The organism is Arboricoccus pini (assembly GCF_900187945.1).
Lineage (GTDB): Bacteria > Pseudomonadota > Alphaproteobacteria > Geminicoccales > Geminicoccaceae > Arboricoccus > Arboricoccus pini.
In genome coordinates this window covers 1-55,824 of sequence record NZ_FYEH01000016.1, presented here as the reverse complement: position 1 = coordinate 55,824, position 55,824 = coordinate 1, and the positions used below count along the sequence as shown (strand labels likewise).

The 55,824-nt window shown below is 64.0% G+C and carries 58 protein-coding genes, 1 tRNA gene and 1 pseudogene (1 of these 60 only partly in view); 24 read left to right on the top strand and 36 right to left on the bottom strand.

The features are described 5' to 3' along the window. Positions 1-181, bottom strand: partial view of a hypothetical protein gene (locus CFB17_RS16735; RefSeq protein WP_088562721.1) — the 5' end (the start) only. Its footprint begins 245 nt before the window's first position; 181 of the gene's 426 nt are visible here — the first part of the coding sequence; its start codon is at positions 179-181; the stop codon falls past the left edge of the window. Between the two features lie 358 nt (positions 182-539). Here CFB17_RS16735 and CFB17_RS16730 point away from each other — a divergent pair, with 358 nt between their 5' ends. Further along, positions 540-974: a hypothetical protein gene (locus CFB17_RS16730; protein ID WP_088562720.1), complete on the top strand. Its 435-nt coding sequence runs from the start codon at positions 540-542 to the stop codon at positions 972-974. A gap of 161 nt (positions 975-1,135) precedes the next feature. Further along, positions 1,136-1,366: a hypothetical protein gene (locus tag CFB17_RS16725; protein WP_133063942.1), complete on the top strand. Its 231-nt coding sequence runs from the start codon at positions 1,136-1,138 to the stop codon at positions 1,364-1,366. 6 nt (positions 1,367-1,372) lie between these two features. Here CFB17_RS16725 and copC read toward each other — a convergent pair whose 3' ends face one another. From copC to CFB17_RS16710, 3 genes are all read right to left on the bottom strand, one after another. After that, positions 1,373-2,182, bottom strand: a complete 810-nt coding sequence (gene copC / locus CFB17_RS19320) for a copper homeostasis periplasmic binding protein CopC (protein WP_165769670.1) — start codon at positions 2,180-2,182, stop codon at positions 1,373-1,375. 10 nt (positions 2,183-2,192) lie between these two features. Beyond that, positions 2,193-3,599, bottom strand: a complete 1,407-nt coding sequence (locus CFB17_RS16715; protein ID WP_088562744.1) for a PepSY-associated TM helix domain-containing protein — start codon at positions 3,597-3,599, stop codon at positions 2,193-2,195. A gap of 86 nt (positions 3,600-3,685) precedes the next feature. Beyond that, the gene (locus CFB17_RS16710; protein ID WP_133063941.1) at positions 3,686-4,087 is read right to left on the bottom strand and encodes a hypothetical protein; all 402 of its coding nucleotides are present in this window, start codon (positions 4,085-4,087) and stop codon (positions 3,686-3,688) included. A gap of 193 nt (positions 4,088-4,280) precedes the next feature. Here CFB17_RS16710 and CFB17_RS16705 point away from each other — a divergent pair, with 193 nt between their 5' ends. Both CFB17_RS16705 and cynS read left to right on the top strand, forming a co-directional pair. Beyond that, positions 4,281-6,086: a flavin-containing monooxygenase gene (locus CFB17_RS16705; protein WP_088562743.1), complete on the top strand. Its 1,806-nt coding sequence runs from the start codon at positions 4,281-4,283 to the stop codon at positions 6,084-6,086. 66 nt (positions 6,087-6,152) lie between these two features. Next, complete coding sequence (gene cynS / locus CFB17_RS16700; protein ID WP_088562742.1) at positions 6,153-6,638, top strand: cyanase; 486 nt, start codon at positions 6,153-6,155, stop codon at positions 6,636-6,638. Between the two features lie 26 nt (positions 6,639-6,664). On the opposite strand, the gene CFB17_RS16695 is transcribed toward cynS, so the two are convergent. Together CFB17_RS16695 and CFB17_RS16690 are read right to left on the bottom strand one after the other, a co-directional pair. Next, complete coding sequence (locus CFB17_RS16695) at positions 6,665-6,859, bottom strand: YegP family protein (RefSeq protein ID WP_088562717.1); 195 nt, start codon at positions 6,857-6,859, stop codon at positions 6,665-6,667. An 89-nt stretch (positions 6,860-6,948) separates the two neighbouring features. Beyond that, positions 6,949-7,680, bottom strand: a complete 732-nt coding sequence (locus CFB17_RS16690; protein WP_088562716.1) for a DeoR family transcriptional regulator — start codon at positions 7,678-7,680, stop codon at positions 6,949-6,951. Positions 7,681-7,825: 145 nt separating this feature from the next. Here CFB17_RS16690 and deoC point away from each other — a divergent pair, with 145 nt between their 5' ends. From deoC to rbsK, 7 genes are all read left to right on the top strand, one after another. Then, positions 7,826-8,512, top strand: coding sequence for a deoxyribose-phosphate aldolase (gene deoC / locus CFB17_RS16685; protein WP_088562715.1), 687 nt, complete (start codon positions 7,826-7,828; stop codon positions 8,510-8,512). Positions 8,513-8,603: 91 nt separating this feature from the next. Next, positions 8,604-9,647 (top strand): autoinducer 2 ABC transporter substrate-binding protein, encoded by a 1,044-nt coding sequence (locus CFB17_RS16680; RefSeq protein ID WP_407642436.1) that lies wholly within the window; start codon positions 8,604-8,606, stop codon positions 9,645-9,647. A gap of 59 nt (positions 9,648-9,706) precedes the next feature. Beyond that, positions 9,707-11,203 (top strand): sugar ABC transporter ATP-binding protein, encoded by a 1,497-nt coding sequence (locus CFB17_RS16675; RefSeq protein WP_088562714.1) that lies wholly within the window; start codon positions 9,707-9,709, stop codon positions 11,201-11,203. Beyond that, positions 11,203-12,168: an ABC transporter permease gene (locus tag CFB17_RS16670; RefSeq protein ID WP_088562713.1), complete on the top strand. Its 966-nt coding sequence runs from the start codon at positions 11,203-11,205 to the stop codon at positions 12,166-12,168. Before CFB17_RS16675 ends, CFB17_RS16670 begins: the two co-directional genes overlap by 1 nt. Positions 12,169-12,171: 3 nt before the next feature. Then, positions 12,172-13,158 (top strand): ABC transporter permease, encoded by a 987-nt coding sequence (locus CFB17_RS16665; protein WP_088562712.1) that lies wholly within the window; start codon positions 12,172-12,174, stop codon positions 13,156-13,158. A gap of 58 nt (positions 13,159-13,216) precedes the next feature. After that, on the top strand, positions 13,217-14,296 hold the full coding sequence (locus CFB17_RS16660) for an aldose 1-epimerase family protein (RefSeq protein WP_088562711.1): 1,080 nt from the start codon (positions 13,217-13,219) through the stop codon (positions 14,294-14,296). 12 nt (positions 14,297-14,308) lie between these two features. Then, positions 14,309-15,229: a ribokinase gene (rbsK, locus tag CFB17_RS16655; protein WP_088562710.1), complete on the top strand. Its 921-nt coding sequence runs from the start codon at positions 14,309-14,311 to the stop codon at positions 15,227-15,229. Here the strand turns inward: rbsK and CFB17_RS16650 are convergent. After that, the gene (locus CFB17_RS16650) at positions 15,208-15,978 is read right to left on the bottom strand and encodes a metallophosphoesterase (protein WP_088562709.1); all 771 of its coding nucleotides are present in this window, start codon (positions 15,976-15,978) and stop codon (positions 15,208-15,210) included. The genes rbsK and CFB17_RS16650 overlap by 22 nt on opposite strands. Before the next feature lie 265 nt (positions 15,979-16,243). Here CFB17_RS16650 and CFB17_RS16645 point away from each other — a divergent pair, with 265 nt between their 5' ends. Together CFB17_RS16645 and CFB17_RS16640 are read left to right on the top strand one after the other, a co-directional pair. Beyond that, positions 16,244-16,618: a response regulator gene (locus CFB17_RS16645; RefSeq protein ID WP_165769669.1), complete on the top strand. Its 375-nt coding sequence runs from the start codon at positions 16,244-16,246 to the stop codon at positions 16,616-16,618. 74 nt (positions 16,619-16,692) lie between these two features. Further along, positions 16,693-17,115, top strand: coding sequence for a hypothetical protein (locus CFB17_RS16640; RefSeq protein WP_088562707.1), 423 nt, complete (start codon positions 16,693-16,695; stop codon positions 17,113-17,115). On the opposite strand, the gene CFB17_RS16635 is transcribed toward CFB17_RS16640, so the two are convergent. Next, complete coding sequence (locus CFB17_RS16635; RefSeq protein WP_088562706.1) at positions 17,112-18,017, bottom strand: LysR substrate-binding domain-containing protein; 906 nt, start codon at positions 18,015-18,017, stop codon at positions 17,112-17,114. The genes CFB17_RS16640 and CFB17_RS16635 overlap by 4 nt on opposite strands. A 95-nt stretch (positions 18,018-18,112) precedes the next feature. On the opposite strand from CFB17_RS16635, the gene CFB17_RS16630 reads away from it, so the two are divergent. From CFB17_RS16630 to CFB17_RS16605, 6 genes are all read left to right on the top strand, one after another. Beyond that, positions 18,113-19,048, top strand: coding sequence for an AEC family transporter (locus CFB17_RS16630; RefSeq protein WP_088562705.1), 936 nt, complete (start codon positions 18,113-18,115; stop codon positions 19,046-19,048). A 108-nt stretch (positions 19,049-19,156) separates the two neighbouring features. Next, positions 19,157-21,127 carry a primary-amine oxidase gene (locus tag CFB17_RS16625; RefSeq protein ID WP_088562704.1) on the top strand — a complete coding sequence of 657 codons (1,971 nt, stop codon included), beginning with the start codon at positions 19,157-19,159 and terminating at the stop codon, positions 21,125-21,127. A gap of 325 nt (positions 21,128-21,452) precedes the next feature. Further along, positions 21,453-22,460: an SDR family NAD(P)-dependent oxidoreductase gene (locus CFB17_RS16620; RefSeq protein ID WP_207762147.1), complete on the top strand. Its 1,008-nt coding sequence runs from the start codon at positions 21,453-21,455 to the stop codon at positions 22,458-22,460. Between the two features lie 256 nt (positions 22,461-22,716). Continuing rightward, complete coding sequence (locus tag CFB17_RS16615; RefSeq protein ID WP_088562740.1) at positions 22,717-24,015, top strand: cation:proton antiporter; 1,299 nt, start codon at positions 22,717-22,719, stop codon at positions 24,013-24,015. 297 nt (positions 24,016-24,312) lie between these two features. Further along, positions 24,313-25,125, top strand: coding sequence for a class I SAM-dependent methyltransferase (locus tag CFB17_RS16610; protein WP_088562702.1), 813 nt, complete (start codon positions 24,313-24,315; stop codon positions 25,123-25,125). A 165-nt stretch (positions 25,126-25,290) separates the two neighbouring features. Beyond that, complete coding sequence (locus CFB17_RS16605) at positions 25,291-25,614, top strand: hypothetical protein (RefSeq protein ID WP_088562701.1); 324 nt, start codon at positions 25,291-25,293, stop codon at positions 25,612-25,614. Positions 25,615-26,022: 408 nt separating this feature from the next. Here CFB17_RS16605 and CFB17_RS16600 read toward each other — a convergent pair whose 3' ends face one another. From CFB17_RS16600 to CFB17_RS16585, 4 genes are all read right to left on the bottom strand, one after another. Beyond that, positions 26,023-26,814, bottom strand: coding sequence for an HpcH/HpaI aldolase family protein (locus CFB17_RS16600; protein WP_088562700.1), 792 nt, complete (start codon positions 26,812-26,814; stop codon positions 26,023-26,025). A gap of 126 nt (positions 26,815-26,940) precedes the next feature. Continuing rightward, complete coding sequence (locus CFB17_RS16595) at positions 26,941-28,335, bottom strand: NAD(P)-dependent oxidoreductase (protein ID WP_088562699.1); 1,395 nt, start codon at positions 28,333-28,335, stop codon at positions 26,941-26,943. Between the two features lie 42 nt (positions 28,336-28,377). Beyond that, the gene (locus CFB17_RS16590; protein WP_088562698.1) at positions 28,378-29,814 is read right to left on the bottom strand and encodes an NAD-dependent succinate-semialdehyde dehydrogenase; all 1,437 of its coding nucleotides are present in this window, start codon (positions 29,812-29,814) and stop codon (positions 28,378-28,380) included. Positions 29,815-29,852: 38 nt separating this feature from the next. Beyond that, positions 29,853-31,139: an NAD(P)/FAD-dependent oxidoreductase gene (locus CFB17_RS16585; RefSeq protein ID WP_088562697.1), complete on the bottom strand. Its 1,287-nt coding sequence runs from the start codon at positions 31,137-31,139 to the stop codon at positions 29,853-29,855. A 663-nt stretch (positions 31,140-31,802) separates the two neighbouring features. Between CFB17_RS16585 and CFB17_RS20105 the strand changes: the two genes are divergently transcribed. Both CFB17_RS20105 and CFB17_RS16580 read left to right on the top strand, forming a co-directional pair. Beyond that, positions 31,803-31,928: a hypothetical protein gene (locus tag CFB17_RS20105; RefSeq protein ID WP_407642434.1), complete on the top strand. Its 126-nt coding sequence runs from the start codon at positions 31,803-31,805 to the stop codon at positions 31,926-31,928. A gap of 53 nt (positions 31,929-31,981) precedes the next feature. Further along, positions 31,982-33,412, top strand: a complete 1,431-nt coding sequence (locus tag CFB17_RS16580; protein ID WP_165769667.1) for an aminotransferase-like domain-containing protein — start codon at positions 31,982-31,984, stop codon at positions 33,410-33,412. 14 nt (positions 33,413-33,426) lie between these two features. Here CFB17_RS16580 and CFB17_RS19710 read toward each other — a convergent pair whose 3' ends face one another. The 4 genes from CFB17_RS19710 to CFB17_RS16560 all read right to left on the bottom strand — a co-directional run bounded on the left by CFB17_RS19710 (position 33,427) and on the right by CFB17_RS16560 (position 36,240). Further along, a complete protein-coding gene (locus CFB17_RS19710) occupies positions 33,427-33,870 on the bottom strand; it encodes a hypothetical protein (RefSeq protein ID WP_088562695.1) in 444 nt (147 codons plus the stop codon). A gap of 334 nt (positions 33,871-34,204) precedes the next feature. Beyond that, a tRNA-Gln gene (locus CFB17_RS16570) sits at positions 34,205-34,279 on the bottom strand. A gap of 97 nt (positions 34,280-34,376) precedes the next feature. Then, on the bottom strand, positions 34,377-35,237 hold the full coding sequence (locus tag CFB17_RS16565; protein ID WP_243389921.1) for a protein-methionine-sulfoxide reductase heme-binding subunit MsrQ: 861 nt from the start codon (positions 35,235-35,237) through the stop codon (positions 34,377-34,379). Positions 35,238-35,379: 142 nt separating this feature from the next. Next, the gene (locus tag CFB17_RS16560; RefSeq protein WP_165769666.1) at positions 35,380-36,240 is read right to left on the bottom strand and encodes a transporter substrate-binding domain-containing protein; all 861 of its coding nucleotides are present in this window, start codon (positions 36,238-36,240) and stop codon (positions 35,380-35,382) included. Positions 36,241-36,578: 338 nt separating this feature from the next. Between CFB17_RS16560 and CFB17_RS16555 the strand changes: the two genes are divergently transcribed. After that, on the top strand, positions 36,579-37,304 hold the full coding sequence (locus tag CFB17_RS16555) for an ABC transporter ATP-binding protein (protein WP_088562739.1): 726 nt from the start codon (positions 36,579-36,581) through the stop codon (positions 37,302-37,304). Positions 37,305-37,676: 372 nt separating this feature from the next. On the opposite strand, the gene CFB17_RS16545 is transcribed toward CFB17_RS16555, so the two are convergent. From CFB17_RS16545 to CFB17_RS16530, 4 genes are all read right to left on the bottom strand, one after another. After that, a complete protein-coding gene (locus tag CFB17_RS16545) occupies positions 37,677-38,096 on the bottom strand; it encodes a secondary thiamine-phosphate synthase enzyme YjbQ (RefSeq protein ID WP_088562692.1) in 420 nt (139 codons plus the stop codon). A gap of 132 nt (positions 38,097-38,228) precedes the next feature. Further along, complete coding sequence (locus CFB17_RS16540) at positions 38,229-38,960, bottom strand: ABC transporter permease (RefSeq protein WP_088562691.1); 732 nt, start codon at positions 38,958-38,960, stop codon at positions 38,229-38,231. A 77-nt stretch (positions 38,961-39,037) separates the two neighbouring features. Continuing rightward, a complete protein-coding gene (locus tag CFB17_RS16535; protein WP_088562690.1) occupies positions 39,038-39,745 on the bottom strand; it encodes an ABC transporter permease in 708 nt (235 codons plus the stop codon). A gap of 48 nt (positions 39,746-39,793) precedes the next feature. After that, entirely contained in the window at positions 39,794-40,579 is a 786-nt protein-coding gene (locus CFB17_RS16530) for an ABC transporter substrate-binding protein (RefSeq protein WP_088562689.1), read from the bottom strand. A 244-nt stretch (positions 40,580-40,823) separates the two neighbouring features. On the opposite strand from CFB17_RS16530, the gene secA reads away from it, so the two are divergent. After that, positions 40,824-43,484: a preprotein translocase subunit SecA gene (gene secA / locus CFB17_RS16525; RefSeq protein WP_088562688.1), complete on the top strand. Its 2,661-nt coding sequence runs from the start codon at positions 40,824-40,826 to the stop codon at positions 43,482-43,484. A 170-nt stretch (positions 43,485-43,654) separates the two neighbouring features. On the opposite strand, the gene CFB17_RS16520 is transcribed toward secA, so the two are convergent. The 14 genes from CFB17_RS16520 to CFB17_RS16455 form a co-directional block, all read right to left on the bottom strand. Beyond that, positions 43,655-44,347: an LrgB family protein gene (locus CFB17_RS16520; protein WP_088562687.1), complete on the bottom strand. Its 693-nt coding sequence runs from the start codon at positions 44,345-44,347 to the stop codon at positions 43,655-43,657. Beyond that, a complete protein-coding gene (locus CFB17_RS16515; RefSeq protein ID WP_088562686.1) occupies positions 44,344-44,706 on the bottom strand; it encodes a CidA/LrgA family protein in 363 nt (120 codons plus the stop codon). The genes CFB17_RS16520 and CFB17_RS16515 overlap by 4 nt, the downstream gene beginning before the upstream one ends. A 198-nt stretch (positions 44,707-44,904) precedes the next feature. Beyond that, a complete protein-coding gene (locus CFB17_RS16510; RefSeq protein ID WP_088562685.1) occupies positions 44,905-45,426 on the bottom strand; it encodes a GNAT family N-acetyltransferase in 522 nt (173 codons plus the stop codon). Further along, entirely contained in the window at positions 45,423-46,607 is a 1,185-nt protein-coding gene (gene pqqE, locus CFB17_RS16505) for a pyrroloquinoline quinone biosynthesis protein PqqE (protein WP_088562684.1), read from the bottom strand. The genes CFB17_RS16510 and pqqE overlap by 4 nt, the downstream gene beginning before the upstream one ends. Positions 46,608-46,648: 41 nt before the next feature. Continuing rightward, positions 46,649-46,969: a pyrroloquinoline quinone biosynthesis peptide chaperone PqqD gene (pqqD, locus tag CFB17_RS16500; protein ID WP_088562683.1), complete on the bottom strand. Its 321-nt coding sequence runs from the start codon at positions 46,967-46,969 to the stop codon at positions 46,649-46,651. Then, complete coding sequence (gene pqqC / locus CFB17_RS16495) at positions 46,966-47,739, bottom strand: pyrroloquinoline-quinone synthase PqqC (RefSeq protein WP_088562682.1); 774 nt, start codon at positions 47,737-47,739, stop codon at positions 46,966-46,968. Before pqqC ends, pqqD begins: the two co-directional genes overlap by 4 nt. Further along, entirely contained in the window at positions 47,736-48,665 is a 930-nt protein-coding gene (pqqB, locus tag CFB17_RS16490; protein WP_088562681.1) for a pyrroloquinoline quinone biosynthesis protein PqqB, read from the bottom strand. Before pqqB ends, pqqC begins: the two co-directional genes overlap by 4 nt. Positions 48,666-48,702: 37 nt before the next feature. Continuing rightward, a complete protein-coding gene (gene pqqA, locus CFB17_RS20100; RefSeq protein ID WP_088562680.1) occupies positions 48,703-48,789 on the bottom strand; it encodes a pyrroloquinoline quinone precursor peptide PqqA in 87 nt (28 codons plus the stop codon). A gap of 115 nt (positions 48,790-48,904) precedes the next feature. Further along, positions 48,905-49,891: a LysR family transcriptional regulator gene (locus tag CFB17_RS16480; protein WP_088562679.1), complete on the bottom strand. Its 987-nt coding sequence runs from the start codon at positions 49,889-49,891 to the stop codon at positions 48,905-48,907. Positions 49,892-49,903: 12 nt separating this feature from the next. Next, positions 49,904-50,290, bottom strand: coding sequence for a hypothetical protein (locus tag CFB17_RS16475; RefSeq protein WP_088562678.1), 387 nt, complete (start codon positions 50,288-50,290; stop codon positions 49,904-49,906). Then, positions 50,290-51,042 carry a hypothetical protein gene (locus tag CFB17_RS16470; protein ID WP_088562677.1) on the bottom strand — a complete coding sequence of 251 codons (753 nt, stop codon included), beginning with the start codon at positions 51,040-51,042 and terminating at the stop codon, positions 50,290-50,292. Before CFB17_RS16470 ends, CFB17_RS16475 begins: the two co-directional genes overlap by 1 nt. After that, positions 51,039-51,707, bottom strand: a complete 669-nt coding sequence (locus tag CFB17_RS16465) for a hypothetical protein (RefSeq protein ID WP_207762144.1) — start codon at positions 51,705-51,707, stop codon at positions 51,039-51,041. The genes CFB17_RS16470 and CFB17_RS16465 overlap by 4 nt, the downstream gene beginning before the upstream one ends. A gap of 317 nt (positions 51,708-52,024) precedes the next feature. Then, positions 52,025-53,005 (bottom strand): YVTN family beta-propeller repeat protein, encoded by a 981-nt coding sequence (locus CFB17_RS16460; protein ID WP_088562738.1) that lies wholly within the window; start codon positions 53,003-53,005, stop codon positions 52,025-52,027. A 38-nt stretch (positions 53,006-53,043) separates the two neighbouring features. After that, entirely contained in the window at positions 53,044-54,339 is a 1,296-nt protein-coding gene (locus CFB17_RS16455) for an ABC transporter substrate-binding protein (RefSeq protein ID WP_088562675.1), read from the bottom strand. A 205-nt stretch (positions 54,340-54,544) separates the two neighbouring features. On the opposite strand from CFB17_RS16455, the gene CFB17_RS16450 reads away from it, so the two are divergent. Beyond that, positions 54,545-54,733 carry a hypothetical protein gene (locus CFB17_RS16450; RefSeq protein ID WP_088562674.1) on the top strand — a complete coding sequence of 63 codons (189 nt, stop codon included), beginning with the start codon at positions 54,545-54,547 and terminating at the stop codon, positions 54,731-54,733. A gap of 49 nt (positions 54,734-54,782) precedes the next feature. Here CFB17_RS16450 and CFB17_RS16445 read toward each other — a convergent pair whose 3' ends face one another. Together CFB17_RS16445 and CFB17_RS19315 are read right to left on the bottom strand one after the other, a co-directional pair. Next, entirely contained in the window at positions 54,783-55,595 is an 813-nt protein-coding gene (locus tag CFB17_RS16445; RefSeq protein ID WP_165769665.1) for a quinoprotein dehydrogenase-associated SoxYZ-like carrier, read from the bottom strand. Positions 55,596-55,636: 41 nt separating this feature from the next. Then, positions 55,637-55,824, bottom strand: a pseudogene (locus CFB17_RS19315) (quinoprotein relay system zinc metallohydrolase 2); the annotation flags it as partial.

Here is a 55,824-nt window from a genome sequence, read left to right as displayed (position 1 = left end):
AAAATTTGCTGCCGGGTGCCGGCGTGCCGATGATCTCGCCTTCCTCGCCGTTCGACATGACGACCGTCCGGCTGCCGGATGTCGAATTGGACGCCGAGGCCTGATCACTCTCGCCGCCTCGATGGGCGCAGCCATTGAGCATCGCCGCGGCGAGAAATAGGAAAATTAACTTCGCCTTCATTTGCGTCGCCCCCGTTTCATGAAGGCCGGATCACAACCACAAGATGCCCCCGGCGGCAACCCCGAATGGTCCCTGACACGCGCTTAATAGTCGATCGACCGTCTTTTGATGCGCATCAAGCTCATCGCCTCGCCGCCGATGCCCGAGTGAACCGCGGATCCTGGACGCGATGGGCCTCGATCATGCTATCCTTGGCGCGTTGCGCAGATGCGAAGATCAGCCTGGCGAGAGCTAGGTCTGCCACGACCATTTCAACCTTGAAGGCCTGCATCGCCGCCCTATCCCCCTTGCGGATCCGCGCCGGGCGCGTTCAGGGGCGACAGTTCATGAAGGCCCGGTACCCCAGGAAGATCTCGACATGGGAAGCGACGAGGTGGACGACGTGGACGACCCGCTGACCGCCGAGATGAAGGCGATCCAGGCCTACGCGATCCTGCTTCTGGGCCAGGAGGCAGGGCAGGCGGCCTTCGAGTCGGCGACGATCGAGACCAGTACGGCCATGCTATACGAGGCAGCACCGACCCTTGGCCAATTTCGCCTGGCTATGCTGCGGGCGATCGACCAGGGCCTCGATCCCAACCACCGGCCACCGCCGTCGAACGACCCGCGCGTCGATCGGCTGGCGGCCCTGGGCCTGGAAGAGCGCCGTCTGTTCCTCGCGGCCACGCTCCTGGAACTCACGCCCGAGACGATCGGCGACCTGTGGTCGATCCCGGCAGAGACGGTCCGGGCCAAGCTCCGGAGCCTGTCTGGATACGAGCCGGAAAATAGTGAGAAAGATACAAGAAATTAGAATATCCCAATACGACAGAGGCCTAGGGGCGTCTCGTCCCCATGCCGAATGCCAATCATAATCTGCCAATGATGACCGTTCGGGGGAGAGGGTCTGTGCACCCACGTATAGCGGCTCGGCTCCAGGAAAATCTCAACCAGAAGCTTATGCAGTTGGATCAGATGCGAAACGAAGCAGTGACCACCCTTGAGCATCTTCGCATACAGCTGGGCCTTCCAAACGAGGCCAAATTCGAAACCCTCGACCTCGAGATCAACCGTATCGTCAAGCTGCTCGAGGCAATCGACCTCGACGAGCCCCAGGATTTCGTCCAGGAAATCGAGTTGGTCGATTGCCTCGAAGCCTTTGCCAACACGCTGAAGGAACTGGCCGCGCGGCAGAGCTGTGCTTGAGGCCGTTCAGGGGGTGCCGGGCTGCGTCGGCATGCCGCTCTGCATCGCCGATCGACCGCCGCCCAGAGCCTGCACCGGAACGAGCAGCGTGGTCCGGCCGGCTTGTGCGAAAGTGAGCTCGATCGTCAGGACCTGACCCGCCTTCAATCCCGCCGCCAACCCCTCAAGCATGACATGCACGCCACCAGGGGCAAGCTCGGCGCGACCGTGGGCGGGGATCTCGAGACCGTCCTCAAGCGGGCCCATGGTCATGACACCAGCGTCGTCGGCGGCCGAGCGGTGCAGCGAGGCCGACTTCGCGACGTTTGTAGCGACCGCGATCAGACGGTCGGGTGTTTCACCGTCATTGACGATCGTCATATAGGCAGCGCCGGTTGGCTGGTGCGGCGCCGTCGCCAGGGCATGCGGCTCCAGGATCGAGATCTTGCCCACCTTCGCGGCCGGCCCGCCGGCGATCTCGAAGCGCAGGCTGCCCTGCACACGATGCGTGTCGGCCGAGACGAGCCGCCAAGCCAGGGTCTGGCCGCCCGCCTGCAAAGGCTGGGCCGGTACGATGTGCAGGCGCGAGGGATCGCCCGCGTCGACCTTGATTGTGGTGGCGACGGCCTTGCCGTCCGGACCGGTAATGGAAACTCGGCTTAGCGCTGGCTCGATGCCCTCACTGAATTGCAGGACGATGTCCTCAGGCGCTGCCTGGACCGTGGCGCCGTCGGCGGGCGTGGCGGATTGCAGATGCGCATGAGCCTGGGCCGTCGCCGGCAGGAGGAATGCCAGCAGCGGAAGCGCATGACGGAGATGGTTGGGCTTGGCGGCCATTCTTCTTTCCCTAAGCAGCGCTGGCGGCACGTGCCGCCAGCATATGGTGGCCGATAAGATCGACGGCCAGGATCGCCAACATTGATATGCCGGTCAGTGGATAGACCAGGCCGAGGACGAACAGGATGGCCGTCACGGCGACGACCGGTCGACGGTCCGAGGGCCAGGGTGGGGCCGCCAGGGATCCGGGCGGCCGCCGCTTCCACCACATGACCAGGGCACCCACTGCCATGACGATGACGAGCACGCAGGCCAGCGCCAGCACGATCTGGTTCAGCCGGCCGAATTCCTGGCCCATATGAACGTTGACCCCCCACTCAATCGCCTTGCCGCCCCAGCCATAATCGGCAAAGGCGACGTCGATCAGCTTCCGGCCGGTATACTGGTCGAGATGGATAGCCCGCTCCTTGGCGAGGTCTGCCGGGTAGACCGTCCCGCTATAGACCCCCTCAGCCGTCTGCGGCAGCGCCACGGCATAGCCGCGCTCTAGGCCCGCCTCGTTGAAGATCGCCACGGCCGCGTCCAGGCCGATCGAGGTCGGCAAATCGGCTGGCGTTCCCTCCTTCGTCGGCGCACCTTGATGATGGCCACTCGAGAGCGGGACCGGGGACGTCTGCATCGTCCAGCCCACGTCGGCTGCCACGGCTTGAAGCGGCAGGCTCGATGACGGCGCGTCGCCCCAGGCGCCGGCTGGAAAGCCGATGCCGGCGGCGGCGACGAGGCGGTGCGTCTGACCACCCCAAAAGCTCGACCAGGGCATACCCGTGACGGCCAGGAACGCCAGGAAGATTGCGGCAAGAAGGCCACTTACCGCATGGAGATCGCGCCAGAAGATGCGCTTGGTCGGCGTGCCGCGCAGGCTGACGACGCCGCCTTTGCGGCCGCCGCGCGGCCACCAGAGATAAAGGCCGGTCAGGACCAGGACGACGGTCCAGCCGCCAACGATCTCGATCACGTAAGGTGGCCAGACACCAAAGAAGGCCAGGCTGTGCAATTGGCGAACGATACCCATGACCGTCGATTTCGGCCCGATGCTGCCGAGCACCCGCCCGTCCGCCGGATCGAGATAGACAAGACGATGCGTGCCCTCCGGGGTCCGGATGCCGACCGCCGCGGCGGCCCCGGGATCGCCCGGCGTAACGTAGGTCAAGGGGGTCCCGGGCACGGCCCTTTGCGCGTTGGCCACAAGAGCCGATGGCGCGAGGCCCGGCCCGGTGCCGGGCTGGACGCGTAGGAGGTTCGCATGGACGACGGCGTCGATCTCCTTGTGGAAGAGATAGAGCCCACCGGTTACGGCCAAGAGTATGAGGAAGGGGATAACCAGGAGCCCGGCATAGAAATGCCAGCGCCATACGGCGCGATAAACGGCACCCAGCGGCGCCGGACCGAGGGCCCGGGCGGAGGAGACGACTTGCATGATCGACGATCCCGACAAGGGATGAAGGCGGATGCGGCAAGCCCAAGGCTGCGCATCGTCGAAGCCGGGCAACCGCCCGGTCGGCTTCAGATCAGGCTGTAGGGTGGGCCGCGCGGCGGTGTTGGCGGCGCCGTGGTGTAACCGGCACGGACCAGATAGGGCCGTGACGAGGGGGCGGCGACAATGGCGGCACGACGCTGGATCATGCGGTCGCCGACCGTCGGCAGGGTACCCAGATGGGCCACGCAGAAGGGACAGGGCAGGCAGGGACTGGCCTTGGCTGGCCCGTCGGGTGACAGCCTGGCATCGGCACCCGGCAGGCCGTGCAGGGCGTGCTCGCCACAGATGAAGATGCCAGCCGCCCCGGCCGGCACCAGGGTGGTGACAAAGCCGGCCGCCAGGATCTGGAGGATGAAGGCATAGGCTAGCGCCAGCGCGCCCAACCGACGCGCGTCACCCTTCTCCGCCCAGGATCGAGACTGTCGCATCGATCCAATCTGACGGAACCTTACCACGTGGGAAAGTTCTCAAAGCCGCCAAGGGCCAAAATGGGCGACTTGGTCGCAGCCGATGGACGGGCGCGCTCGGCTGGACGGGGGGCCGCAAGGCTGCGAAACTGCCAAGCCTAAAGGATCGCTATCAATGGCGATCCATGATCAAGAGCCTTTTCAGGGAGGCAACATGGATCTCGTGAGCGAGGGCGCCGCCGCGCGCGTTGACGCTTGGCTCGCATCGTTCGGCGACGCCTTGGAACGAGGCGACGCCAAGGCGGCGGCGGCGATGTTCGAGGCGACCGAAAGCTTCTGGCGCGACCTTGTCGCCTTCAGCTGGAATATCATCACGGTCGAAGGTCCAGCCGGCGTGGAGGCCATGCTGGATGCCACGCTCGGCCAAGCAAAACCCCGGCAGTTCCGCCGGACCGATACCGCCAGCGAGAAAGACGGCATCGTCGAGGGCTGGTTCACCTTCGAGACCGAGGTCGCACGAGGCCTTGGCCATCTCCGGCTGAAGGGCGACAAGGCCTTCACGCTGCTTTCCACCATGACCGAGCTCAAGGGCCATGAGGAGAAGAAGGGCCGGCGCCGCATCATGGGCGCCGAGCACGGTGTCCATCCCGGCCGCAAGAACTGGCGGGAAAAGCTCGAGGCCGAACGGGCCGAGCTCGGCACCACCAAGGATCCCTATGTCCTGATCGTCGGCGGCGGCCAGGGCGGCCTGGCACTGGGCGCCCGGCTGCGCCGCCTGGGCGTGCCGACCATCATCGTCGATAAATACCCTCGGCCGGGCGACCAGTGGCGCAGCCGCTACAAGTCGCTCTGCCTGCATGACCCGGTCTGGTACGACCACATGCCTTATCTGCCCTTCCCGGACGATTGGCCGGTCTACACGCCCAAGGACAAGATGGGCGACTGGCTCGAAATGTATGCCCGGGTCATGGAGCTGAATTTCTGGGGCAGCACCACCTGCAAGAAGGCCAGCTTCGACGAGGCAGCGAAGACCTGGAGCGTCGTCGTCGAGAAGGACGGCAAGGAGGTCACGCTCCGTCCAAGGCAGCTCGTCCTGGCGACCGGCATGTCGGGCGTACCCAACGTGCCGAAGATCAAGGGTGCCGAGCGCTTCAAGGGCGTCCAGCACCATTCGAGCCAGCATCCGAGCGGCGAGGCCTATCGCGGCAAGAAATGCGTCGTCATCGGCGCCAATAATTCGGCCCATGACATCGCCGCCGATCTTTGGGAGCATGGCGCCGACGTGACGATGGTGCAGCGCTCCTCCACGCACGTCGTCACGTCGCGCTCGCTCTTCAAATACGGCACGGGCGTGCTCTACTCGGAGGATGCGCTGGAGCGCGGCATCACCACCGACAAGGCCGACCTCCTGGCCGCCTCGATGCCCTATCGGATCATGCATCGCGGCCAGATCCCGATCTACGAGGTGATCAAGAAGGAGGATGCCGATCTCTACGACCGGCTGACGAAGGCGGGCTTCATGCTCGATTTCGGCGACGACGAATCCGGCCTCTCGATGAAGTATCTCCGGCGCGGCTCGGGCTACTATATCGATGTCGGTGCCTCGGACCTGGTGGCGGACGGCAAGATCAAGCTGAAAAGCCGCGTCGGTGTCGACCATATCACCGAGGATTCGGTCGTCCTCACCGACGGCACCGAGCTGCCGGCCGACCTCATCGTCTATGCCACGGGCTATGGCTCGATGAATGGCTGGGCCGCCCGGCTGATCTCGCAGGAGGTGGCGGACAAGGTTGGCAAATGCTGGGGCTTAGGTTCGGCTACGACCAAGGACCCCGGCCCCTGGGAGGGCGAGCAGCGCAACATGTGGAAGCCCACCCAGCAGGAGGGTCTCTGGTTCCAAGGCGGCAACCTGCACCAGGCACGCCATTACTCCCAGTTTCTCTCGCTGCAGTTGAAGGCGCGGATGGAGGGCATCCCAACTCCAGTCTATGGTATGACACCAGCCCACCATTTAGCCTGAGACTCTGTCTGTGGCATGGTGGGCGCGGCAATCAACGGCCGACCACCGGCCACCATGGAGGACCTCATGCAGCGTGCCGATCTCACCGAAAAGCTGCTCGACATCAAACGCGAGAAGGGCTGGAGCTGGGCGCATATTTGCCAGACGATCGGCGGCTCGTCGCCTGTTCTGGTCACGGCAGCGATCCTTGGGCAGATGAAGCTGACCAAGCCGCAGGTCGCCGAGGCGGTGCGTCTATTCGGGCTGAGCGAGGCCGAGGGTCGCCTTCTCAACGAGGCGCCCTATCGCGGCTCCTGCCCGATGCCGCCCACCGACCCGCTGGTCTATCGTTTCTACGAACTCGTCATGGTCTATGGCACGACCTGGAAGGAGCTCATCCAGGAGGAGTTCGGCGACGGCATCATGTCGGCCATCGATTTCGACTTCGAGCTTGAGCGTGAGCCCGATCCCAAGGGGGATCGGGTCAAGATCACCATGTCGGGCAAGTTCCTGCCCTACAAATATTATGGTGCCACGGGCAACAACCCGACCTTGGGCTACAAGGAGGAATAGGCTGGAAACAGGTCGAGGAGGCCGTTTCAGGCCTCTTTGACCAAGGTTGAATCGACGATCTCGGCCTTGGGACCGTGCTCCTGGATCGAGCGGATCGCATTCTGGGCAGACTCCTTGGCGGTGTAGCCTTCTGTCACCCAGACGGTCTGGCCGTTCGAGGCAATGAAACGGACGCGAAACTCGCCCTTCTTGTCCTTGTGGATCTCGAACTTGTAGGCCATGGCATTGTCTCCTTGCATGGTTGGCGAAAGAGGAAGCAACACCTCTCCTCATGCCACGGCTTCAACACTCGACCAACCAGCAAAACGCTTCAGGCGCTGATGATGCTGGTAAAAGCATCCGCAGGTGCGAACCAGGCCGGACGAACCAGGCCCTCCTTGCTGCGATCGATGACGAGATGGGTCTCGAGCGCGACCGCGAGGGCCTTTTGCTTCACCGGCACCTCGTGAAAGTTCGAGCATGTGGCGCCGCGCTCGGGATGCAGGCCGCCGGCTGAGATGAAGGCCTTGGTCACGCCCAACTGGTCGAGCAGAGCCAGTTGCGGCCCCGCCGCGAAGGAGGCGGACGCCGGCTCGTAGACACCGCCCAGGAGGATCAGCCTGATGCTCGGCCGACCCGCCAGCCGCTCGGCGATGTTGAGCGCGTAGGTGACGACGGTAAGTGGCATGCCCTGGGAAAGCCCCACCGCCAGATGCGGCAGCGTCGTGCCGCAATCGATGAAGATTGTCTCGTCCGGCCGGACCAATGAGAGGGCTTTGGCACAGGCCTTGGCCTTGGCGCGCGCGTGCACGTCCTTTTCCGTGTCGATCGAATAGGGCGTCTCGGTATCCGGTGCCGCCACGATATAGCCGCCCAGATAGGCAAAGGGCGACAGCGGATGCTTGAGATCGCGGCGCACGGTCATTTCCGAGACACCGAGCAGAGCCGCCGCGTCCCTCAGGCGCATGACGCCGTCGAGGCGGACCGCCTGCGCCAGCCGCGCCAGCCGCTCGGTCGGGCTCGAGCGCCCCTGTCTGGTATCATCGCCGTTGAACGAAGCCATGGGCCCTTTGAGTATGCTCGGGTGACATTCGGTTACTGCCTAAGCTTGACGAAAACGGCGGATTGTTGGAAGGATCTTCACAAGAAATGTTAAGATAATAACAGTCCGCCGGCGTCGCAGCCGACGGAGACAGGATGCCAGACCGATGAGCGCACAGCTGAAAGCTGGCGAGATCGCCGCCTATATCGATCACACGATCCTCAAGCCCGAAGCCCGGACCGAGGAGGTGCTGGCCTACTGTGCCGAGGCCAGGCAACACGGCTTCAAATCGGTCTGTGTGAATGGCGTCCACGTGGCGGGTGTTGCCAAGGCGCTGGCCGGCAGCGAGGTTCTGACCTGCGCCGTGATCGGCTTTCCGCTTGGCGCCTCGGGCGCGGCGCAAAAGGCGCTGGAAGCCAGCCGGGCCGTGGCGGACGGCGCGGCCGAAATCGATATGGTCATCGACATCGGCGCTCTGAAGGACGGCCGGCTGGATGATCTCAAGGCTGACATCGACACCGTGCGCGCGGCCGTGCCTCAGGCGGTCTTGAAGGTGATCATCGAGACCTGCCTGCTTACCGACGACGAGAAACGGGCGGCATGTCTTGCCGCCAAGGCGGCCGGGGCTGATTTCGTCAAGACCTCGACCGGTTTTTCCAAGGCCGGCGCCACGGTCGCCGACATCGCCCTCATGCGTGCCACGGTTGGCCCGAGCATGGGGGTCAAGGCCTCGGGCGGCGTGCGCACGCTAGAGGACGCGAAGGCGATGATCGCGGCCGGGGCCACCCGCATAGGCGCCAGCGCCAGCGTGGCCATCGTGACCGCCACGAGTGCTGCCGCCAGCGACTACTAGGCCGGACTTCAAGAAGATCTGCACGGCTGCCGCGAAGTGCGGCGTCGGCATGGGAGGACTAATGATGAAACGACGGACCACTCTCGGACTGATGGCAGCTGGCCTGCTCGGCGGGACGGCGATCATGCGCGCGAGGCCGGCCTTTGCGGCAGACGGCATCGTCAATGCCTCCAAAGTCTCCAAGGACATCACGAGCGATGGCGCGGGCAAGTCCTATTCGATCGCCACGGTCGTCAAGGTCGACGGCATTGCCTGGTTCGATCGGATGCGCGGCGGCGTGAAGCAGTTCGCCACCGACACCGGCCACGACACCTGGATGGTCGGCCCCTCCCAGGCGGACGCCGCCCAGCAGGTACAACTGGTCGAGAACCTGATCGCCCAGGGCGTCGATGCCATCTGCATCGTGCCCTTCTCGGTCGAGGCGGTGGAGCCCGTGCTGCAAAAGGCGCGCGATCGCGGCATCGTCGTGATCGCCCACGAGGCCTCGAACCTCAAGAACGCCGACTACATCCTCGAGGCCTTCGACAACCGCGCCTATGGTGCCGAGCTCATGAAGCATCTTGGCCAGCAGATGGGCGGCAAGGGCAAGTACGTGGCCACGGTCGGCAGCCTGACCTCGCAATCGCAAAACGAATGGATCGACGGCGCCGTCGCCTACCAGAAGGAAAACTTCCCCGACATGTCCCAGGCGACCAACCGCCTGGAGACCTATGACGACGCGGCCACCGACTACAACAAGCTGGCCGAGACGCTGACCGCCTATCCGGATCTCAAAGGCATTCTCGGCGGACCGATGCCGACCTCGGCCGGCGCCGGGCGGCTGATCGCCGAGAAGAAGCTGGCGGGCAAGATCTTCTTCGCGGGGACGGGCCTGGTCTCGGTGGCCGGCGAGTATCTCAAGAACGGCGACATCGCCTATATCCAGTTCTGGGACCCCGCCGTCGCCGGCTATGCCATGAACGCGCTGGCGGTCATGGCACTCTCTGGCAAGAAAGATCAGATCAAGGCTGGTCTCGATCTTGGCCTTGAGGGTTATACGAGCCTGAAGACGCCGGCGAATGCGGCCGCCAACATCCTCTACGGCCAGGGCTGGGTCGGCGTCACCAAGGACGACATGGCCAACTATAACTTCTAAGCCCGCTTGGGCGGTGCCGGCCGGCACCGCTTTTTCCTTGCAAGAACAGAAGAGTGCCGATGCCGGATGCCTTCATCGAGCTTCGCCAGGCGACGAAGCGCTTCGCCGGCGTGCTGGCGTTGGACAAGATCGACTTTACGCTGAACGCTGGTGAGATTCACTGCCTGGCCGGTGAGAACGGCTCGGGCAAGTCGACGCTCATCAAGCTCATCGCCGGCGTCTACCGCGCCGATGGCGGCGAGGTCAGGATCGGCGGACGCGCGCGGCCGCATCTGACGCCGAAGGAGGCGATCGCCGCCGGCGTGCAGGTGATCTACCAGGATTTCTCGCTCTTCCCGAACCTCAAGGTAGCGGAGAACCTGGCGCTCAACACGCTTCTTCACGAGAACAGGAAGACCGTTGCCTGGAGCCGCGTGCGCGAGCTCGGGCGACAGGCGCTGGCGCGCCTTGGCATCGACATCGACCTGGATGCGGAAGTGGGCAGCCTCTCGACCGCGCAGCGCCAGCTGGTCGCCATCGCTCGCGCTTTGATGGCCGATGTCCGCCTTATCATCATGGACGAGCCCACCACGGCACTCACCGGCCGTGAGGTGGACGCCCTCTTCAAGATCGTCCGTGACATCCAGGCAAAGGGCATCGCCGTTCTCTTCGTCAGCCACAAGATGCGCGAGATGCTCGAAATCTCCGAGCGCATCACCGTCTTTAGAAACGGCCGCAAGGTAGCCGAGGGGCCGACCGCCGAATTCGACGAGGCCAGCATCACCCGTCACATGACCGGCCGTGACATCGACCAGTCGGCCTTCGAATGGACGGGCGACACCATGGCCATGCCGCGCCTGGAGGTCGAAGGGCTGGCCGTACCGGGCATCGTCGAGCCCACCAGTTTTGCCATCCAGGCGGGCGAGATCGTCGGCCTGGCCGGCCTCCTTGGTGCCGGACGAACGGAGCTGGCGACGGCACTTTTCGGCATGCGCCCCGACCATGAGGGCGAGATCCGCATCGATGGCGTCAAGGTCAACCCCCGGAGCGTGGAGGAGGCCATCGAGGCCGGCATCGCCTACGTGCCCGAGGACCGGCTGACCGAGGGGCTTTTCCTCACCCAGTCGATCGAGCGCAACTTCTGCGCCTCGATCCTGGACAGGCTGACGCGTGGACTGCTTCTCCAATCGGGGCAAATACGGGAGGCCAGCCTCAAGACCGTGGACGAAATGCAGGTGGCGACACCCGACGTCGTCCGTCCGGTGATCCAGCTCTCGGGCGGCAACGCCCAGCGGGTCCTGATCGGCCGCTGGCTCCTGACCGGGCCCAAGATCCTCATCTTGAACGGCCCGACCGTGGGCGTCGACGTGGGCTCCAAGGAGCTCATCCACAAGCAGCTTCGCGCACTCGCCCGCGAGCGGGGACTTTCGATCCTGATGATCTCCGACGACCTGCCCGAGCTCGTGCACAACAGCAACCGGATCCTTCTTATGCACAAGGGGGCGATCGTTGAGACCCTGGCCTCGGCATCGGTCAACGAAGACCAGCTCGCCGCCAAGCTGAAGGCGCTGCGCTGATGAAGAGGCTCCTTGCTCGCTCCGAGGTCGTCATCGCCCTCATCCTGATCCTGGCGATGATCATCATCGGCCTGATCAACCCCGCCTTTTGGAACCTCGAGAACCTCTTCAGCCTGCTGCGCCAAAACGTCGTCATCGGCATCATGGCGCTGGGCGTCCTCACGGTGATGATCTCTGGCGGCATCGACGTGTCGTTCCCGGCCTTCGCCGTGGCCGCCATGTATCTGACGGTCCGCGCCATGGTGGGACTGGGCTATGAGGGCGTGATCCTGCCCTTCATCGCGGCGACGCTGATCGGCCTCCTTCTTGGCCTCATGAACGCCTTCTTCATCCGCACCTTCAAGATGATCCCTTTGATCGTGACGCTGGGAACGGCCAGCATCGTGCGCGGGCTCCTCAATGGCGTCGTCGGCACCAGCATCGTCAATATCGACCGTATGCCGCAGAGCCTCATCGCCTTCGGCCGGACGGTCATCAACCTGGGCGGCGCCTCGCTCACGGTCATGCTCTTCATCTACCTGGCCCTGGCCATCCTCGTGCATCTGTTCCTGACCCGGACCATGCTCGGCCGCTCGATTTATGCCTATGGTGGCGACCCTGAGAGCGCCTCGCGCGTGGGCTTCGATACCCGCAAGACGATCTTCGTCGTCTATGCGCTGGCGGGGGCGCTGGCCGGGTTCGCCGGCCTCCTGCACAGCTCCATGAGCTGGCTGGCCAATCCGCGCGACTTCATCGGCCTTGAGCTCGACGTGATCGCGGCGGTCGTCCTGGGCGGCGCCTCGATCTTCGGTGGCCGGGGCAGCGTGATCGGCACGCTGCTTGGCGTGTTCATGCTGGTGATGGTCAAGAACAGCCTGATCATCCTCGGCATCGAGACCACCTGGCAGCTCGTGGCCGTGGGCCTGATCATCATCGTGGCAACGGCGCTGACCGCGCTGCGCGATCGCAAGAAGCTCGGAGCCTGACCCATGCAGAAGATCACGAGCTTCGCCAAGACGCACGAGACGATCATCCAGCTGGTCATCATCACGCTCATCGTCTTCCTGGCGATGAGCTGGGCCAGCCCCCGCTTCCTGCGCTACTATAATTTCGAATCGCTGGCCTTCATCGCGCCCGAACTTGGCATCATCTCGATCGCCATGATGATCGCGATGCTGACCGGCGGCATCGATCTCTCCGTCGTCGGCATCGCCAACCTCTCGGGCATCCTGGCCGGCGTCTTCTTCCTGAAAGTCATGCCAGCCACCCCGGACGCCAGCCTGGCCTACGCCGCGATCCGGCTCACTTTGGCCGTCCTCATCGCGATGTCGACCGGCCTTCTGGCCGGCACACTGAACGGGCTCTTGATCTCGCGCCTCAAGATCACGCCGATCCTGGCGACACTCGGCACGGGCCAGCTCTTCACCGGCTTCGCCGTCGTTCTGACCGGCGGCCCGGCCATCGTCGGCTTTCCGCCCGGCTGGGGCTTCATCGGCAACGGCAAGCTCCTGGGCGTGCCCCTGCCTCTCCTGATCTTCATCGTCGTAGCACTCCTGATCGCCTTCATGCTGAGCCGGACCAGCTTTGGCGTGAAGCTCATGCTGATCGGCACCAACCCCAAGGCCGCGGTCTTCGCCGGCCTGCGCAACGCCAGGATGATCCTTTTCTCCTACATGCTCTCGGGCGTGCTGGCCTCGATGGCCGGCATCCTCCTCTCGGGCCGCACGAACGCCGCGAAATCGGACTATGGCACGTCCTATCTCCTGCAGGCGGTGCTGGTGGCGGTTCTGGGCGGCACCAATCCGGCCGGCGGGCGGGGCAGCGTCCTTGGCGTGACGATCGCCGTGACCGCCTTGATGCTGCTCTCCTCAGGCTTCCAGATCCTGCGATTTTCCAACCATCTGATCGACTTCATCTGGGGCGCCTTCCTGATCGCCGTCATCGCCCTCAATGCATATCGCGCCAGAGGACGTTAGAAAGGCGGCTCAAGGTAAGGGTGGCCCGGCGACAGGAATGAGAGATTGGATCAGCGGCATGATTACCAGTGTCAGGCTCGAGCGCACCTTCTTCAACGAGCATGCGCGCGTCATTCTGCAGACCCGAGGGCTGCGGGCATCGATCTTCCGCTACCCGACCGGCGTCGAGGCCATCCAGATCGCCAACGACCGGGGCCATCTGGTCGTGCTGCCCTTCATGGGCCAGATCATCTGGGACGCGATCTTCGATGGCGTCGATCTCACCATGAAGAACATGTTCAAGGCCCCCCGACCGGCCCGCTCGATCGCCGAGACCTATGGCTGCTTTGCCTTCCACAGCGGCCTTCTGCGCAACGGTGTTCCGGCGCCTGAGGACGATCACGAGGCGCATGGCGAGTTCGCGACAGCCGCCATGGACGAAGCCGGCCTCGAGACCGGTCATGACGGCGAGGGCCCCTATCTCGCGGTCACGGGACTCTATGAATATGTCATGGGCTTCGGCGCCCATTACGCCGCCCGGCCGCGGGTCACGCTGCGCCCGGATTCGACGCTCTTTACGATCGAGCTCGAGGTCACCAACCTCTCCGCCCAGCCCATGGACCTCATGTACATGGCGCATGTGAATTTCGCCTATGCGCCGGGCGGCCGGATCATCCAGCCAGCCCCCTTCACACCGGAGCGGACCAGGGTCCGCCTTGCCGTGCCGGCGCATGTGCGTCCCAATCCCGCTTACCTTGCCTTCATCGACGAACTCGCGGCAGATCCCTCCAGGAGTGCCGTCCTGGACGAGCCCGAACGCTATGATCCCGAGCAATGCTTCTATCTCGAGGGCTTGGGACGGGACACGCTGGGGCTGACCCATGTCATGCTGCGCCGACGCGAAGGCGACGGCTTCTCGATCGCCTATGATCCGGACCAGTTCCCCAAGACGGTCCGCTGGATCCTCGCCAATAGCGACCAGTCGGTCTGCGCCATCGCCCTGCCTTCGACCTGCGAGCCCGAGGGTTATGCCGCCGAGCAGCGCAAGGGCAACGTGCGCAGCCTGGCCGGCAACGCCACAGCGGGGTTCAAGGTCAGGCTTGGCTATCTCGATGCCGCGATGGCCGAGAGGGCCCAGGCCCACATTCAAGCGCTTTAAAGGATAAAGCACATGGCCGGTCTCATCGCCGTCGTCGGCAGCAACATGGTGGACCTTGTCACCTACCTGGATCGCATGCCGGTTGCTGGCGAGACCCTGGAGGCGCCTCGCTTCGAGATGGGCCATGGCGGCAAGGGCGCCAACCAGGCGGTCGCGGCAGCAAGGCTCGGCAGCGACGTCCTCATGATAACCAAGGTGGGCGACGACACGTTCGGCAAGGCCACGCTCGAGAATTTCAAGGCGAATGGTATCGACACGCGGCACGTGGGCATCGTCGAGGGCCTCTCGAGTGGCGTTGCCCCCATCTTCGTCGAGCCCTCGGGCGAGAACTCGATCCTCATCATCAAGGGGGCCAATAACGAGCTGAAGCCCAAGGACGTCGACAAAGCGGCGGCCGAGCTTGCCAAAGCCGACCTTATTCTCATGCAGATGGAGATCCCGGTCGAGACCGTCTACCACGTCATCGCCTGGGCGAAGGAAGCTGGCGTGCGCACGCTCTTGAACCCCGCCCCGGCCGTCGACAGCCTCGATCCCGAGCGCATCAAGGACGTGAGCTTCCTCGTGCCAAACGAGACCGAGCTCGCCATCCTTTCGGGCATGAAGGTGGACAGCAGGGAGTCCACCGAGGCCGCCGCCCGATCGCTGATGGCCAAGGGCATCGGCACCGTCATCGTCACGATGGGCGGCAAGGGGGCGCTCCTCTTCGAGGCCGACCGTACGCTGTTCATCGAACCCTTGAAGGTGACGCCGGTCGACACGACAGGTGCGGGCGATGCCTTCATCGGCAGCTTCGCGCATTTTCTCTGCGATGGCCTGCCGGTCGAAGACGCGCTGAAGACGGCCGCCCGCTATGCCGCGCATTCGATCACGCGACGCGGCACGCAGAAATCCTATGGCACACTGGCCGAGCTTCAGGCTTTCTTGCCGGTCTGAGATGGCATGTCGATGTCGAGATGGGAAAGAATGCCGCCAGTGGCGGCGCCCGTGTCGAGATGGATCAGCCGGCCCCCTGCCCGTCCCTCGCGCATGACGATCGTCTGGCGCGAGACGATGTCGTGGCCGATCACGACGACGAGGCCGTTGGGGATGGTGTCGATCCAGTCATAGCTTCGCATGACCCGGCCGCCGATCATGGGCCCGGCACCGTAGAGCGCCGTGTGGCGCAGCGGTCGCAGCCGCGCTGGCGTATCGCGCAGGGTCGGCGGCGATTTTTCCGCCAGCATGGCCGGCGCAAAGCCCGCATGGACGCAGAAGAGATCACCCACGCGGCGCCAAAGCGGCCGGGTTCCGACGAAGGCCGCAAAGCGCCGGAGCAAAGCCTGACCATCAAACGCGTTGGCAAAAGCCGCAAGGGTCTGCCCGATCTCGCCATCGGTGTCGACCGGGCGGCCGGCCACGTGGCGCCAGAGTTTGTCGTCGTGATTGCCCGGCACCATGTCGAGCATGCCCGCCTCAGCCCTCGCCAGAACCAGCCGGACCACCGCGACGCTGTCCGGGCCGCGATCGACGAGGTCGCCCAGGAGAAGAACCGCCAGGCCCATTCGGTCCGCTTCGTCGAGGCGTGACGCCAAAAGCTCTATCTCGCCATGCACGTCGCCGATGAGCCGGAGGCCGCCGACGCCCGGCGGCGGAAAGACGGTATCGCTCATGCGGTCATTCGGAGCATCGAGAGACGTTCCCATGCTGCTATGCTCCCCTCACAATCGCGCGAGCAGGCCTCACAACCGGAAGCCCTTCGAGTGATGGGCCTGACGTCGGCGTATGGGGTGGCCTAACTCACTCGTAGCGGTGGCGGGCAGCGTCGCGGCCATGTCCCCCGCGGTGGAAATTTGGCGACGCGGCCACGCTGGCGGCCGGTGCGACGACGGTCTCTCGACCCTCGTCTCCGACGCGCAGCGGATCGTTAAGAGTTCAAGGAGAAATTCAACGTCCATCGGACCCGTCCTCGTGGTGGAAGATGAAGTCCTCATTCGCCTGATGGTGACCGAGGAGTTGAGTTTCGAGGGCTTTGACTGCCACGAGGCTGCCAATGGCGAGGAGGCGATCGCCCTCATCGACGCAGCGCCCGAGCGCTTTGCCGTCCTGGTCACCGACTTTCACATGCCGGGTAGTCGCGACGGTGTCGAGGTGGCACGGCATTTTCGCGCCCGGCATCCTGGCGCGCCTGTGATCATCATCACCGGCCGGCCCGACGCGCTGGCGGAACGCTACAGCGTCTTTCCATTCGACATCGTGATGCACAAACCGTTCACGCCTTCCCAGTTGCTGGCGAGCATCCGCCGGCTTCTCGGCTGCGGCGACGCCGACAAGCCTCAGCCTTAACGGTACCTTCACTCTTTTGCCGCATCTTTACATGATCGGACGCCCTCGATGCCCGTGATAACGGAGGAAGGCACTTGTCCCAGACAATCCTGCGGCCGGTCGAGCGATCGGCCAGGGCTGGTAACGGCCTCGTCCATTATATACTGCGCGGCAAGGACTATCCCGTGCTGCTGGCATTCAGCGGCCCACTTGAGGCCATACGCCACGCGGCGGAGCTCTGCCAGCGGGATTTCCACCTCTATGGCTGCGTCGACGGCCAGGGCCAATCGATCAGCGGCGATGACGGCTGCGGCGGCCACCCGCCTTTCATGCTTTGCCACAGCTTTCATACACCGCTCGACATCCTCCCCCCCGGGCAGCCGGGCTACTGGCTGGCCATGACCTGGAGCGAGATTGAGGATGCGGACTTCCTCTGCCTGCCGCGCGCCGCCCCGGATCACCGCCGTCAGGGTGCGACCGGCGATGCGCCAGGGCGAACACCTGACTCCTCCATCTAGGGATTGACGGGAACATGGCCTTTGGGCTGATCGATGCCCGCCGCTGCGAGGAAGGGCCGCAGCGCGGGATTGAGATTGCCCGGCTGCCAGACAAGGACATGCTCGATCATCGGCGCATCGTCGAGCTCGCGAAAGAGCACGTTGGCGATGCCCAGCTTGTGCATCGACTGCGGTACCAACGCGACGCCCAAATCTTCGGCGACGAGGCTGACGATCGTCTGCTGCAGTTGAACCTCGAGCTTGACGCTGGGCTCGAACCCACCGGAGCGGCAATACCCGCTTATCGCTTCCCAGAGCTTGGGCGCCACCTCGGCCGGTGTCGCGATCAGGTCCTCGCCCTTGAGGTCTGCCGCGCGGATCAGGGCATGGCTGGCCAGAGGATGGTCCGCATGCAGCGCCAGGCACAGATGCTCGCGATGAATGGTGTGCGCCTCTAGGCCGCGCATGGGACCGGGGTCGAACATGATCGCGGCATCGAAACGGCCGGTCAGGGTGGCATCGGCAAGGGTCCCCGGGATGACCTCGCGCAGCTGGAGGTGGACCTGCGGGTGTCTTGCCATGTAGCGCCGCGCCAAGCTCGGCAGGACCGTGTGGGCGGCATGCATCATAAAGCCGATCGAAAGCTCGCCGAGCTCGCCCCGTTGCGCCAGCCTTGCATTCTTGCAGGCCTGATCGAAGGAGGCCAGGACGATGCGGGCGTCGTCCAGGAAACGGCGGCCGGCATGGGTCAGCGTCGCATGCCGAGAGTGACGTTCCAGGAGACTGACGCCCAGCTCTTTCTCGAGCGCCGAGATCTGCCGGCTGAGGGGCGGCTGGCTGATATGCAGGCGCTGCGCCGCGCGCCCGAAATGCAGCGTCTCGGCGAGGGCCACGAAATAGCGCATCTGTCGGATGTCGAGCATGATACCAAATCGGCATGAGTGGAGCCGGAAAACAGCATTGGATGATATCATAGCGGGCGCCTAGTCTGCCATCTCCAAAGACGATCGGCTTTGACATGCTCTCGACGTTCACCATCATCCTGCCCATCTTCGCGCTGATCTTCGCCGGCTGGCTGGCCCGCCGGACGGGCGTGCTCGGACCGGGCGCCACGACGGAACTCAACCGCTTCGTGGTCTATCTGGCCCTCCCGGCCCTGCTCTTCGACATCGTCGCCCACACGCGCTGGAGCGACGTCTGGCAGCCCGGCTTCATCCTGGCTTTCGGGCTCGGTTCCACCCTCGTCTTCTGCTTGACCGTATTCGTCCGGCTGCATCGGCCTCGGCATCTGGCGGATGCCGCCATCGACGGGCTCAACGCCGGCTACGCCAATACCGGCTTCATCGGCTTTCCCCTGGTCTTCTTGACCCTCGGGCAAGAGGCGCTGGCGCCCACCATGATCGCCACCATCATCACGGTCTGCCTCCTCTTCGCGGTCGCCATCATCCTGATAGAGACGGGGCTGCAGAGCGAAAGGCGGCCTGCCCATCTCTTCATGAAGGTGGGAGCCTCGCTTGGCCGCAATCCCCTGCTCGTCGCCCCGGTCCTGGGCGCCATCGTCCCGCTCGCCGGCCTGAGCGTCCCGGCACCGGCGGAAAGCTTCTTAAAGCTCCTGGGCGGGGCCGCCTCGCCTTGCGCGCTGGTGGCGCTGGGCCTCTTCCTGGCGGCCAAGCGGGAGAGGCAAGGACAGGATATCAGCGGGGCTGCCCTCCTCGTCGGCTTCAAGCTCGTCCTGCAGCCGATTGCCACCTGGGTGCTCGCGACCACTGTGTTCGGCCTGTCGCCCTTGCTTGCCCACACGGCCGTCCTGCTGGCGGCACTGCCGACCGGGACGGGCCCCTTCATGCTGGCCGAATTCTACGGTCGCGAGGCCGGCGTCACCTCCAACGTTGTGCTTGCCTCGACGATCGCCTCCGTCTTGACGATCAGCTTTTATCTCGCCTGGGCCGCTTGAAATCTGCCCGTTCCTGGCACCGCTTTTGCTTCATCTTTTTGTCTGACTGAAAGATGAAGGAAGGCCGTCGCGGCAGGGTCTGCGGCGTTCATCGGGGTGGAGGATGCGATGCTGGATGAAGATGTCGTCGTCGCGACAGCGCGCGGCTGCTGTGCCGGGGACATTCCGGAGGTCGCGGCGCCGAGGCACCCCCTGGAGCCATTGACGCCTGCCGAGATCGCGCGAGCGGCAGAAATCGTCCGGGGCCATCTCGAGCTGGACGGCCCCTTCCATTTCGAAACCATCGAGCTGCTGGAGCCGCCAAAGGCCGAGGTGCGCGCCTTCCGGCAGGGCCACGCCTTTGCCCGCCAGGCCAGGGTCAATGTGTTTCGCGCCGGCAAGATCGGTGTCTACCGGCTGACCGTCTCGCTCGACCTTGGCGAAGTCACCGGGCTCAGCCATCTGCCGACCGCCCGGCCGATGATCAAGCTCGAGGAGTTCGTCAAGATCGAGGACGTCGTGAAGGCCGATCCGGCCTTCATCGCGGCCTGCGCCCAGCGTGGCGTCACCGACATGAGCCTGGTCTGCGTCGATCCCTGGTCGGCCGGCAGCTTCGGGCTGCCGGGCGAGGAAGGCCGCCATCTTTGCCATACGTTCGCCTGGGTGCGGATGCGCGAGGACGATAATCTCTACGCCCATCCCCTGGAGGGCATCTGCGCCGTCCTCGACATCAAGACCTGGGAGATCCTGCGCGTCGACGACCATGGCGTGGTCCCGGTACCGACGACCGAATATAATTACGAGACCCGCTTTCAGACCAAGACGGTCGAGACGCTCAAGCCCATCGACATCGTCCAGCCCGAAGGGGTCAGCTTCGCCTTGGATGGGCGGGTGATCACCTGGCACAAATGGCAAGTACTGATCGGCTTCAATGCGCGCGAGGGCTTGACACTGCACGATCTACGCTATGACGGGAGGCCCACCTTCTATCGCCTCTCGCTGGCCGAGATGGTGGTACCCTACGGTTCGCCCAACGGCGGCCATTTCCGCAAGAACGTCTTCGACATCGGCGAGTACGGCCTGGGCTCCCTGGCGAACCCCTTGACGCTCGGCTGCGATTGCCTTGGCGCCATCCAGTATCTGGATGCCTGGCTGAACGACATGTCGGGCAATCCCTACAAGATCGACAATGCGATCTGCATCCACGAGGAGGATGCGGGTATCCTCTGGAAGCACACGGATTTTCGCACAGAGCGCGCCGAGGTGCGCCGCAACCGACGCCTTGTCATCTCCTCGATCTCGACGGTCGGCAATTACGAGTATGGCTCATATTGGTATCTCTATCTGGATGGCACCATCGAGTTCGAGATGAAGGCCACCGGCATGATCAACACGGCGGCCAGCCAGCCGGGCCAGAAGGACAAATACGCCCAGGAGGTCGTGCCGGGCGTGCAGGGCCAGATCCACCAGCACGCCTTCTGCGTGCGCATGGATCTGGCGATCGATGGCGAGTGCAACTCCGTGGTCGAGCTCGAAACCTTCGCCGAGCCCGAGGGACCGACCAATCCGTGGGGCAACGCCTTCTATCAACAAGGCCGCGTACTGGAGCGTGAATCGGAGGCGCAACGAACGATCAATCAGGCGACGATGCGCAGTTGGAAGTTCATCAACCCGAACAAGCTCAACCAAGTGGGCGAGCCCACCGGCTACAAGCTGCATGCGGGCGACGCGCTCACTCCCTTCTTCCAGCCCCGCTCCTATTCGGGCAAGCGGGCCGCTTTCATGCAGAAGCAGCTCTGGGTCACCGCCTTCGACCCCGAGGAACGCTATCCGACCGGCGACTATGTGAACCATTCCACGGGCGAGGAAGGCCTGCCCAGCTATGTAGCCAAGGATCGGCCGCTGGCTGGCCAGGACATCGTAGCCTGGCACGTCTTTGGCCTGCACCACCAGCCGCGCCCGGAGGATTTCCCCGTCCAGCCGGTGATCACGACCGGCTTTAAACTGGTCCCGAGCGGCTTCTTCGACCAAAATCCCTGCATGGATCTCCCAGCGCAGACCAACGGCGCCAGCCGCCATGCGGCTTGCTGCACGCGCTGATCCACCGCCGCTCCTGAGGGCCGGCCAGCGCCTCGAGTCATTCCGGCACGATCTGACCGGCCGTCGATGTCCAACTGGTGACGTAGCGGCCCCCACGGCCGGCGTGTTTCAAGCGCGGCATCCAAGCTATCCGCCGCATGGCCTAGGTTCCTTTGCAAGATCACGGCTGCAATGTGCGGCCGAGCCCCCAACGATCTGGGCTGGTGTCACAGCCATGCTCCAGTCAGGGTGAGCGACGCCGGGCGACGCGCGCCGGGCCAGCCGCTATACTTGGACGGCCGCGCCCGATGGGGCCGGCTTATGCCAATGCGGGAGAATGAGGTCGTTGAGCGTTCTGGTAACCGGCGCTGCCGGGTTCATCGGCATGCATGTGTGCCTGGCCCTACTGAAGGCCGGGGCCGAAGTCATCGGTGTCGACGACATGAACGCCTATTACACGCCTCGCCTGAAGGAGGCGCGCCTTGCAAGGCTCAACGCCCGGAAGGGCTTCACCTTCATGGCCGGCGACATCGCCGATCGCCAGGCGATGGAGCATATCGGCCGCGCGCACGGCGCCAGCGTCTCGTCCGTCGTGCATCTGGCAGCCCAGGCCGGCGTCCGCCATTCGCTTGCCGACCCCTTCGCCTACGTCCAAAGCAATCTCGTGGGCCACATGGTGATCCTCGAGCTCTGCCGGCATCACCTGCCGGCCCTCACCCATCTGGTCTATGCGAGCTCCAGCTCGGTCTATGGCGGCAACGAGAAGGTGCCCTTCGCCGTGGGCGACCCCGTCGAGTGCCCCGTTTCGCTCTATGCCGCTACCAAGCGTTGCGACGAGCTCTTGAGCCAGAGCTATGCCAGCCTCTATGGCATCCCGCAGACCGGCCTGCGCTTCTTCACCGTCTATGGTCCCTGGGGCCGGCCGGACATGGCCTATTGGCGCTTTGCCGCCGCGATCCGGCGGAACCGGCCGATCCGGCTCTATAACCAGGGGCGCATGCGTCGCGACTTCACCTATGTGGACGATATCGTCGAGGGCGTCTTGCAGGCGCTGGCGCGACCACCCACGAGCCTGCCCGTGCCCCATCGCCTCTATAATCTGGGCCATGCCGATCCGGTCGAGCTTCGTACCTTCGTCCGCCTCCTGGAAGCAGCGCTCGGGCAGTCAGCCCGGATCGAGCTAGCACCGATGCAGCCGGGAGACGTAGAGACGACGATGGCCGACATTGAAGCCACGCGCCGCGACCTCGACTGGCAGCCGCGCACCGACCTGGCGACGGGTCTGGATCGCTTCGTCGCATGGTTCGACGCCGAGGCCGCGCTCACCGCCTCGGTCGATGCCGATCCGGCCTGATCATCCCCTTGGCCGGCCGAGCTCGACCAGCCTGTCGCAGCGTGACGCGATCGGGCTGACTTCTGCGACCTCCCGCTCCCATCGATCATCCTGTTCGATCTGGGCGGTAGCGCGTTCGCCCAGCCGGCTGGCATCCCTCTGATCGACGTCGATGGCGGCCCGGTCATTGCCGACAGGCCAGCGCGCCTATCCCACGATCCTTGTCATTCCCTCAGGACAGGATACGCATGGCGGCAGGATATTTCTTGGGGATGCCATGTCGCCGGCTCAACTCAGTGTCATTTTTTTCCTCGAACTATTTGTGATCATCGCGACCTGTCGATTCGTCGGATGGCTAGCACGGCGCTTCCTGGGCCAGCCGCAGGTTGTGGGCGAAATGATGGCCGGTGTTGTTCTCGGTCCATCCCTCCTGGGCTTGTTCGCACCTAGCTTGCAGGCAACGATCTTTCCGCCCGAGGCCAGGGGTGTGCTCTATGTCGCCGCCCAGCTGGGCGTCGGTCTCTATATGTTCCTGGTGGGCCTTGGGTTTCGGAGCGACGAATTCCGCACGCGGATCATGAGTGCGGGCGTCGTCTCGCTCTCGGGAATAGCCGCGCCGTTCCTCGTTGCGATCTTGATGACGCCCTGGCTGATGGGGCATCCGGGTCTATTCGCGCCGCAGCTGACGGTTATGCAGGCGACCCTGTTCCTGGGCGCCTGCATCTCGATCACCGCCTTTCCCATGCTTGCGCGCATCATCCACGAGCGCGGCTTGTCGGACAGCCCGCTGGGCATGCTGGCGCTGGCGGCCGGCGCGATCGACGATGCCGGCGCGTGGATCATTCTTGCCATTGTCCTCGCAACATTCGGCGACGGGCCGCTCGTCGTCGTCAAGGCGGTCAGCGGTGCCAGCATCTTCGCGCTGGTCGTGCTCTGGCTGGGGCCACGGCTCCTGGCGCCGCTCGGCCGCCGGCTCGAGCGCACCGGCACCTTGGGCGAGCTCGAGCTCGCCATAGCCCTGGGCCTCTTCATGCTCGCGGCCTTCACGATGGACTGGGTCGGCATGCATGCTGTCTTTGGCGGTTTCCTCTTAGGCGTCGCCATGCCGAAGGGACGCTTTAGCGACACGCTGCGGCACCAGTTAGAGCCCTTCACGGTCATCGTCCTGCTGCCCTGCTTCTTCACCTTCTCCGGCCTGAATACGCAGCTCTTCCTGGTGAGCGACAGCAGTCTCGTCTTCGTCAGCCTCGCCATCTTAGCCGCCTCCATACTTGCTAAAGGCGGCGCCTGCTGGGCCGCGGCGCGGCTGACGGGCCAGGACGGTCGGACCGCGCTCGGCATCGGCGCGCTCATGAACGCCCGCGGCCTGATGGAACTCATCATCATTAATATCGGCCTGCAACGCGGACTGGTCGGACCGACTTTTTTTGCTATTCTCGTTGTAATGACGATCTTGACGACCTTGATGGCGGCTCCATTGTTCGAGCTGGTCCAAGGTCGTCAGCCGCACGGGCGCCAAGGCCTTACGACTGGTTTGGGCGCGCCCCATGCCGGACCTCACGAAAACGGGTCATGATCCCGGGCTGCTGGTCCTGATCAAGACGTCGGCGTCAACCACAAATGGAATTTTCTCGCGGCTCATGCTACAATTTGGTCTGGTGCGTGGTGCGCTCTTTTACAGAGTGGGTAACAGCCGTCATTCAATGCGGTATCCCCAACTCTATCCCCGAGCCTGTGGACAAGCAGTCACGTGGTCGACGCGGCCGGGTTGCACCTTAAGTTGTAAGAAGACCGAGATTCCGGCCATCACTCTTTCCACCCAACCGCACGAACGGGTTCGCTTGACACAAGATCGAACGACAGGTGCGGCGCAATGAGGTCGACAGATCCTGCGGAATACGAGATCGACCGGATCAACAGACGTACCTATGGCGACTCCCGGGTGGTCAAAGAGTATGGCAGCGTCACGGGCTGGCTGGACCCGGGCGAACGCGCCTGTTTCGACTATGCGCGGGCGGTCGGTGCCCATGGTCCGCTGCTCGATATCGGCGTCGGCGGGGGGCGTACGGTCCCGATGATGCGGGCATTCTCCTCCGCCTATGTCGGCATCGACTACACGCCGGCCTTACTGCGTCGCGCGCAGGAAAATCATCCGGGCGTGGATCTTCGTGAGATGGATGCCCGCAGGCTTGACTTCGCCGATGGCACGTTCGGATTGGTCAGCTTCAGCTATAACGGCATCGATTCAGTGGGCGACACCGGTCGCTCGCAGATCTTGCGGGAGGTCCATCGTGTCCTCGAACCGGGCGGCCTCTTTTGCTTCTCCTCTCTTAACCATGAGGGGCGGTCCGACCGCAGGCTCCTCCGGCTACCCAGCTCGGCGGAAGTCTTGCAACCGAACCTCCTCCTGCGCTGGGTGAGGGAAACTTTGGTCAGTCTGCGCAACATGCAACAGAGCCGCAGCTTGGTGCGGGAGACCGAGAAGACGTCGCTTCGGCCGATCGCCGCGCATTTCTGCGGGCTGATTGGCCGCTACACATCGCTCAGCGAGCAAATCGGCGAATTGGAGCAGCACGGCTTTGTCGTGGAGGCCTGCTTCGACAACGTCACCGGAAGCCCGGCCCTTGGCCGGGTCGAACTGGAAGACGTCGACTGCCTGCATTACGTGGCCCGCAAGACCGCTTGATGGCCTAGGGCCGCGCGTGCACGGCGCCGCAGTGATCGGCGCGCGGTGTAGTGATCGCTATCCTAACCTGAAATAGCTATAATCCTACCAGGATACGCGTGATGGGCGAGAAAATCCAATCCGCCGTGCTACACATTTCTGACGCCGCAGTAAGGAATGTGACCGTTGACGAAGCCGCCAGCCGTTCCCTTGGTCGATAATCCCAATGCACCCGAGCTGTTCGCGGCGGATGCCGTCGGATTTTTCGCTCATGAGGGTGTCGTTTACATCACCTTCGCGGCCCCCAAGGTGAACCACTCGACGTCGCCAAGCTCGCTCAATCGCGTGGTCGTCGGGCGCCTCGCCATGCCGGTCAAAGGCGCGCGCCAACTGGCCGAAGGTCTCTTCGACTTCATCAAGACGCAGGAAGACAATATGCGGCTGGCGGCTTCCAATGCCGGACGGACGCAACCCACAGCTGTCCGATCGGGACGCGACAAGCCGAACTGACGCGCTCGCATTGGCCGTCCGCTGCCCGACACCGCCGAATTGATATCCGTTACGAAAACGATAACCGCGTCGACATCTTTCTCGAAAAGTCTGACGCCAAACCGAGGAACCCGCCTTTTTGGGCAAGGTCATGCAACAGGCATTCGCGGCGACGCCGGTCTGCCCGAGCCTTGACGAACCGCGGGGAATCATCGGCGGAATCGCACCTTGGAACGTCCGGTTCCCGACGGGAGCCATAGGGGCACACGCCGCGAGAACCGCTGGATCAACGATCCCTGAGGGGCCCAATACGACCGCCAGAGGCACGGCCCGGGACCATTGTTCGATCGTCCCGGCCTAGCAATCAGGGCCGCCAGGTCGCTGCCGCCGCACGAACCGGGGCCGCATCCCGTCAGCGGCCCCGAGCCATCAATAGCTCTTGGGATCGGCGGTCTTGGGGGCCTCGGCACGCAGTTCCGAAAGGAACTTGTTGCCGGCCATGGACATGAAGCGGAACTCGCTCAGGAAAGCGAAGAACTGGTAACCCAGCGCCTCCATCTCGCGCGTGTATTCGACCGTCCCGGTATGGATGCCAGCGACGACGCCGTGGCGCTTGCAGGCCTCGGCAACCCGTTCGATCGCCGCATAGACTTCCGGAAAGCGCGGATCGAAGCCGGGCTTGTAACCCATCGACACGGACAGATCCGAGGGGCCGACAAAGATGGCATCGAGACCCGGCGTGGATAGAATCTCATCGAGATTATCCATGGCCTCGCGGGTCTCGATCATCGCCATGGCGATGACGGTCTCGTTGGCGTAGGTGGCGTAATCTGGACCGCCATACATTGTGGCGCGCACCGGCCCCATGCTGCGATGGCCGACAGGTGCGTAGCGGCAGCTGCGGACGAAATACTCGCACTGCTCGCGCGTGTTCACCATCGGGCAGATGATGCCATAGGCGCCGGCATCGAGCATCTTGCCGACAATGCCCGATTCCAGGGAGGGAACGCGGACGAAGGGCGTGGCATCGGTGACCGAGATCGCCTGCAACATCCGCAACGCGTCGGAATAGTCGATCATGCCGTGCTGCATATCGATCGTGACGCTGTCCCAGCCCTGGCGCGCCATCTGCTCGGCCGACACAGAAGAAGGGATCATCAGCCAGCCGTTATAGACGCTCTTTTTCTCTTTCCAGGCAACGCGCGCATTATTAGTCCGCATTGTTTCGCTCTCCAGTTCCTATGGAAATCTTCGGAAGACGGCACAAAATGATGATTGCTTTCGTGCCGTAGAAATGACGGCGAGGCGGCGCGGACCTCGAGGCCAGCGCCGCTCGCATCGGCTCTCTCACTCCTGGAACGGCCCCAGCAGCCCGAGATCACGCAGTTTGGCCGTCAGGCGGTTGCCCGCCATGACCGCCTCGGAAAAGCTCGCGGTAGTCGCCTGAACCCTGTCGCCGGCAGCGGCCCCGTAGAACGAGGTGATCACGCTGGCATATTCAGCCAGGTGCGCTCCCTCTTGACCGAGGCTCGCAAGGATCGCCGTTGAAACCGAGCCGATGTCCCGCGGCCGCGCCGGCCCGCCATCGACAAAGCCAGCGGGAAGATCGCCCACGAGATTATGCACGCGGCGGTTCTTCAGCAGGTCCAGGATGAGATCCACGGCCAGACGCGCGCCCGCCAGACGGGTTGGATGGTCGGTATCGGCAACGGCATGCGGCAGCAGGAGCACGCGATCGCCAAAGCGCCTTGCCAGCGGCAGATAAGGAGCAAGCGGACCCGTTGCCTTGCCGCCTCTGTCCAAAAAGATATCGGCATCGACGGCCAGCTGGCCGATGCGTCCGGACGCCAGCGCGCGCTCCAGGGCCGGCGTGTCGACAACCTCGCCGCGGTCGAAATTGATCAGCATGGCGCCGGGGGCGACGCGCTCAAGCATCGCCTCGCCGACAAAACCCACATTCACCGGAACGTTACGCGCGGGATCAACGGGCCCCAGTCCCAGGTGGACGCTCACGACATCAGCATCAAGGAGCGCATCCGCCGGGGTAGCGGCAAAGGCAAAGCCTTCCGATTCGATCCAGACACGATGCCTGGCGCGCGCATGGATGCGCACCTTCATGCCGAAGGCCGCCGCCAGCCGTGCGACCTCGCGGCCGATATTGCCGTAACCCAGAATGGCCATTGTCTGGCCTTCCAGCTTCGTCGTGGCATAGGCTCCCAGATCGCGGCCGGTATCAAATTCGCCGCGCATGACGCGGTCGTGCAGAGCCTCGAACGGCAGATCGGGACGACGGCGCAGGAGTGCCTTGATGACCATCTGAGCGGTGGCACGGGAATTCATGCCGGGCGTGTTCATCAACGCGGCCGTGCCGCCGCGTCCGTCCCCCCCGCCCCAGCTTTCCGAGCGCATATTGCCGGTGCCGGCACCTATGCGCACGCCACCGAAGGCGAAGCGGGTGCCGGCCGGAATGACCGTGGCGGCGGCGATGATCGCGTCATATCGGCCATCGCCGGCCTCAGCCAGAAGGTCCTCCTCGCGGCTGAGTTCGGGTCGGTAGAAGAAATGGACGCGCCCCGGCTCCAGGCCGACAGCATCGCTGTAGCCGCCCGCATGGAAACGGCCGCCCACGGTCTCGACATAGTGGCGAAAGGGTGTCGGGTCCGCCTGACCATCCGCCCCCGGCGCCAGAGCCATGAGATCGGCTACCAGCACCTTGAAGGTCGAATTGCCGTCTTCAGACATGTTCCATGACCCCATAGGCGCGGTCCACAGGTCGACAAGCGATCACGGAAAGATTTCCGATACCGTCTTGACCCGCTGGAACGCCTCGAGGCCCTCGATGCCGCTCTCCGAGCCATAACCCGACGCATTGACGCCGCCAAAGGGCGTCTCAGGGGTCGAGATGGCGGTATTGTTGACGCCGACCATGCCTGCGTCCAGGGCAAGTTCCGTTTGATGCGCCAGCGCGCCGCTGGTCGTGAAGACGAAGGAAGCCAGCCCATAGGGCGTCGCGTTGGCACGGGCAATCACGTCGTCGAACGTGCTGAACGACTGGAATGATGCGACCGGGCCGAAGGGCTCCTCTTGCATGATGCGCGCATTGTCGGGTACGTCGGCGAGCACGGTCGGTGCATAGAAGAAGCCTTTGCCGCCCAGCGACTTGCCGCCCGTCAACAGGCGAGCGCCCTTGCCGACCGCGTCGTCGACGAGGCTCTGGATGGCGTCCAGCCGGCGAGCGGCAATCATTGGCCCCATCTGGGTGTCGGCATCCAGGCCATTGCCGATCTTGAGCTGCGCCACGCGCGCGACGAACAGCTCGAGAAACCGTCCATAGATGGTCTCGTGAACGAAGAAACGGGTGGGCGACGTGCAGACCTGACCGGCATTGCGGAACTTCGCGGCTGCCAAGGTCGCGACGGCAAGCTCGACGTCGGCATCGTGATGCACGATGACAGGCGCATGGCCACCAAGCTCCATCGTGCAGCGCTTCAAGGTCTCGGCAGCCCGCTGCTGCAAGAGCTTGCCGACGGCGGTCGAGCCGGTGAGCGAGACCTTCTTTGGGATCGGCGAGGCCAGAAGATGGCTGGAGACCTCATCAGGCACGCCGAAGACGAGATTGATGACACCTGCCGGCACGCCCGCCTTTTCAAAACAGCGCGCGAACGCGACCGCGGTGCCGGGTGTTTCCTCGGCCGTCTTGAGAATGATCGAGCAGCCAGCACCCAGGGCACCGGCGACCTTGCGGATGACATTCGAGGCCGGGAAGTTCCAAGCGGCGAAGGCGGCAACGACGCCGACCGGCTCCTTGAGGACGATCTGGCGCTGGTTAGCTATGCGCCCGGGGACGATGCGGCCATAGGCGCGCTTGCCCTCTTCCGCGTACCAGCGCGTGGCGTCGGCCGAGAAAGCAACCTCGCCGCGCGACTCAACCAACGGCTTGCCATTCTCCATCGTGAGGAGGCGTGCGATGCGCTCAAGGTCCGCGTCGATGAGGTCGGCGGCCTTCATCATGATGCGATAGCGCTCGATTGCCGTCATCGACTTCCAGACGCGAAAGCCCTTGTCTGCTGCGGCAAGCGCTTCGTCGAGATCAGCGGAGCTCGCATGCGGGACGCTCGCCATCTCCTCACCTGTTGCCGGATTGACCAACGGCTGTGACTTGCCCTCGCTTCCCTCGCGCCAGACGCCGTCGATCAGCAGTTGGATTTTTTCGTCGTACATAAAGAGCTCCAAGAAGCAGAAAAATAAATCGGCGCGCGTCAGAACCGGCTCGATTGATAAGGTGTGAGGTCGATCATCGTGGGCCGCCCTTCCGCTAGCTCGGTCACGAGCCGTCCGGTGGTCGAGGCGCCGATCAGGCCTTGGTGACCGTGGCCGAATGCCAAGATGACGTTGGGGTGGCGCGCCGTCCGCTCGATGACCGGGATGCTGTCAGGCGTTCCGGGCCGGTTGCCCATCCAGCGACGCACCCGCGATGTGTCGATGCCGGGAAACATGTGCTGACCCTGACGGACCAGGATGGCGGCGCGTTCCCAGCGGGGTCCGGTGCCCGGCCTTGCGAACTCGACCGTCCCGGATAGGCGCAGGCCGTCTTCCATGGGCGCAGCCACGAATTTGCGCGAGGCCGAATTCGTCTGCACCCGCAGGCCCGTGCCGTCGCCCTCGATCACGACGTGATAGCCACGCTCGCAGATCAAAGGCACACGTACCCCCAGCTGTTGGGCGAAGGGGCCGGAAAAGGCGCCGGCGGCGACGACGAAGTGATCCGCCTCGATCGAGCCGTTGTCGGTGGCGACTGCTCGCACACCGCTGCCACCCAGGACGAAACCTTTGGCCTTGGCGCGATGCAGTCGCACCCCCTTGGCGACAGCCAAGCGCCAGAGACTGGCGACCATACGCCCCGGATTGGCGCACTGGCCTTGTTCGGGCAGATAGACGGCCGCCTTGTAGTCGGAGCTTATGGCCGGTTCGAGCTCGCGGATCTGACTTGCGTTCAAGATCTCGACCTTGACGCCGCGCGCGCGGCGCATGCCCACGGACAGCGCCGATTTCGCGGGCCCCTCCAGGTCCTCATAGACGATGAGCTGACCGCGATGACTGATCAGGTCCGCGCATTGCGCCTCGCGGACGAGCGGATCGTAACTCTCGAACGTATGGCGGTTGAGCGCGATCATCGCATCGGCGACTTCCTCGACCCGGCGGCGGCGGCTGGACCAGAGAAAGCGCATCAGCCAGGGCAAGGCGTGCGGCACGTCCATCAAGCGAAGGCTGATCGGCCCTTCGGGATCGAGCAGCATGCCAGGCACTTCCTTGATGATGCCGGGCATGGCGTTCGGAATGCAGGAGCCGGGCGAGAGGCCGCCGGCATTGCCGTAGGAGCACTGGCCGCTGCTGCCTGGCTCGACCGTATCGATCACGGTGACATCGAAGCCCGCGCGCACCAGGTAGTTGGCGCAGCAGACGCCCACGGCTCCCGCGCCGATGACAACAACCCGCCGCCCGGCGCCGCTTGCTGGCGGCACACTCTTGGTATTGGACCACGCCATTGATTATGACCCGATCAGCGTGCGGCGGTGCAGGGATCTGGCATTTGCTGCGGCCTTATGAAAACGGTTGGCGCCATGCCGCCCTAGGACACTTCGGCCGCACGCGGGCAGATGCCGCTCACGATGCCCAGGACTTGCTGTCCCGCCGCATGCGTAACGACAAGCGCGAAGACCTCGGTCAGACCAGTCATGCGGCCGCCCCATGCGTTGCCATATCTTCAATCTCAGCACATTCAGGCTGGCCAGCCCGACCGTCCGGAACGACGCGACCTGATAATTCCGTGCTTCCGTGGTTGCGCGCAAAGTTATTGTCATGTCTCAATGAACCATATGACGTACGACAATGATCCTCTTTGCGTAGCATTGTCAATGTCGAGGGCGTGCGGCCGGCTTTGCATCTCATGTTGAAATTACCGGCCGGTAGGGCGGGGACGCGACAGGAGCGGAGAGGCTGACCATGGGCCGCGAAAGACACGTATCGGGCGCCGCCCTCAAGGGGTCATGTGCGCTGACGCGGGCCGTCCTTCTCAAGGCAGGTGGGTGAGCGCAGATACCACCTATCATCCGCTCGGGACCTGCAAGATAGAGCGATCCGCAGTTCGTGGTCGGCGATCACCTCAAGGCCGGCGGCGTCGAGGATTGCGGGCCAAAGACGCATCGATTATGCCGCGCATTGTCTCAGCCAACACGGATGCCGCCACCTTCAAGATCGGTGAGGAAGCGGCCGGTTTGATCAAATCAGGCCTGACCTTGCCGAGCGTGCTGCCAGCGCCGCGCGAATTGACCTAAGACAATACATCATGTAGTTTAAAATGAAGGGCGCGGACGACATCGGAACTGGAATGACGCTGAATCCTAAACAGAAACAAGCCGACAATACATCAGCATCTTCCGGTTCGCTCTGGCATCCCACCAAACTCGACAATAAGCTGCCGCCCTACCTTTCCCTGGTTCAGGCCCTGAGCACGGATATCGAAAGTGGCCGGCTGCGCCCGGGCGACCGCCTGCCGCCGCATCGCGATCTTGCGCGCGACCTCGGCCTCAGCATTGGCACGGTCAGCAAGGCTTATCGCGAGGCACAAAGCCGAGGCTACCTCTCAAGCCATGTGGGCCAGGGCACCTTCGCGATCGGCAAGGCCGCACCCAAGCCGCCATTGGCACGTAATGCCGATTTCATCAATCTGGGCTTGAACCAGCCGCCGCGCCACTCACAGCTCGAGACCTTGCAGCGCGCTATGCAAGAAACCCTGAACTCTCCCTATCTAGAGGAACTTTTTGCCTACCATCAGCATCAGGGGCGTCCCGAGCACCGGGAAGTCATCGCCGGCTGGATGGCAAGGCAGTCCTTCAAGCCCAGTCCCGATCAGCTGATCATCTGCAACGGCGCGCAGCACGCCATCGACATCGCTATCCGACTGTCGACGAAACCTGGCCAGAGCGTCGCCACGGACGCCCTCACCTATTTCGGCTTCAAGGCGGTGGCGGATGTTAACAATATCGGGCTGACCGGCATTGCCATGGACGCACAAGGCATGCTCCCCGAGGCCCTGGACGAGGCCTGCGGCGCCTATGACATCCACTGCGTCTATCTGATGCCGACCCTGCAGACGCCGACGGCAAGGACCATGAGCGAGGCGCGCCGACGGGCCATCGCCAAGGTGGCGGAACGCCACCGGCTGATGATCATCGAAGACAATGTCTATGGATTTTTCGCCGAGACCGCGCCGATTTCCTTTGCCGAGCTTCTGCCCGACCAGACGATTTATATCGAGAGCTTCTCCAAATGCCTCCTGCCGGCATTCCGGGTCGGCATGGCGGTCATTCCGCCGGCTTTGATGGATCGCGCCATTCTCTTCCTCCATGCGACCAGCTGGATGAGCTCGTCCTTTCTGGTGGAAGCAGCAAGCCGGATGATAAAGTCCGGCGCGCTGCAAGACGTGATCGCCGCGAGCCGGACGGAAGCCCGCGCGCGCTACAAGATCTTCCAAGAAGAACTGAGCGGGCATGTGCGTGAGGAGTTGCCAAACCCCAGCCCAGGCAATCATGTCTGGCTCAATCTCGGCGAGGATTGGACAAGCGCCAGCTTCTATTTCGCTGCACACAGCAACGGCATTCTGGTCTCGCCGCCCGATTCCGTGAACGCCACTCTCGCGCCCTTGGGGGTAAGGCTCTGCCTTGGCGGCGTCGACCGGCACGAGGATCTGCGCCTCAGCCTGCGCAAACTGCGCTCGATCATGGAGACGCCGTCCTCCTCGATCGTCTCCTTCGTCTGAGGCTGTCTCCTGGCCTAGAGGCCAGATAGCCTTGCCGCGCCCTCGATGACAGGCCGCCCGATATCGTCATCAGCGTCATGGCATAGACGCCAAGTCCCATGGGAGAGACCGTCCATCGTCGTGATCAGCCGATGGTCCAGCAGCACCGTCGCGGTGATGCCGAGGAGGAGGATGACCGTCTGCCAGTAATGACGGAACCCCAGTGGCAACAAAGCCGCCGTCGTCGTCGTCATTCGCGGCGGCCCAGCAGGCCGGGCGGAGGCCAGGATGAGGAGCACGATCAAGACTACCCATCGTGGGGGCGAACTGGCCTGCTGATGCCCTGCAGGGCGGCGCCTGTCTGGTTCCGCGCCGCCGCGCGTATCGCCCGGCCGGTGACCGTGCGCATCAAGAAGTACCAAAGGCCGAGGACTCATGCCGAACGTGACGATGAAGGCGACCAGCCGCCGGATCGGCATGACCATGTTGCCATACCGCAAAATGCCGGGAAATAACGGCGGCACGCAACGGCCGACCGAGCCCGCGCTTTGCACTATCGGAACTGGAGAACGTAGCTCAACCCCAGCGCCGCCATGAAAATCGAGATGAAGGCTCACCCAGCGGGCGTATCAGCAGCTTCTCGCACAAGCCAACCTCGGCTCCGGCGACCGGCAGGCCTCGCAAAGGGAGCGCGACCGCTCAGTGCTAGCCAACTCGGGCAACGGTCTCGACGGATAGAGAACATGTCAATTCTGCCCACACCAGAACCTTAAGTCCCGGATATCGTCGAGCAACATGGATCATGGGAAGGTATGGCTGGGGCGGTAGGATTCGAACCTACGAATGCCGGAATCAAAATCCGGTGCCTTACCGCTTGGCGACGCCCCAATCTCGCGATGCGGGCAGAACCTAGCAGCGCTCCGGCCAGGACGAAAGATGGCCAGCCGCGCCAAAAGCGACATCAGCCGGTCTCGGCGGGTCACCATTATTGCGGGAGCCCCCCATCCATCGGCCGGGCCGCGTGCCTGGCCAGCCGGCGCAGCGTCGCCACGATGACGACGGCCAACCCCGAGAGGGTAACGATGAGCGCCGGTCGCCAGCCGGCAGGGCCGAGACTGAGATTGGCGCGTAGTACCAAGATCGCCGGCGCACCTATCGCCAGATGATAATAAAGCGCCTCCCCCAGCGCCGTCAGCGCCGTGGTCGCGACTGTCAAAGACAACAGCCAGACCGGCCCCAGAGCCCGCTGTCGCCCAAAGCGCCGATCGACCAGACGATAGAGCATGAGCCAGAGGGCGAGACCGGTCAGCAGGGTCGGCTGCGTCACGTCCAGCTTCGACTGCATGAAAAAATGAACGAGGGCCAAAAAGAGGGCCGGATAGACCAGCCCATGCAGCCGCCGCCAGCGCCGGATGCCCATCCGACGCAGCGCCAAGTCGGTCGAGGTGACCCCAAGGGCGATGAGGAAGAAGAGCGCCAGGAGGCCGATCGTCAGATAATAGCGCAGGACCAGTTCGTTCGCGACGACGCCGAGATCGAAGGCCTTGTCGACGATGAAGAGGCAAAAATGGCCAAGCGCGTAGGCCAGCACCGAGAGGCCCAGCATGCGCCTGAGAATGAAGACGCGGGGCCAGAGGAAAATCCGCCGGCAGGGCGTGACGAAGAGGGTCAGGAGCAGGAATCGGATCGCCCAAAGCCCCGTCGCGTGTATCGCCAGCGTCACCGGCCGCGGCTCGAGCAACTCCAAGGGGATCTGCAGGAGCACCCAGACAGCCGGTGCCAGGAGGCAGAGCAACGTTGCCAGCTTCAGGCCCGAAAACCGGCCACCCTGATCGTACCAGGGCATCCTCCTCCCGATCCGCGCCACCGCCCACATCCGCCCATCCTCGAGGCTACCGGCTGAACGCTCGACCTGGAGCACCCATCCAGGCGTCGATGTGGCTCGCCATCGGCCGCTGTCACCTGCCTATCAATCCCAGGAGCCGCCCCTAGCTGCCATAGATGTTGAAGGCAAAATAGCGGTTGGCGATCGCCTGATACTGACCCGAGGCCCGCACCTTTGCGATCGCCTGGTTGATCTGGTCGCGCAACGCCGTGTCGCCCTTGCGAACCGCGATGCCGGCACCACTGCCGAACCATTGCTCGCTCGCCAGATCGGGCCCGACAAAGGCATAACCCCGTCCGTCTTTGGTCGAAAGAAAACCTTCCTGCAGGGCCAGCGAATCGCCCAGCACCAGATCGGCCTTGGCCGCTCGCAGCGCCGCCTCCGCCTCCTCCAGCGTCTGGTAGCGCAGGACCGTCGTCTTTGCCGCCAGGACGGCGCTTAGATATTTGTCATGCAGAGAATTACGCTGCACGGCGATGCGCTGACCCGACAGATTGGCGAAATCGATCTTGGTCCCCTCCTTGGCGATGAACTTGGCGGGCGGCTGATAATATTTGTTGGTGAAGTCGACCTGGCTGCGCCGCCAGGCGGTCATCGACATCGAGGCCACGATCGCATCGTACTTGCCGGCCTGCAGATCGGGGATCGCATCCGCCATGTTGTCGATACGCATGAATTTGCAGCGCACCTGCATCTGCTCGCAGATCGCTCGCGCCATGTCGGGATCGAAGCCCTTGACCACACCCTTGGCATCGACCGTGCTGAAGGGCGGAAAGGTGCCATCCAAGCCCACCTTGGCCACCGGCCACTTGGGATCGCCCCCCGTCATCATGGATGTCTCGCCAGCGGCCGGTGCCGCCTTCGCCGCCGGCTTGGCCATAACCTTGCCCGCGGCCTCCGCCAGGGCCGGCTGGCCGATGGCGGCCACGAAGACCAGGGCCGCCCATAAATTTCTGCTGTTCATCATGCTTCTCCAACGAGCGCGATCTTTGCCCAATCACCAAAGACCGGCCTGTTCCCGGTCCAGCCTGCGCGTTTCTTGCTTGGGGCACCGTCAGCTAGCAAAGTGCGCGGTGAAAGTCACAGAAGGATTCGCGTGCGTCTGTCCAAGCGCGCGTCATGCCTTCATTCATTGCCGCAGGGTCATTCTTCCTCGCCCGCGCCCCGGCAGATGCCAGGACGACTTGACCCTCAAGCAACACGCACCGCACGCTCGCTGACCGATCAAGAGCAGGATGCCCGCCGTTGCAGCACGCCCAAGAAGCCCTTCGCACCGTCGATATCCACAAGAGCTTCGGCAAGATGGAGGTCCTAAAGGGCCTGAGCATCACCGCCCACAAAGGCGAAGTCATCGCCATGCTGGGCGCCTCGGGTTCCGGCAAGAGCACGTTCCTGCGCTGCATCAACCTCCTGGAGCACCCCGACAAAGGTCGCATCATCGTCGACGGCGAGGAAATTGACCTCAAACCGGGCCAGGGGGGCCAGCTCCAGGCCGCCGACCGCAAGCAGCTGGAAAGAATGCGCACCCGACTTGGCATGGTCTTCCAGCAGTTCAATCTCTGGGCCCACATGACCGTCCTTCAAAACGTCATCGAAGCCCCCGTCCATGTTCTGGGCATGTCGAGGCGCGATGCCATAGATCGGGCCCAGGCCCTGCTCGCCAAGGTCGGCCTCTCCGGCCGCGACGCGCAATATCCCGGCTTTCTCTCGGGCGGCCAGCAGCAGCGCGTCGCCATCGCCCGGGCCCTCGCCATGGACCCGACCGTCCTCCTCTTCGACGAGCCCACCTCCGCCCTCGACCCCGAGCTCGTCGGCGAGGTCTTGAAGGTCATGCGCGATCTCGCCGACGAAGGGCGCACCATGATCGTCGTCACGCATGAGATGAGCTTTGCCCGCGATGTCGCGAACCGCGTCATCTTCCTGCACCAGGGCCTGATCGAGGAGGAAGGCCCGCCACAGGAACTCTTCAATAATCCCCGCTCCCCGCGCCTGATCCAGTTCCTGGAGCGCTACCGTCAGGGCGGATAAGGTTATTGCGGTTTCCTGCGGCTACCGCGCATCGCGCTGCTCCATCGCCTCCATGAAGCAGCCCTTCGCCTGGGCGGGAGCTCCGCCAGCGAGCCCGGCCCGAGGCCGCATTACGGCGACGATTACTACGCCGCCTATGCCCGCGACCCGGACGGTAACAAGCTGCAGGCCGTCTGCTACGCCACGGCTTGACGCTGGAGGTCAGCGGCGACCAAGGGCTGGGACGTCGCGACCCACCCTACCGCGCAAGGGAACCCGATCCATGGCCGAAATGCGCCCACAGCCGTCCCTGGATCGTCTGGAGGAGCGGATGACGAAGGGAGCCACCCGCTCCAGCAATGCTGATCGTGCGCATGCGCTCCCGGGTCGCCACTAATCGCCCAGCAGATGAAGCGCGATGCGGCGGTTCTGCGAGTGGCAGCGATGCTCGAAGAGATAGATGCCCTGCCAGGTGCCAAGGGCCAGCCGGCCGCCCATGAGGGGAATCGAGAGCTGGACCTGAGTCAGCGCGACGCGCAGATGGGCCGGCATATCGTCCGGCCCCTCGATGCTATGCACGTAGCGGCGTGGATCTTCCGGTGCCAGACGCTCGAAATAAGCGAGAATGTCGGTCCGGACGTCCGGGTCGGCATTTTCCTGGATCAGGAGCGAGGCTGACGTATGGCGGCAAAAAAGGGTGAGGAGGCCCGTCGTCAGGCCTTGCGCGCTGACCCAGCGGGTGACCGCAGGCGTGATGTCGAAAAGTCCCTTTCCCTGAGTCGCCACCGACAGTTCGTGAACCTTCTGCTGCACGTCGCCTCCTAAGAACCTGGCCGGCCCCTCGCGAGGGGGCATGCGTTTAACGCCTGAGACCTCAAGGACGCGCCGCAACCGGGCAAGGATGCCACGCACGATTGCGTGAAAAGGGCGGCGCCGCCGTCCTGGCTAGGACGTGGGGCGGGCCAGATGCACGTTCCAGCGCCGCTCGAGGCCGCCAGCCAGCCAGATGATGACGAAAGTGATGACCAGATAGAGCACGGCCGCCGACAGGAACGCCTCGTAGGGCGTGTAGTAGCGGCTGTTCACGATCCGGGCAGCGCCGGTGATGTCGATCAGCGTGACGAGACTCGCAAGCGAGGTCGACTGCAGCGAGAAGATGACCTCGTTCACATAGGCAGGCAAAGCGCGGCGAAAGGACGAGGGCAGAATGATACGGCTATAGAGCCGAAAGGGGCTCATGCCGAAGGCACGCGCCGCCTCGATCTCGCCGCGCGGCGTCGTGGCGATCGCACCTCTGAAGATTTCCGCCTGATAGGCTGCCGTGTTCAGCCCCATGGCAATGATGGCGCAAAACCATGCCTCGCGCAGGAACGGCCATAGAAATCCCTCGCGAATGAAGGCGAACTGGCCTGCGCCATAATAAAGAAGGAAAAGCTGGATCAGAAGCGGCGTTCCGCGAAAGCAATAGACATAGAGCCAGACGGGCATCCAGACCCAGGGCTTCCTCGAGGTCAGCATGATCGACATCGGGACGGCAAGGACGAAGCCCAGGATCAAGGAGAGGGCCGTCAGTTGCAGGGTTACGAAGACGCCCGAGAGATAGAGCTGCCAATTGTCGATGATAACCTGGTAGTCGAAGAATTGCAGGATGCTGGCCTGCAGGGTTCCGCCGTCCATCCTCAGTCACGCTCCATTGGCGGTAAGACGAGCAATGAGGCGGGCGACGGCCGGGGCGGCTCCACGCTCTTCCGACTTCATGGGCTCCGCCTCGCATAGCCCCGGTCATAGCGGCGGGCCAGCCAGTTCAAGACCAGGACCGAGATCGTCGTCAGGACCAGATAGTCCACCGCCACGACCAGATAGAAGGTGAAGGGCTGGCGCGTCGCACCGGCGGCCGAGCCCGCGCGGTGCACCATGTCGTCGAGACCGATGACCGAGACCAGGGCCGTTGTCTTGAGAAGCACCATCCAGTTATTGCCGAAGCTGGGCAGCGCCAGGCGGATCATCTGCGGCAGGGTGATGCGCCGAAAGAGGAGGAGCGGCGACATGCCATACGCCCGCGCCGCCTCGATCTGCCCGCGCGGGATCGCGATCAAGGCACCCCTGAAGCTTTCGGTCATGTAGGCGCCGAACATGAAGCCGATGACAAGGACACCGGCCATGAAGGGGTCGATGTCGATATAATCCTCATAGCCGAACTTCGGCGCCGCCCAGTTGATCAGGGTTTGGCCGCCAAAGAAGAGGAGCAGCATCAAGACGAGGTCGGGGACACTGCGGATGAGGGTCGTATAGAAAGTGGCGATGCCCATGAGGACCCGCCGGCCCGACAGCTTGGCGGCGGCCCCGAGGATGCCCAAAATGACGGAGAGGGCCAGCGAGGCCAGCGCCACCTCGACGGTGAGCGCTGTGCCCTCGACCAGGATGGACCACCCATAGCCCTTGAGGTCGATGAGGCTGCCCATCAGCTACGCGCGGCCGGGCTCGGTAGCCGAGGGGCCATCAAGGCGCCCTCAGCCGCCATAGATGTCGATATCGAAATACTTCTTCTCGAGTGCTTGATAGCTGCCGTCCTTCAAGGTCTCGGCGATGGCCGTGTCAAACATCTTCTTGAGATCGTCGTCCTGCTTCCTCAGGCCGACGCCGACGCCGTCGCCGAACCATTTGCTATCGGTCAGATTGGGGCCGATCATCTCGAAATCCTTGCCGCGATCAGTCTTGATGAAGCCATCACTGATCTGCAGGCTGTCGCCCAGGCCGAGGTCGAGGCGACCGGCCACGAGATCAAGGAACATGTCGTCCTGGGAGCCGTAGCGGACGATCTCGGCGACGCTGGCATAATTATCGGTGAGGTAATTGTCCTGGATGGTCGAGCGCTGCACGCCGATCTTCTTGCCCTTCAGGCCGGCCGGGCTGATCTCGATATTAGCCCCCTTCTTGGCGACGAAGCGGGTTGGCGTGTTGTAGTAGGAAACCGAGAAGGCAATCTGCTTCTTGCGAACGTCGGTGATCGACATCGAGGCCATGATCGCATCGAACTTGGGCGCCTGGAGGGCCGGGATCATGCCGTCGAAATCCTGCTGCACGGGCGTGCATTTGACCTTCATGTGCTCACAGAGGAGGTTCATGTAATCGACCTCCCAACCGACGATCTTGCCATCCGGGCCCACCGAGCTGAAGGGCGGATAATCGCCCTCGAGGCCGACGCGCACCGTTTTCCATTCCTTGGCCTGCAGCGGGCTGACGGTGTTGAGTGCCAGGGCCAGAACGGCGGCACAGGTAGCGACGACAAGCTTCATCCGAGCTCTCCCAGGAGGCGCTTTGCTTGATGTTGATGCATGGTTCGCGCCACATGAGGACGGCGTCAAGCGCGGTAGCTTGAATGGACCAGGGCGTGGTCGATCATGGTCGTGTGGCGGCTACGTTTTAGGCAGGCCGTGTGCCTTTCGTTGACACTCCCTCCTTGAATGCCTATCTGACGGCACGTCGCAAAAGGCCGTCCGCCGCTCGTCTCCCGCCGCTGCCCTTAAGGATCCCTCCAACATGTTCGGCTTCATCACGAAGCGGTTCCTCGGCTCAGCCAATGATCGCGTCATCAAATCGTTGCGGCGCGAGGTCCAGGCGATCAATGCCAAGGAGCCGGAATTCGAGGCGCTCTCCGACGAGCAGCTCAGGGCGAAGACGGGTGAATTCCGGGCACGGCTGGCGAAGGGCGAGACGCTGGATGACCTGCTGCCGGAAGCATTCGCCACGGTGCGGGAGGCGGCCAAGCGAGTCCTGGGTCAGCGGCATTACGACGTCCAGCTGATAGGCGGCATGGTGCTCAATCGCGGCAGCATCGCCGAGATGAAGACTGGCGAGGGCAAGACCCTGGTCTCAACGCTGGCTGCTTATCTGAACGCCCTGCCGGGCAAAGGCGTCCACGTCGTCACCGTCAACGACTATCTGGCCAAACGCGATTCCGCCTGGATGGGGCGGGTGCATAATTTCCTCGGCCTCACGGTCGGCGTCGTCGTACCGATGATGGACGAGACGGCCAGGCGCGAAGCCTATGCGGCCGACATCACCTATGCCACCAACAATGAGCTGGGCTTTGACTACCTTCGCGACAATATGAAGATGTCGAGGGAGCAAATGGTCCAGCGCGGCCATCACTTCGCCATCGTCGACGAGGTGGACAGCATCCTGATCGACGAGGCGAGGACGCCGCTCATCATCAGCGGCCCCTCGGACGACAGCTCCGAGCTCTATAAGACGGTCGACAAGCTGATACCGGCGCTTGGCGCGGCTGACTACGAGATCGACTTGAAGCAGCGCTCGGTCTCACTTACCGAGGCAGGCCAGGAGCGGCTGCAGGAGATCCTGGCGGGCACGGATCTGCTCAAGTCCGAGAATGTCTACGACATCGAGAACGTCACGCTGGTCCACCATGTCCAGCAAGCACTCCGCGCCCACAAGCTGTTCCAACGCGATGTGCATTACCTCGTCAGGAACGACGAGGTCATCATCGTCGACGAGTTCACCGGCCGCATGATGCAGGGCCGACGCTATTCCGATGGTCTGCATCAGGCGATCGAGGCCAAGGAGAAGGTGACGATCCAGGCCGAGAATCAGACCCTGGCCTCGATTACCTTCCAGAATTATTTTCGCCTCTATCACAAGCTCTCAGGCATGACCGGCACGGCCAAGACCGAGGCCGCCGAATTCGGCGAGATCTACCGGCTCGAGGTGATCGAGGTGCCGACCCACGTGGCCGTCGCCCGCAAGGATGAGGACGACGAGGTCTACCGGACCGGCCGCGAGAAGAACGAAGCCATCGCCAGCGAGATCGAGGTGGCGCAAAAGCGCGGCCAGCCGGTCCTGGTCGGCACCGTGTCGATCGAAAAGTCCGAGGTGCTCTCCGAGCTTCTCAAGAAGAAGGGCGTTCCGCACCAGATCCTAAATGCCAAGCATCACGAGCAGGAGGCCTTCATCGTCGCCCAGGCGGGCAGGGTCGGTGCCGTGACGATCGCCACCAACATGGCGGGCCGCGGCACGGACATCCAGCTGGGCGGCAACGCCGAGATGCGCATCGAGCAGGAGCTGCCGGCGGATCAGGCGAATTCGACGCAGGCGCAGCTCATCCGAGCCGAGGTCGAGGCCGAACGCCAGAAGGTCAAGGCGCTGGGCGGCCTCTTCGTCATCGGCACCGAGCGCCATGAGAGCCGGCGCATCGACAACCAGCTGCGCGGCCGCTCCGGCCGCCAGGGCGATAATGGGCGCTCCAAGTTCTTCCTCTCGCTCGATGACGATCTGATGAAGATCTTCGGCTCCGAGCGTATGGACTCGATGCTAAAACGCCTGGGCCTGAAGGAAGGCGAGGCCATCGTTCATCCTTGGATCAACAAGGCTTTGGAAAAGGCGCAGCAAAAGGTCGAGGCGCGCAATTTCGAGATCCGGAAGCAGCTCCTCAAATACGACGACGTGATGAACGACCAGCGCAAGGTCGTCTATGAGCAGCGCCTCGAGATGATCTCGGCTCCGAACGTCCACGAGGACGTCACCGAGATGCGCCATCAGGTGCTGGACGAGATCTTAAGAAAGCACATTCCCGAGAACGCCTATCCCGAGCAATGGGACACGGAGGGCCTCAAGGAGGACGTGAGGCGCTATATTGGCCTGGACCTGCCGATCGAGGACTGGGCCGCCGAGGAAGGCATCGGCGACCAGGCGATCAAGGAGCGCCTGGTCGAGCAGAGTGACGCCCACATGGCGCAAAAGGAAGCGCTCTACGGCGCCGAGATGATGCGCATGGCCGAAAAGAGCCTCCTCTTGCAGGTGCTCGATCATCAGTGGAAGGAGCATCTCCTCCACCTCGACCATCTGCGCCAGGGCATTCATCTGCGCGGCTACGGCCAGCGCGATCCGCTGATGGAATATAAGCGCGAGGCCTTCAAGCTGTTCGAGGCCCTGCTCTCCAACCTGCGTTACACGATCACCCAAGTCCTCTCCAATCTGCAGATCCATACTCCCGAGCCGGCCCCACCGCCGCCACCACCGGTGGCCGAGGCACCCAGGCCGCGCATGCTGGCCATGGCCGACGGTACCGGCGATGCCGAGCTCGATCTGAACGATCCCTCGACCTGGGGCCGCACGCCGCGCAACGCACTTTGCCCCTGCGGCTCGGGCAAGAAATACAAACAGTGCCACGGCCGCCTCGCCTGAGGCGCCGCCTCAAGCTTTAAGGCTGCGGCAAGGGTCCGACGCGACGTGCGGTCAGCTTGGACGGCGCAACCCCGCCGAGGGCACCGATCGACCGGATATCACGAGCCGCAGACTTGCTCGACGGTCGGCGCGAGCGACGGAGCCCGGTCCAATTGGCGGGCCCGACTTCGTCAAACCAGGATCGCGGCGATCGATAGCAGCAAGGCCGTGGCGATGGCGTTGAGCGCCATGCCCAGCCCGGCGAACGTTCCCGCCGTGGAGTCCACCTGAAAGGCACGAGCCGCACCGAAGCCGTGCGCCGAGACACCGATCGCGAAGCCGCGCGCCCGATAGTCCCGGATCTTCAAGGCGTCGAACAAGGGCGTTGCGGTCATCGCCCCCACCACGCCGGCGAAAAGGACGATGACCGCCGCCAGCGCTGCCACGCCGCCCAACTGGCTGGCCATCTCCATGGCCACAGGCGTCGTGCTGGCGCGTGGGGCGATCGAGGCCAGGATCGACCGGGGCGCTCCAAAGAGCATCATGATGCCGACGGCACTGACGATCGCCGTCAAGGAACCGGCCGCCAGGGCGGCGGCGATCGGCATAGCCAGCCGACCAATCAAGGCCCGCCGCTCCCAGATCGGGACCGCCAGTCCGACCACCGCCGGCCCCAACAGGAAGCCAAGGACCTGCGTTGCCTCCAGATAGGTCGCATAGGACGTGCCGGTGAGCAGGAGGATGGCGATCAGGACGGGCGTTGCCAGCAGGACGGGATGGCAAAAGGGGTGCCGCCGGCTGCGACGCGAGACGAAATCGGCCGCCGCGAATGCCACAAGGGTCGCGGTGAGCCAGAAGACCTGGCTGGACATAAGGTCGTTCATGCGTGGCGCTCGCCTCGCTCGCTGACGCGGGCGAGGGTCCAGCGAAACACGAGGACGGTGACAACGGAGGTCAGCACCGTCGAGACCGCCGTCGCGACGGCAAGGGCCAGACCGTAGCGCGACAGGATTGGCCCCTCGTTCACCAGCCCCACGGCCGACGGCACGAACATGACCGACAAATGGCCCGTCAGCCACGTCGTGGCCGAGCTCAGGCCGGGCCGGGACCTTCTAACGAGCGCCAGCCAGCCAAACAGCAGCACCATGCCGATGATCGAACCGGGCAGCGGCACACCCGCCAGCCGGTGAACGCTTTCACCGCCGAGCAGACAGACAAACAGCAGCGCAATATCGCCAAGCATAGGAACGCTCGAACCCCGAGTGGCATCGTGGGACTCCAGGCCCCAGACCGCGACTCGTTAGTCCCGCTCGCGCAGGAAGAACAGCCGCATTGCCTCCTGGCTGCCCCGCAGTCGTCTCATGCGTCGCCCGGCGTCAGCCCACCCGGACCAATGCCCCCAACCGGCATCCCTTGCCAGCTGCGGCCTAGACGGCGTTGCTCAACACGCGCAGGCGACGACGGAGTAAAGGGGTCGGCAAAGATAGCGGACGGTCTTGTCGCGATCCGACAGCCATTGCTCGCCCACCTGCTCGAAGCCCAGCTTGGCATGGAAGGCATCCGAGATCGGATTCGGCGGGTCGCTGTTGACCTCGCAGACTATGCGGGTGTGGCCGGCCTTGCCCGCCATCGCGAAAAGCTGGGCATAATGGCGCTCCGCCAAGCCCCGGCCCGGCGCCGAAGCCGCGACGACGATGCGGTCGACATAGACGAAGCGCGCGTAGCGCGCCTTGAACCAGCGGAAATTCGGGCCATCACATGGGGCATCCTGGTCGAGCGCCAAAAGGAGGCTCCCGGGCGCGCCGACCTCTCCGCTCGTGCTGGCGAGGAAAGCCATCTCCAGGAGACGCGCAAATTCATCGGCCTCGGCATAGGAAAGCTCGACCGCATGAGCGTTGTTCAGCGCCAAGAGCTCCGGCCGGTCGGCCTCCTGGACGCGGCGCAGCGCCACCGCCTCGCTCATGACATGCCCTTGGTCGCCCCCACGAGACCGGGCGTGCCCATGGCCGGGGCGTTTGCAAGTGGCCGGCGATAGGTGAAGGCCGGCGGCTCGCTCGCGGCCTCGTCCTCGGCCGTCAGCCGCAAAAGGTCGTGGAAGGGCGAGAATTCGCAGGCCGGATCGGTGTTGGCGGCATCGCCCGTGAGCGCCATCGCCTGACAGCGACAACCGCCAAAATCCTGCTCCTTGAAACTGCAGGAACGGCAAGGTTCCGGCATCCAGTCCGTGCCGCGAAACCGCTGGAACGGCTCGCTCGACTGCCAGATCCAGGCAAGATCATGATCCTGGACATTGGGGAAAGTCAGCGACTTGATGCTCTGCGCCGCATGGCAGGGCAGCACGGCACCCGACGGCGTTACGTTCAAGACGGTCCGCGCCCAGCCGCCCATGCAGGGCTTGGGCCGCTTGGCGTAATAATCCGGGATGACATAGTCGACCATCAGCCGGCCGGCATGACGAACGCGGGCATCGTCGACGATGGCAGTCGCCCGCTCCAGCTGGGCCCGGGTCGGCATCAGCGCGGCACGATTGGCCAGCGCCCAGCCATAATACTGCACATGCGCCACCTCGATGCGATGCGCATCGCAAGCAAGCGCCAGATCGATCAAGCCCTCCAGCTCGTCGAGATTCTGCCGATGCACCACGGCATTGATCGTCAGCGGCAAGCCCGCCCGACCGATCGCCTTTGCCAGCTCGAGCTTCTTCGCATGCCCGCCTTTGTAATGGCCGATGCGATCGCCCGTCAGCGCCGTCGCCCCCTGGAGGCTGAGCTGGATATGATCGAGCCCGGCCCGCTTCAAATCCAGAAGACGTGCCTCGCTCAACAGCACGCCGCTGGTGATCAGGTTGGTATAGAGCCCGAGGCGCGAGGCCTCTCCCACCAGATCCTCCAGATCCTTGCGCACCGTGGGCTCGCCGCCCGAAAGATGAAGCTGCAGGACACCCAGCTCGACCGCCTCGGCGAAGACCCGCTTCCAGGCAGCCGCGTCCAATTCGCCCGCCACCCGCTCCAGCTCGACCGGATTGGAGCAATAGGGGCATTGCAGCGGGCAGCGGTGCGTGAGCTCCGCCAGCATGCCCATGGGGGGCTCGCCCCATGGTTCCTTGAGCGTCGATGGCGGGGCGGCTGGTTCAATGTCCAGCATGATCGGCCTCCGGCCTGGGGTCCAGCATGATCGGCGCCGGCCTAGTGGCGCGCATGGCCGGTCTCCACGGGCTGGACGTCCAAGAGGGCCTGGCGGTCGAGATCGGCCAGCATGCGCAGCGTGTCGGCGGCGATCACCTCGCGCGGCGCCTCGAATTCGTCCGCCATGCGATCGACGACGGCGCGCAGCGTGCAGCTGCCGTCCAGACGTTCCAGGATCATCACCGTCGTCGGGCAGGGGAAGAGCACGCGCTCGGGTGCCAGCAGCACCATGCATTGGCGAATCTTGTCTTCCTTGAGGCGGGCATAGGGCGCGAGCCTGACGATCGCGTCCTCGCAGACGGGCGTGCGGGCAGCGCTCATGCGGCGACCCTGCCTTGCTCACGCACCGGCTCGAAGGCGCCGGGCGGGATGCCACCCTCCAGCACGTAGGCGTGATGCAGCGCATCCAATTGCGCCCAGAGCACGTCGCACTTGAAAAGCAACGCCTCGCAAACCTGCTGGCGCTCTTCCTCGTTGCGCGCATGCTGCTTGACGAAGGCCAGCGCGAAATCGGAGTCACGCGGCGCCTGGGTGATGCGCGCCTGGAAATAGCCGAGCGTCGCCTCGTCGACGAAATCATAATGCTTCAGCATGCCTGCCACCCGATCCTTGATGATCGTGGGTGAGAAGAGCTCGGTCAGCGAAGAGGCTACCGCCTGCAGAAGGGAGCGCTCGCGCACGTAATGGACATAGGCTTCGACGGCGAACTTGGTGGCTGGGAGGATACCCTGCTCCGAGCGCACATAAGCCTCATCGAGCCCGAGCCCCGTGCAGAGCCGCAGCCATTTCGTGACGCCACCCACGCCTTCCCTGGTGCCGTCATGGTCGACCACACGCTGCGACCACTCCCGGCGCAGATCCGGGTCGACGACGCGCGACATGAAGGCCGCATCTTTCATCGGGATACGAGACTGGTAGTACCAGCGGTTCAATGCCCAGGCCTGCACCTGGCCCTTGTCGAGCTGGCCGCTGTGCAGGAGATGATGGAAGGGGTGGTTGCTGTGGTAGCGCTCCGCCCCGATGGCGCGCAGCGCCGCTTCTAGTGCTTCGGCGCTGCGAAGATCGGCGAAATCGTTGATGGTGAGGGTCATTTAAGCTCGAGCTCCATGCCGTCATAGGCCACACGCCAGCCGGCAGCTTCCAGCTTTTCCCGTTCCGGCGAATCGGCAAGGAGCGCTGGGTTGGTGTTGTTGACATGAATAAAAATACGCCGGCCGATCGTCAGGCCGGCCAGACTTTCGATGACGCCGTCGGCGCCATCCATCGACACATGCCCCATGCGCCGCCCGGTCTTGGTGCCGATGCCGGCCCTGATCATCTCGTCGTCTCGCCAGAGCGTGCCGTCCATGAAGAGGATGGCCGCACCATCGACGCGACGTCGCACCGCCTCGCTGATGCGGGCACAATTGGCGAGATAGACGAGCCGCCCGGCAGGGGTCTTGAACTCCAGCCCCAGGCTCTCGCCAGCGAGCGAGGCCGTATCCAGCGCGGCTCCCGCCGCTTCCTCCGCATAAAGCGGCACCTTGCCGGGCGCGGCGAAGGCTTCGACCTCGATATCGATGGGTGCGTCCGCCGCATCGCCCAGCATGAGCGCGGCACCGATGCCAAGCGGCCGTCGCGGGACGATGGAGCGGTTCACGACCTCGAAGATCTGATTGCGGTCGAGGATGCCGTGCACGAGCGGGTGGGCATAGAGGCCGAACCCCGTCCCCTCCCGAAGATTGAGCAGGCCCGCGATGGCATCGACATCGCCATTCGTCAAAAGCACCGCAGCGATGGGCGAGGAGCGCAGCCCCTCACGCGGCTGAAGGGCGGGCGTGCGCTCGATTTGGGCGCGAAGGTCGGGGCTGGCATTAATGATCGCCCAGCGCCTGCCATCGGCCGAGAGGGCTATCGAGGCCTGGGTCGCCGGCCTCGCGGCGGGATCACCGGCGCGCGCGCGGCGGCAGGCCTCGGAATTGGCATTCCATTGGGGAAAGCCGCCGCCGGCGGCGGCGCCTAGCACGATAATGTGCATGGTTCACCTAAGCCGGCGGCCGCTTAGCGCGAAAGGCTCAGGCCTGCGCCGGCAGATACATGGTCACTTCCATGCTCACCGTCGTGGTCTCAACCTTAGGCGCCGTCCAAGCTGACTTCTGCATTTCATTCTCCCTGCAATGGTATCGGCGATACTGCCCGACACGTCATCATATGGGCATCCTGTACCCTGTCACCAGCTACGACGACATTAGGGTTTCCCTATCGACGAGCCTTCGGCTAAGATTTATTTTTTGCAATCTGGTCGGTGCGGTCCAGCACGAAAGGCGGACACGCCCTGAGCGCAGGTGGATTGCAGCCCTTGCCCGCCTCCCTCAGCGCTTGCACGAACAGTGAAAACGGCTCCTGGCGGAGATATTGCGGCGAAACGAGAGCGACGATTGGCCGCACCCATCCCGGAACAGCATAAAGCCTGACATCGAAGAGCAACCGACCGTTCTGCTGCGTTGCCATGTGCGGGACCAAGCAGACTCCGAGCCCCGCCTCGACCATGGCAAGGGCGCTCTCGTAGGAGCGGCACCAGGCGACCGTCCTGTGACGAGGCAGCACCCGGCGATACCATTCCTCGGTACGGCTGTTTTGCTGGTTGCCGAAATTGAACTGGATCGTCCGGTTCAGCAGGTCGCGCCCTTCGACCGACAAATCGCGTTCCGGGTCGGCCACGCCGTCAATGTCGAGATGCGCAGGCACGGCCAGGACGAGCTGGTCCTCCATAAGCTCGATCTTGCTGAACGCGTTGCGATTGGGCGCCAGCGAGAAAGAGGACAAGAGCGCGATCTGCAGGTTACGGCCGTAGAGCTGGTCGACGGCCTCAACCGGCGAGAGCTCATGAAGATCGATCTCGATCCCGGGCCTAAGCGCCTCCAGCCGACGCATCGCATCCGGGACCACCGTGCGCGCCAGCGAGGCCAGCGAACCGACGGCGATGCGTCCGCGGCCGCCATTCAAGAAGGCGGCGATCTCGATCTCGGTCTCGTCGACCTCGCTTAGGATGATCTCGGCCCTGCGGACCAGATAGCGGCCGGCATCGGTGAGGATGAGCTGGTTGTTGACGCGATCGAACAGCTTGCCGCCCAGGCTCTGCTCGAGCTTCGCCACCTGCTGCGAGAGCGAGGGTTGCGAGAGGCCCAGCTGCTTGGCGGCCTTGGTCAAGGACGGACTATTGGCGACGGTCCAGAAGATCTTGAGCTGATTGAGGCTGGCCAAGGCGGGCCTGGGTCAGTTGCCGTTGGCGACTGGAAAGCATTTCTGCTCGGCCTCGACCTGGGCTGCCTTCAACTTATCCACCATGGCGAGCAGGAGCGGCTGCGTTCGAAACAACACGGCGCGATCGTCGCCACCCGGTATCTGCTGCATGCTCATTACCGTCTCGGCCCGCTCATAATCGGCAAAGGGCAGCTTGGCGGCGATCGTGTCGATCGAACACGAGCAAGCGCGCAGCGCCGTCTGGGTCTGGCCATTGGCCGCCATGCAGCCAAACACGTAATCGGCCAGTTCCTCGGTCGGGTAATCGGCCGGTGCCGCCTTCACCGGCGCCGGCAGCGCCAGACCGCAAAGAAGGGCCATCGGGACGAAAGCGAGAGGCGAAAATCGGCGCAAGCTCATCACTCCACTGGGGTCATGTCGGTCAGCGTTATGGAACCATCCTCGACCGGAGCGCCACCGCTCGGATTGGGGACCTGTGCCGCAATCGAGTAGATGCCACCCGGCAGGTCCGGCACGACGGTAAAGCTGTAGCTCTTCTCCTTGATCTCAGGATGCTCTTTTAGGTGCTCATCGCCGGCAAAGGGCAGGATTGTCATCCGTTCGCCCGTGAATTTGCGGTCTTTGTAGCTGACCTCGACGGGCTCGATCCGCGCCGGACCGTTGAAGGCCGCACGGATGCGATTGCGGAAATATTGCTGCGAGCCGCCGGTCAGACGCTGCAGCCGGACGACGTCGTCCTGCAGGTAGACGATGACGACGGGGTTTTGACTCGATGCCTGGACCGGACCGAAGTCGAACGGGCCAAAGCCGCCATCGGTCTTGAAATAGACGGATTTGACGCCGTCCTGCCCAATCTCGCGCACATCCATCAGGATATGGCCCTTCACTGGCGCCTCGCCCTTGGAAAGGCGCGCCACGTCATAGACGAAGTGGGCGGGCTTTTGCACGCTGCTCATCAGGTTGCGGGCAAAGAGGTGAGTCGTGACCGAGGCTGGATCGGGTGGCGGCGGCTCATCGGGCGCAGCCGTCGTGGCCGGCGGCGCGCCGGCTTCCTCTGCCAGCGCTGGCACGCCGCCCAGGGAAAGGGCCGCCATGAGCATGACCGCAGTGAGCCGCGACCTCGTCGAGATCGCCTGGTTCAAGCCGCTCACTGACCTTGCTCCTTCAATGTCGAGGCGATCACGCGACCAAGCGCGAAGCTGCGCTGCTCCACCTGGACCGGCTCGTCGCAGGCAAGGCGCACGGTGTGCTGGCGTTCGTCGAAAATGCGCAGGTCCCATAGATGCTGCTCGCGAAGGCCGGGCAGATCGTCGCTGGCCGCATCGGTGCCCTGCGCCTCGAGATCGCGGATTTGTCGCGATTCGTTATTGATACGATCGGCCAGGGCGTGCTGACGTCGGCCGAAATTGCGGATGCCCTCGATCATGCCGGAGCGTTGCCGGTTGGCGACGTCGATGACGGCTAAGAAAAGCCCTTCCATCTTCGCGCGCCGCTCGGCGGCCGCCGTGCCGCTCACCGTTTCGTTGACGAGCTCGGTAGCCTTGTCCATGGGCAGACTGCGATCGATCAGCCGCTCGGCCAGATCCGTTGTCGCGTCGTCAGCGGGCGGTGGCGTCGTAGGCAGCTCCGGCCCCTGCCAGAGCGTGGCGGCGGAAAGTTCCGGCACCAGACGCTGGGCGCAGGGCCAGTCGGGATCGGTGGCGGGCTGCGCGCTGGCGCCGACCAGAGGGATCGTCATCAGGGCTAGCGTGAGAAACACGGGCCGCCAGCCGGCGCGCCTCGATGCCGGCTGCCCGTTCTTGCATGCGAATGTCACCGGAAGAGTCACCATAAGCTAAATACGATTGATCATCCGGTGCTGCCCCTGAAGCCCGATGCCGCGTCCTGACGCCGAACCTTTTGCTCAATCCGGCCCAGCACGTCTGGGATCGCGGGCACCGCCGCCATGTCACCTGGGTCCAGAACCTAGAACAGACGAACAGGGCTGACCAGCGATGCGCCTCGGCAAAGCCTCTTTAGGCGTGTGCAGAGCCGTCCTTCCCGCCCCGTCGCCCAAGGTTGGCAAAGTGCCGACAGGCGCGCTCCGACGACGGGCGCCGGGGCCACCTCGTGCAGCCCGGCATCATCCTTGGATCATTGCGGGGTAACGGCAACGCCCCAGGGCATCTCGCCAACCTGCACCGACTGGGTCACTTCCTGGGCGCCGACATCGATGACCGAGATGTCGTTCGACACACCGTTGGTCGTGTAGAGAAACTTCTCGTCCGGGCTGAACTCCATGTGCCAGACACGCTGGCCGACCAGGAGATATTTCTTGACCTCGAACGTCTGGGCGTCGACCACGGCCACGCGGTTGGCCGGCCCGAGCGCGACGAAGGCCCATTTGCGATCCTTGGTGATCGCAACACCCACGGCCTGGATCGCCTCCTGCGGCACACCCGCCACGGCAAAGCCGATCTTCTTCTTGATCTGCCGGGTCTTGGCATCGATGACCGCCACCGTCCCGCCGACCTCGGAGGATACCCAGACCTCGGCATCGTCCGCAGTCCAGCGCGCGAAACGCGGCCTCTGGTCGACCAGAACGTTGTCGGTGATCTCCTGCGTCTCGGCGTTGATGAAATGGGCCATGTTGGTGGTCTCGGAGGTGTTGACCAGCCACTTGCCGTCATGGCTGACGCCCATGCCCTCGGGCTCCACACCCACCGGGATCTCGCCCAGCGCCTTGCCGCTCGCAACGTCGATCACGGTGACCATGTTGTCGTCTTCGTTGGCGGCATAGACGAGCTTACCGTCCGGCGAGACGTCCAACAGCTCCGGATCGGGCCCGGAGGGCAGGCTGCCCACGATCTCCTTGGTCTGCGTGTCCATCACCTGGATGGTGTCGTCGTCCGAGGCGCAGATATAGACATGCTTGCCATCGGGAGCCATGACGATGCCGCGCGGCCGCTGGCCCACCGGAATGTCCTGCTTGCGCGCCAGCGTGGCGCCGTCCAGGACGGTGACCGTGTTGCCCTTCTCGTTGGAGACGAAGAGCTCGAAGGCCGAGGCCGGCATCGCGAAGCCTGCGCCGAGGGCGCCGCAAAGGACTCCCAGCCCGAGGCGGTACTTTATCATCTTCTCTCGATTGCGCATGCTCGAAGACATTTGTCTGTTCATCCCGGCCCGTTCAGCCGACAGCGGCTTTCTGGCTCATCGAAACCCATCGTATCAAGCGTCGATCGCTGATGCAGGAACTCGTCCTGCGGCGAAACCGAGACCAGCGTGCGCGACGTCACCAGCAAAATGGGCTCGCGGATTTGCTGGTCCCACGCTCTGAAGGAGAGCCCCTGCCCCTTGAATGCGCCGACCTCCAGCTTGTCGGAGGCCAGATAGGCATGCAGCGTCGCGGGATCGGCACTGCCGGTACGCGTCACGGCCTCTCCCAACGCGCGCGTCGCCACCCAGGCATCATAGTCGCGCTCGTTCATCGGCCGCCCCGCCGTCTTCTCGAAGCGCCGCTGCATCTGCGTGCCGCCCCATTGCTCGGTGACCCGACTCCAGGCTGTCGGCACCAACCCCGAAGTCCCGACCACAGGCCGAGGGTCCCAAGTCCGATAGGGCACGTAGTCGCCAAACACCTCACTCTCGTCGGCAACCACGACGACGTCATGCGTGGCCGCGTTTTGCGTCACGATCGGCATCTGCCTTTGCACCTGCACGGCACCGGTGTCGGTTCGCCTGGCGCCCCCTGTGTCCTCGTAGGTCCGGTCCTCGACGATGTTGATGCCAAACTTCGTAGCGGACCGCCGCAATGCGGTGCCGAATGCCTTGTCCTCCGGGTGCGAGCCCACAAGGAGGAACCAGCGCGTCCAGCGTTTCCAGACCAGATACTGCGCCAACGCGTCAGCCTTCTGGGCGTAGGAGAGGGCCGTGTGGAAAACCGAGATATGGCAGATGTCGGTCCTGAGGTCGTCGTCGGGTGCTCGCGCATTGAAGACGATGGCACCCGCGGCATCGGCCAAAGGCGCGATCGTCAAAAGATCATCCTTCTTGAGGTCGGCCACGAAGAAACGCTGCCCCTTGTCCAGCGCCGCCTTGAAGGCCGCCGCTATGTCGCCATTGGCCGGCACCTTGATCGTCGACATCGCATAAGCGTGGCCGAGGAAGCGGCCGGTCGTCTGGTCATCGCGAATCCCCTGCTCGACGCCACGGAGGCCAGCATCGGTCAGGACGGGCTCGGCCAGCGACAGATACTCGACCGGCCGCTCCTCGCGGCTGAAATAGACGATCTCGATCGATAGCTTCACCTGGCCGGGCTTGGTCGGGCTGGCGGCCGGTGCCGTATCGCTCGAAGGCGGTGTCTGGGCCCGGAGGAGGCCGGAGCCAGTGACAAGAAGCGCCACGCCTAGACAGATGGCACGTGAGCCCCGCGACAGGGGGCCCGTGCCAAGACGAACTAAAGCCGACATTCCATGCTTCGATCCCCCCTTAGTCGGCATTCGCGGCCTCATCTCTTGGAGAGACTTATGGATGTCATAAGCAAAACATGATGGCAAGGGCGGCAGATTGTGCATGACAAGCATTTTTCGTGGCGCCACGAAAAATGCTTGTCAGCAGAGCAGCCATCGTCGAAGTCGAGCCTTAGACATCTCGAATCGTCGAAATGGAGTGAAGATGGTTGAGTTGATCGTACTGGCCTGCCTCATCGCCAAGCCCAGCCATTGCGAGACGTTCAACATCCCGTTCCAAGCCTTAAACGTCAGCCAGTGCCTCTGGCAGTCGCAGGCCCAAGCCGCCGAATGGAGCGCCAGTCACCCCGAGTGGCTGATCCGCAAGCTGAACTGCAGCCTGCCACCCGCATGAGGCAAGCCGGGTGCTTGCGGCTACCGCCCTTCGGGCTGCTTGAGCCGGGTCACGTGGCGCTGCCCATGGGGAAGCTGCCTTTGTAGGTTCGCGACTTGTTGTCGGTCGCCTCCACGGTGAGCGTGCCTGGTCGCGGCGGGATGAAGACGAAGGTCAGGCTCGGATCCTCGGCGATCGAGATGTCGCCATCGATCTCCATGACCGGCGCACCGTCATAGGCGAGGTTGATGCGCCGCAGATAGTCGGGCGGGATCCAGTTGCGGCTGAGCTGGTCGATCTGCATGCCGGTATATTGCGGATGGCTGATCAAGAGCTGGACCGTGTTCGGCTGCCCCGCCGCGAACGTGCCCAGTTCCTTGAGCTTCATCCGCCCGCGCCGGGCTTCCACCTCGGCCGGGTCCTTCATAGCCGGTGCCGAGCAGCCGCCCGCCGCCTTGACGAACCGCTCCGAGACGAACAGCCGGCCGTCACTGGTCTCGGCGATCGCATGGACCCGCGTGTAGCTGTTCACCCGCACGCGGGTCTGGATGCTGGCGCCAAAGCTCACCTCGTGCAGGTGGAAGATGCCGGCCACGGGGGCGGGATTCTCGTCGATCACCAGCCAGATCGTGCGGACGCGATCTTGTTCCGCCGCCGGCTGCCCGAGCTTGATGGTCATCGGCACCACCGACGCATCGAGGGCCCGAGCGGGTGCATCCAGCGATACGATCGCCTCGTTCGCCTGCGATGGCCGGTTGTCGAAGAGTGTGGTGCGGACATCGTCCCAGGCGCCGCTTCCCTCCGGCGCATCCTCGCCTCGTGCCCGCCTCGTCACGGCCACGAGCCCCATGGCCGAGAGCGCTAATGCCTGGCGCCTTTGCATGCCCCAACCTCCTGATCCAGATGGTTCGGCCCCTTCTCGGGCTACTCCCATTCCAGTTCCTTATAGACCGCGATCACGTTGCGCGGGTGCACATCCTCGGCCACCAGCCATGTGGCGCCAGCCGGCAACGGCACCGCCTCGACGATAGCATCGATCTGCACGCCCTGATCCTGCAGCTTTGCCACCTGGCCGCGCAGCCAGCTTAGATAAGCGCGCACGGGGGTCAGGG

Coding starts and splice junctions, on each gene's coding strand:
- CFB17_RS16730 (WP_088562720.1), top strand. CDS start 540: ATGGGAAGCGACGAGGTGGACGACGTGGACGACCCGCTGACCGCCGAG.
- CFB17_RS16725 (WP_133063942.1), top strand. CDS start 1,136: ATGCGAAACGAAGCAGTGACCACCCTTGAGCATCTTCGCATACAGCTG.
- copC (WP_165769670.1), bottom strand. CDS start 2,182: ATGGCCGCCAAGCCCAACCATCTCCGTCATGCGCTTCCGCTGCTGGCA.
- CFB17_RS16715 (WP_088562744.1), bottom strand. CDS start 3,599: ATGCAAGTCGTCTCCTCCGCCCGGGCCCTCGGTCCGGCGCCGCTGGGT.
- CFB17_RS16710 (WP_133063941.1), bottom strand. CDS start 4,087: ATGCGACAGTCTCGATCCTGGGCGGAGAAGGGTGACGCGCGTCGGTTG.
- CFB17_RS16705 (WP_088562743.1), top strand. CDS start 4,281: ATGGATCTCGTGAGCGAGGGCGCCGCCGCGCGCGTTGACGCTTGGCTC.
- cynS (WP_088562742.1), top strand. CDS start 6,153: ATGCAGCGTGCCGATCTCACCGAAAAGCTGCTCGACATCAAACGCGAG.
- CFB17_RS16695 (WP_088562717.1), bottom strand. CDS start 6,859: ATGGCCTACAAGTTCGAGATCCACAAGGACAAGAAGGGCGAGTTTCGC.
- CFB17_RS16690 (WP_088562716.1), bottom strand. CDS start 7,680: ATGGCTTCGTTCAACGGCGATGATACCAGACAGGGGCGCTCGAGCCCG.
- deoC (WP_088562715.1), top strand. CDS start 7,826: ATGAGCGCACAGCTGAAAGCTGGCGAGATCGCCGCCTATATCGATCAC.
- CFB17_RS16680 (WP_407642436.1), top strand. CDS start 8,604: ATGGCAGCTGGCCTGCTCGGCGGGACGGCGATCATGCGCGCGAGGCCG.
- CFB17_RS16675 (WP_088562714.1), top strand. CDS start 9,707: ATGCCGGATGCCTTCATCGAGCTTCGCCAGGCGACGAAGCGCTTCGCC.
- CFB17_RS16670 (WP_088562713.1), top strand. CDS start 11,203: ATGAAGAGGCTCCTTGCTCGCTCCGAGGTCGTCATCGCCCTCATCCTG.
- CFB17_RS16665 (WP_088562712.1), top strand. CDS start 12,172: ATGCAGAAGATCACGAGCTTCGCCAAGACGCACGAGACGATCATCCAG.
- CFB17_RS16660 (WP_088562711.1), top strand. CDS start 13,217: ATGATTACCAGTGTCAGGCTCGAGCGCACCTTCTTCAACGAGCATGCG.
- rbsK (WP_088562710.1), top strand. CDS start 14,309: ATGGCCGGTCTCATCGCCGTCGTCGGCAGCAACATGGTGGACCTTGTC.
- CFB17_RS16650 (WP_088562709.1), bottom strand. CDS start 15,978: ATGGGAACGTCTCTCGATGCTCCGAATGACCGCATGAGCGATACCGTC.
- CFB17_RS16635 (WP_088562706.1), bottom strand. CDS start 18,017: ATGCTCGACATCCGACAGATGCGCTATTTCGTGGCCCTCGCCGAGACG.
- CFB17_RS16630 (WP_088562705.1), top strand. CDS start 18,113: ATGCTCTCGACGTTCACCATCATCCTGCCCATCTTCGCGCTGATCTTC.
- CFB17_RS16625 (WP_088562704.1), top strand. CDS start 19,157: ATGCTGGATGAAGATGTCGTCGTCGCGACAGCGCGCGGCTGCTGTGCC.
- CFB17_RS16615 (WP_088562740.1), top strand. CDS start 22,717: ATGTCGCCGGCTCAACTCAGTGTCATTTTTTTCCTCGAACTATTTGTG.
- CFB17_RS16610 (WP_088562702.1), top strand. CDS start 24,313: ATGAGGTCGACAGATCCTGCGGAATACGAGATCGACCGGATCAACAGA.
- CFB17_RS16600 (WP_088562700.1), bottom strand. CDS start 26,814: ATGCGGACTAATAATGCGCGCGTTGCCTGGAAAGAGAAAAAGAGCGTC.
- CFB17_RS16595 (WP_088562699.1), bottom strand. CDS start 28,335: ATGTCTGAAGACGGCAATTCGACCTTCAAGGTGCTGGTAGCCGATCTC.
- CFB17_RS16590 (WP_088562698.1), bottom strand. CDS start 29,814: ATGTACGACGAAAAAATCCAACTGCTGATCGACGGCGTCTGGCGCGAG.
- CFB17_RS16585 (WP_088562697.1), bottom strand. CDS start 31,139: ATGGCGTGGTCCAATACCAAGAGTGTGCCGCCAGCAAGCGGCGCCGGG.
- CFB17_RS20105 (WP_407642434.1), top strand. CDS start 31,803: ATGCCGCGCATTGTCTCAGCCAACACGGATGCCGCCACCTTCAAGATC.
- CFB17_RS16580 (WP_165769667.1), top strand. CDS start 31,982: ATGACGCTGAATCCTAAACAGAAACAAGCCGACAATACATCAGCATCT.
- CFB17_RS19710 (WP_088562695.1), bottom strand. CDS start 33,870: ATGCCGATCCGGCGGCTGGTCGCCTTCATCGTCACGTTCGGCATGAGT.
- CFB17_RS16565 (WP_243389921.1), bottom strand. CDS start 35,237: ATGCCCTGGTACGATCAGGGTGGCCGGTTTTCGGGCCTGAAGCTGGCA.
- CFB17_RS16560 (WP_165769666.1), bottom strand. CDS start 36,240: ATGAACAGCAGAAATTTATGGGCGGCCCTGGTCTTCGTGGCCGCCATC.
- CFB17_RS16555 (WP_088562739.1), top strand. CDS start 36,579: ATGGAGGTCCTAAAGGGCCTGAGCATCACCGCCCACAAAGGCGAAGTC.
- CFB17_RS16540 (WP_088562691.1), bottom strand. CDS start 38,960: ATGGACGGCGGAACCCTGCAGGCCAGCATCCTGCAATTCTTCGACTAC.
- CFB17_RS16535 (WP_088562690.1), bottom strand. CDS start 39,745: ATGGGCAGCCTCATCGACCTCAAGGGCTATGGGTGGTCCATCCTGGTC.
- CFB17_RS16530 (WP_088562689.1), bottom strand. CDS start 40,579: ATGAAGCTTGTCGTCGCTACCTGTGCCGCCGTTCTGGCCCTGGCACTC.
- secA (WP_088562688.1), top strand. CDS start 40,824: ATGTTCGGCTTCATCACGAAGCGGTTCCTCGGCTCAGCCAATGATCGC.
- CFB17_RS16520 (WP_088562687.1), bottom strand. CDS start 44,347: ATGAACGACCTTATGTCCAGCCAGGTCTTCTGGCTCACCGCGACCCTT.
- CFB17_RS16515 (WP_088562686.1), bottom strand. CDS start 44,706: ATGCTTGGCGATATTGCGCTGCTGTTTGTCTGTCTGCTCGGCGGTGAA.
- CFB17_RS16510 (WP_088562685.1), bottom strand. CDS start 45,426: ATGAGCGAGGCGGTGGCGCTGCGCCGCGTCCAGGAGGCCGACCGGCCG.
- pqqE (WP_088562684.1), bottom strand. CDS start 46,607: ATGCTGGACATTGAACCAGCCGCCCCGCCATCGACGCTCAAGGAACCA.
- pqqD (WP_088562683.1), bottom strand. CDS start 46,969: ATGAGCGCTGCCCGCACGCCCGTCTGCGAGGACGCGATCGTCAGGCTC.
- pqqC (WP_088562682.1), bottom strand. CDS start 47,739: ATGACCCTCACCATCAACGATTTCGCCGATCTTCGCAGCGCCGAAGCA.
- pqqB (WP_088562681.1), bottom strand. CDS start 48,665: ATGCACATTATCGTGCTAGGCGCCGCCGCCGGCGGCGGCTTTCCCCAA.
- pqqA (WP_088562680.1), bottom strand. CDS start 48,789: ATGCAGAAGTCAGCTTGGACGGCGCCTAAGGTTGAGACCACGACGGTG.
- CFB17_RS16475 (WP_088562678.1), bottom strand. CDS start 50,290: ATGAGCTTGCGCCGATTTTCGCCTCTCGCTTTCGTCCCGATGGCCCTT.
- CFB17_RS16460 (WP_088562738.1), bottom strand. CDS start 53,005: ATGATAAAGTACCGCCTCGGGCTGGGAGTCCTTTGCGGCGCCCTCGGC.
- CFB17_RS16455 (WP_088562675.1), bottom strand. CDS start 54,339: ATGTCGGCTTTAGTTCGTCTTGGCACGGGCCCCCTGTCGCGGGGCTCA.
- CFB17_RS16450 (WP_088562674.1), top strand. CDS start 54,545: ATGGTTGAGTTGATCGTACTGGCCTGCCTCATCGCCAAGCCCAGCCAT.
- CFB17_RS16445 (WP_165769665.1), bottom strand. CDS start 55,595: ATGCAAAGGCGCCAGGCATTAGCGCTCTCGGCCATGGGGCTCGTGGCC.